The organism is Bradyrhizobium ontarionense (genome assembly GCF_021088345.1).
Lineage (GTDB): Bacteria > Pseudomonadota > Alphaproteobacteria > Rhizobiales > Xanthobacteraceae > Bradyrhizobium > Bradyrhizobium ontarionense.
In genome coordinates this window covers 1,319,828-1,377,498 of record NZ_CP088156.1, presented here as the reverse complement: position 1 = coordinate 1,377,498, position 57,671 = coordinate 1,319,828, and the positions used below count along the sequence as shown (strand labels likewise).

The 57,671-nt window shown below is 64.8% G+C and carries 44 protein-coding genes (2 of these 44 running past the window's edge); 18 read left to right on the top strand and 26 right to left on the bottom strand.

Translation table 11 applies throughout. From position 1 onward, the window contains the following. From LQG66_RS06070 to gyrA, 4 genes are all read left to right on the top strand, one after another. Positions 1-280, top strand: the 3' portion of a protein-coding gene (locus LQG66_RS06070) for a single-stranded DNA-binding protein (protein WP_231324407.1). 218 nt of this gene lie to the left of the window's left edge; only the last 280 of its 498 coding nucleotides appear in the window; its start codon lies beyond the left edge, outside the window; the stop codon is at positions 278-280. Positions 281-392: 112 nt separating this feature from the next. Beyond that, positions 393-1,028, top strand: a complete 636-nt coding sequence (locus LQG66_RS06065) for an HD domain-containing protein (RefSeq protein WP_231324406.1) — start codon at positions 393-395, stop codon at positions 1,026-1,028. Positions 1,029-1,044: 16 nt separating this feature from the next. Beyond that, positions 1,045-1,443: a DUF2306 domain-containing protein gene (locus LQG66_RS06060; RefSeq protein ID WP_231324405.1), complete on the top strand. Its 399-nt coding sequence runs from the start codon at positions 1,045-1,047 to the stop codon at positions 1,441-1,443. A 171-nt stretch (positions 1,444-1,614) separates the two neighbouring features. Further along, the gene (gene gyrA, locus LQG66_RS06055) at positions 1,615-4,347 is read left to right on the top strand and encodes a DNA gyrase subunit A (protein WP_231324404.1); all 2,733 of its coding nucleotides are present in this window, start codon (positions 1,615-1,617) and stop codon (positions 4,345-4,347) included. An 87-nt stretch (positions 4,348-4,434) separates the two neighbouring features. Here gyrA and LQG66_RS06050 read toward each other — a convergent pair whose 3' ends face one another. After that, positions 4,435-4,692 carry a hypothetical protein gene (locus LQG66_RS06050; protein WP_231324403.1) on the bottom strand — a complete coding sequence of 86 codons (258 nt, stop codon included), beginning with the start codon at positions 4,690-4,692 and terminating at the stop codon, positions 4,435-4,437. A 273-nt stretch (positions 4,693-4,965) separates the two neighbouring features. Between LQG66_RS06050 and coaD the strand changes: the two genes are divergently transcribed. From coaD to queA, 4 genes are all read left to right on the top strand, one after another. After that, positions 4,966-5,460 carry a pantetheine-phosphate adenylyltransferase gene (gene coaD / locus LQG66_RS06045; RefSeq protein WP_231324402.1) on the top strand — a complete coding sequence of 165 codons (495 nt, stop codon included), beginning with the start codon at positions 4,966-4,968 and terminating at the stop codon, positions 5,458-5,460. 73 nt (positions 5,461-5,533) lie between these two features. Further along, entirely contained in the window at positions 5,534-6,097 is a 564-nt protein-coding gene (locus LQG66_RS06040; protein ID WP_231324401.1) for a peptidylprolyl isomerase, read from the top strand. A 299-nt stretch (positions 6,098-6,396) separates the two neighbouring features. Then, entirely contained in the window at positions 6,397-6,861 is a 465-nt protein-coding gene (locus LQG66_RS06035; RefSeq protein ID WP_231324400.1) for a peptidylprolyl isomerase, read from the top strand. A gap of 134 nt (positions 6,862-6,995) precedes the next feature. Then, a complete protein-coding gene (gene queA, locus LQG66_RS06030; protein ID WP_231324399.1) occupies positions 6,996-8,090 on the top strand; it encodes a tRNA preQ1(34) S-adenosylmethionine ribosyltransferase-isomerase QueA in 1,095 nt (364 codons plus the stop codon). Positions 8,091-8,396: 306 nt separating this feature from the next. On the opposite strand, the gene LQG66_RS06025 is transcribed toward queA, so the two are convergent. Next, on the bottom strand, positions 8,397-9,422 hold the full coding sequence (locus LQG66_RS06025) for an aspartate-semialdehyde dehydrogenase (RefSeq protein WP_231324398.1): 1,026 nt from the start codon (positions 9,420-9,422) through the stop codon (positions 8,397-8,399). Positions 9,423-9,693: 271 nt separating this feature from the next. Between LQG66_RS06025 and tgt the strand changes: the two genes are divergently transcribed. After that, positions 9,694-10,848 carry a tRNA guanosine(34) transglycosylase Tgt gene (gene tgt, locus LQG66_RS06020; protein WP_231324397.1) on the top strand — a complete coding sequence of 385 codons (1,155 nt, stop codon included), beginning with the start codon at positions 9,694-9,696 and terminating at the stop codon, positions 10,846-10,848. Positions 10,849-10,981: 133 nt separating this feature from the next. Here the strand turns inward: tgt and LQG66_RS06015 are convergent, their stop codons facing one another. Next, positions 10,982-11,200 carry a hypothetical protein gene (locus tag LQG66_RS06015; protein WP_231324396.1) on the bottom strand — a complete coding sequence of 73 codons (219 nt, stop codon included), beginning with the start codon at positions 11,198-11,200 and terminating at the stop codon, positions 10,982-10,984. Positions 11,201-11,708: 508 nt separating this feature from the next. Here LQG66_RS06015 and cysK point away from each other — a divergent pair. Both cysK and LQG66_RS06005 read left to right on the top strand, forming a co-directional pair. Continuing rightward, entirely contained in the window at positions 11,709-12,677 is a 969-nt protein-coding gene (gene cysK, locus LQG66_RS06010; protein WP_231324395.1) for a cysteine synthase A, read from the top strand. A 2-nt stretch (positions 12,678-12,679) separates the two neighbouring features. Further along, positions 12,680-12,919, top strand: coding sequence for a BrnA antitoxin family protein (locus LQG66_RS06005; RefSeq protein ID WP_231324394.1), 240 nt, complete (start codon positions 12,680-12,682; stop codon positions 12,917-12,919). Positions 12,920-13,004: 85 nt separating this feature from the next. Here the strand turns inward: LQG66_RS06005 and LQG66_RS06000 are convergent, their stop codons facing one another. Both LQG66_RS06000 and LQG66_RS05995 read right to left on the bottom strand, forming a co-directional pair. Continuing rightward, positions 13,005-14,465 carry a caspase family protein gene (locus tag LQG66_RS06000; protein WP_231324393.1) on the bottom strand — a complete coding sequence of 487 codons (1,461 nt, stop codon included), beginning with the start codon at positions 14,463-14,465 and terminating at the stop codon, positions 13,005-13,007. A 209-nt stretch (positions 14,466-14,674) separates the two neighbouring features. Further along, entirely contained in the window at positions 14,675-15,565 is an 891-nt protein-coding gene (locus tag LQG66_RS05995) for a DMT family transporter (protein WP_231324392.1), read from the bottom strand. 212 nt (positions 15,566-15,777) lie between these two features. On the opposite strand from LQG66_RS05995, the gene LQG66_RS05990 reads away from it, so the two are divergent. Continuing rightward, a complete protein-coding gene (locus LQG66_RS05990; protein ID WP_231324391.1) occupies positions 15,778-16,005 on the top strand; it encodes a hypothetical protein in 228 nt (75 codons plus the stop codon). 17 nt (positions 16,006-16,022) lie between these two features. Here the strand turns inward: LQG66_RS05990 and LQG66_RS05985 are convergent, their stop codons facing one another. The 10 genes from LQG66_RS05985 to LQG66_RS05940 form a co-directional block, all read right to left on the bottom strand. Next, entirely contained in the window at positions 16,023-16,490 is a 468-nt protein-coding gene (locus LQG66_RS05985) for a hypothetical protein (RefSeq protein ID WP_231324390.1), read from the bottom strand. Positions 16,491-16,512: 22 nt separating this feature from the next. Beyond that, positions 16,513-16,863, bottom strand: a complete 351-nt coding sequence (locus tag LQG66_RS05980) for a hypothetical protein (protein WP_231324389.1) — start codon at positions 16,861-16,863, stop codon at positions 16,513-16,515. A 294-nt stretch (positions 16,864-17,157) separates the two neighbouring features. Continuing rightward, positions 17,158-17,751: a formyltransferase family protein gene (locus LQG66_RS05975; RefSeq protein WP_231324388.1), complete on the bottom strand. Its 594-nt coding sequence runs from the start codon at positions 17,749-17,751 to the stop codon at positions 17,158-17,160. A 194-nt stretch (positions 17,752-17,945) separates the two neighbouring features. After that, on the bottom strand, positions 17,946-20,615 hold the full coding sequence (locus tag LQG66_RS05970) for a patatin-like phospholipase family protein (protein ID WP_231324387.1): 2,670 nt from the start codon (positions 20,613-20,615) through the stop codon (positions 17,946-17,948). A gap of 638 nt (positions 20,616-21,253) precedes the next feature. Further along, positions 21,254-25,480 carry a tetratricopeptide repeat-containing sulfotransferase family protein gene (locus tag LQG66_RS05965; protein WP_231324386.1) on the bottom strand — a complete coding sequence of 1,409 codons (4,227 nt, stop codon included), beginning with the start codon at positions 25,478-25,480 and terminating at the stop codon, positions 21,254-21,256. 223 nt (positions 25,481-25,703) lie between these two features. Beyond that, entirely contained in the window at positions 25,704-27,551 is a 1,848-nt protein-coding gene (locus LQG66_RS05960; protein ID WP_231324385.1) for a hypothetical protein, read from the bottom strand. A 565-nt stretch (positions 27,552-28,116) separates the two neighbouring features. Further along, positions 28,117-31,395 (bottom strand): beta strand repeat-containing protein, encoded by a 3,279-nt coding sequence (locus tag LQG66_RS05955; protein ID WP_231324384.1) that lies wholly within the window; start codon positions 31,393-31,395, stop codon positions 28,117-28,119. Between the two features lie 524 nt (positions 31,396-31,919). Continuing rightward, positions 31,920-34,040 carry an autotransporter strand-loop-strand O-heptosyltransferase gene (locus tag LQG66_RS05950; protein WP_231324383.1) on the bottom strand — a complete coding sequence of 707 codons (2,121 nt, stop codon included), beginning with the start codon at positions 34,038-34,040 and terminating at the stop codon, positions 31,920-31,922. A gap of 102 nt (positions 34,041-34,142) precedes the next feature. Then, on the bottom strand, positions 34,143-36,095 hold the full coding sequence (locus tag LQG66_RS05945) for an HlyD family type I secretion periplasmic adaptor subunit (RefSeq protein WP_231324382.1): 1,953 nt from the start codon (positions 36,093-36,095) through the stop codon (positions 34,143-34,145). Positions 36,096-36,098: 3 nt separating this feature from the next. Beyond that, positions 36,099-37,853, bottom strand: a complete 1,755-nt coding sequence (locus LQG66_RS05940) for a type I secretion system permease/ATPase (protein WP_231324381.1) — start codon at positions 37,851-37,853, stop codon at positions 36,099-36,101. Positions 37,854-38,903: 1,050 nt separating this feature from the next. Here LQG66_RS05940 and LQG66_RS05935 point away from each other — a divergent pair. Continuing rightward, positions 38,904-40,835 carry an ethylbenzene dehydrogenase-related protein gene (locus LQG66_RS05935; RefSeq protein ID WP_231324380.1) on the top strand — a complete coding sequence of 644 codons (1,932 nt, stop codon included), beginning with the start codon at positions 38,904-38,906 and terminating at the stop codon, positions 40,833-40,835. Further along, positions 40,835-41,869, top strand: a complete 1,035-nt coding sequence (locus LQG66_RS05930) for a 2Fe-2S iron-sulfur cluster-binding protein (RefSeq protein WP_231324379.1) — start codon at positions 40,835-40,837, stop codon at positions 41,867-41,869. The genes LQG66_RS05935 and LQG66_RS05930 overlap by 1 nt, the downstream gene beginning before the upstream one ends. 43 nt (positions 41,870-41,912) lie before the next feature. On the opposite strand, the gene LQG66_RS05925 is transcribed toward LQG66_RS05930, so the two are convergent. Next, positions 41,913-42,770 carry a VOC family protein gene (locus tag LQG66_RS05925; RefSeq protein WP_231324378.1) on the bottom strand — a complete coding sequence of 286 codons (858 nt, stop codon included), beginning with the start codon at positions 42,768-42,770 and terminating at the stop codon, positions 41,913-41,915. A gap of 151 nt (positions 42,771-42,921) precedes the next feature. Between LQG66_RS05925 and LQG66_RS05920 the strand changes: the two genes are divergently transcribed. Continuing rightward, entirely contained in the window at positions 42,922-44,232 is a 1,311-nt protein-coding gene (locus LQG66_RS05920; RefSeq protein WP_231324377.1) for an NAD(P)/FAD-dependent oxidoreductase, read from the top strand. Positions 44,233-44,235: 3 nt separating this feature from the next. On the opposite strand, the gene LQG66_RS05915 is transcribed toward LQG66_RS05920, so the two are convergent. The 7 genes from LQG66_RS05915 to LQG66_RS05885 all read right to left on the bottom strand — a co-directional run bounded on the left by LQG66_RS05915 (position 44,236) and on the right by LQG66_RS05885 (position 53,430). Next, a complete protein-coding gene (locus LQG66_RS05915; protein WP_231324376.1) occupies positions 44,236-45,858 on the bottom strand; it encodes an ABC transporter ATP-binding protein in 1,623 nt (540 codons plus the stop codon). After that, a complete protein-coding gene (locus LQG66_RS05910; protein ID WP_231324375.1) occupies positions 45,855-46,685 on the bottom strand; it encodes an ABC transporter permease in 831 nt (276 codons plus the stop codon). The genes LQG66_RS05915 and LQG66_RS05910 overlap by 4 nt, the downstream gene beginning before the upstream one ends. Positions 46,686-46,687: 2 nt before the next feature. Next, positions 46,688-47,665: an ABC transporter permease gene (locus tag LQG66_RS05905; RefSeq protein ID WP_231324374.1), complete on the bottom strand. Its 978-nt coding sequence runs from the start codon at positions 47,663-47,665 to the stop codon at positions 46,688-46,690. 24 nt (positions 47,666-47,689) lie between these two features. Then, positions 47,690-49,306 (bottom strand): ABC transporter substrate-binding protein, encoded by a 1,617-nt coding sequence (locus LQG66_RS05900; RefSeq protein ID WP_231324373.1) that lies wholly within the window; start codon positions 49,304-49,306, stop codon positions 47,690-47,692. Between the two features lie 313 nt (positions 49,307-49,619). Further along, positions 49,620-51,233, bottom strand: coding sequence for a sensor histidine kinase (locus tag LQG66_RS05895; protein ID WP_231324372.1), 1,614 nt, complete (start codon positions 51,231-51,233; stop codon positions 49,620-49,622). Then, positions 51,230-51,931 (bottom strand): response regulator transcription factor, encoded by a 702-nt coding sequence (locus LQG66_RS05890; RefSeq protein WP_231324371.1) that lies wholly within the window; start codon positions 51,929-51,931, stop codon positions 51,230-51,232. Before LQG66_RS05890 ends, LQG66_RS05895 begins: the two co-directional genes overlap by 4 nt. A 23-nt stretch (positions 51,932-51,954) precedes the next feature. Next, on the bottom strand, positions 51,955-53,430 hold the full coding sequence (locus LQG66_RS05885; RefSeq protein ID WP_231324370.1) for a DUF4153 domain-containing protein: 1,476 nt from the start codon (positions 53,428-53,430) through the stop codon (positions 51,955-51,957). A gap of 212 nt (positions 53,431-53,642) precedes the next feature. Between LQG66_RS05885 and LQG66_RS05880 the strand changes: the two genes are divergently transcribed. Further along, positions 53,643-55,010, top strand: coding sequence for a glycoside hydrolase family 3 N-terminal domain-containing protein (locus LQG66_RS05880; protein ID WP_231324369.1), 1,368 nt, complete (start codon positions 53,643-53,645; stop codon positions 55,008-55,010). Positions 55,011-55,029: 19 nt separating this feature from the next. Here the strand turns inward: LQG66_RS05880 and LQG66_RS05875 are convergent, their stop codons facing one another. After that, the gene (locus LQG66_RS05875) at positions 55,030-55,317 is read right to left on the bottom strand and encodes a hypothetical protein (protein ID WP_231324368.1); all 288 of its coding nucleotides are present in this window, start codon (positions 55,315-55,317) and stop codon (positions 55,030-55,032) included. Positions 55,318-55,630: 313 nt separating this feature from the next. Here LQG66_RS05875 and LQG66_RS05870 point away from each other — a divergent pair, with 313 nt between their 5' ends. Further along, complete coding sequence (locus LQG66_RS05870; RefSeq protein ID WP_231324367.1) at positions 55,631-55,864, top strand: hypothetical protein; 234 nt, start codon at positions 55,631-55,633, stop codon at positions 55,862-55,864. Positions 55,865-55,905: 41 nt separating this feature from the next. Here LQG66_RS05870 and LQG66_RS05865 read toward each other — a convergent pair whose 3' ends face one another. Then, the gene (locus LQG66_RS05865) at positions 55,906-56,325 is read right to left on the bottom strand and encodes a hypothetical protein (protein WP_231324366.1); all 420 of its coding nucleotides are present in this window, start codon (positions 56,323-56,325) and stop codon (positions 55,906-55,908) included. Between the two features lie 127 nt (positions 56,326-56,452). Here LQG66_RS05865 and LQG66_RS05860 point away from each other — a divergent pair, with 127 nt between their 5' ends. Continuing rightward, positions 56,453-57,013, top strand: a complete 561-nt coding sequence (locus tag LQG66_RS05860) for a type 1 glutamine amidotransferase domain-containing protein (protein ID WP_231324365.1) — start codon at positions 56,453-56,455, stop codon at positions 57,011-57,013. Positions 57,014-57,225: 212 nt separating this feature from the next. Here the strand turns inward: LQG66_RS05860 and LQG66_RS05855 are convergent, their stop codons facing one another. Continuing rightward, positions 57,226-57,671, bottom strand: the 3' end of a protein-coding gene (locus tag LQG66_RS05855) for an HWE histidine kinase domain-containing protein (protein WP_231327705.1). It continues 1,048 nt past the right edge of the window; the window shows 446 of its 1,494 coding nt (coding positions 1,049-1,494); its start codon lies beyond the right edge, outside the window; the stop codon is at positions 57,226-57,228.

Here is a 57,671-nt window from a genome sequence, read left to right as displayed (position 1 = left end):
GAAGGGCGCCAAGGTTTACATCGAAGGCGCGCTGCAGACCCGCAAATGGACCGACCAGAGCGGTGTGGAGAAGTTCTCCACCGAGGTCGTGCTGCAGGGCTTCAACTCGACGCTGACGATGCTCGACGGCCGCGGCGGTGGCGGCGGCGGCAGTTTCGCCGATGAGCCGGGCGGCGATTTCGGCAGCAGCGGTCCGTCGATGGCGCCGCCGCGCCGCGCGGTTGCTTCGGCCGGCGGTGGCGGCCGCAACAGCGACATGGACGACGACATTCCGTTCTGAAGCGCGGGCGCACGCTGCAGATACGCGCCGGCTTCCGTCCGTGTCGGGACGGAAGGCCGGCGGTCGTCAGGGGCGCTGCCCGAGACGCAAGCGATCGTGCGAGGTTGGTCCCATGCAAGACGCTGTGGCTACGATCGTCGATTTCTACCGGCTCGCCGAGGGCTTGAAGCGCGAGCTGCGCCATAGCTGGCTGTCGGACGGACGCCGTGAGAGCGTGGCCGAGCATAGCTGGAGCATGTCGCTGCTCGCGTTGCTCGTGCACCGTCATCTCGCTCGGCCGGTCGAGATCGACCGCGTGCTGAAGATGATCATCGTCCACGACCTCGTCGAGGCGCTGGCCGGTGACATCCCGTTCTTCGAGACGGGCAGCCGAAAGGATGCCAAGGCGGCCAAGGAGCGGGAGGCGATCGAGGACATCCGGTCGCGCCTGCCCGGGACGGTCGGGCAGGAGATATTCGATCTCTTCCATGAATTCGAGGCGAAGACCACGGCGGAGGCCAAGTTCGCTGCGGCGCTCGATCATCTCGAGGTCCAGATGCAGCACAATCTGGCCGATCTCGGGACCTGGGAGCCCGTCGAGTACGATCTCGTCTATACCAAGATGGACATCGTATGCGCCCACGATGCTCTGCTCGTCGAGCTGTGTGGTGCGGTGAAAGGGCAGGCCGAAGCCAAGATGCGTGCGGGCAGCATCGATGTCGACGCGATCAAGGAGCGCCTGCACAACGCGCAGGCTGCCGCGACCTGACCGACGGGGCTGTCGCATGAGCTTCGCACCGTTGCTCGCCGCCGAACCCGCCGTCCTGCTGCACGCCCTTGCCGCGATGACCGCGTTCGCGCTGGGGCTCGTCCAGTTCGCCGCGCCGAAGGGGACCTGGCCGCATCGAACGATCGGCTGGATCTGGGTCGCGCTGATGGCCGCTGTCGCGGTCAGCTCGTTCTGGATTCACACCATCCGGCTGGTTGGTCCATGGAGCCCGATCCACCTGCTTTCGATCTACACGCTGGGCGTGCTGCCGCTCGCCGTGTGGGCCGCGCATCGCCATCGGGTGGCGGCGCATCGCCGGGCCATGATCACGCTGTTTTCCGGCGCCCTGGTGATCGCCGGACTGTTCACCCTGCTGCCCGGGCGGATCATGCACAAGGTGGTCTTCGGGCCGTAGCCCGAGGCGGTTCCCGCGGCCTGCCTTGCGCCGTCGTGCTGTCTGGTTAAGTGCCTGGAAAGGCGAGTAGAAAAAGCGCGGTTCGGGTCGGTTTGGGGATGGCCTGCGAAGGCCCGATGCGCTATATGATTCCAAGCGATTTTCGCGTGTCAAAACCGACCGGAATCCCCTTTGTCCGATAAAGAAGATGAGAAGCCCGGCGAGCCGGGCGGACCTTCCGACATTCGTCCCGTTTCCATCCTCGACGAGATGAAACGCTCCTACCTCGATTACGCCATGAGCGTGATCGTGGCGCGGGCGCTGCCCGATGCGCGCGACGGCCTGAAGCCGGTGCATCGGCGCATCCTGTATTCGATGTACGAGCAGGGGCACACGCCCGACAAGAAATACGTCAAGTCCGCGCGCGTCGTCGGCGACGTCATCGGTAAATACCATCCGCATGGCGACCAGTCGATCTACGACGCCATGGTGCGCATGGCGCAGGACTTCTCGATGCGCGTGCCGTTGATCGACGGCCAGGGCAATTTCGGCTCGGTCGACGGCGATCCGCCGGCCGCCTATCGATACACCGAAGCCAAGCTTGCCAAGTCGGCGATTCCGCTGCTCGACGACATCGACAAGGACACCGTCGATTTCCAGGCCAACTACGACAACTCCGACAGAGAGCCGTCGGTTCTTCCGGCCAAATTCCCGAACCTGCTGGTCAACGGCGCCGGCGGCATCGCGGTCGGCATGGCCACCAACATCCCGCCGCATAATCTCGGCGAGGTCATCGATGCCTGCGTCGCGCTGATCGACAATCCCGCGCTCTCGATCGACGACCTGATCAACATCATTCCGGGCCCGGATTTTCCAACCGGCGGCATCATCCTCGGCCGGGCGGGCATCCGCAGCGCGTATCATCTCGGCCGCGGCGGGATCATGATGCGGGGCAAGGTGCGGATCGACACCATCCGCAAGGACCGCGAGGCGATCATCGTCTCGGAGATCCCCTACCAGGTCAACAAGGCCACCATGGTCGAGCGCATCGCCGAACTGGTGCGCGAGAAGAAGATCGAAGGCATTTCCGATTTGCGCGACGAGTCGGACCGCGATGGCTATCGCGTCGTGATCGAATTGAAGCGCGACGCGGTGCCGGACGTGGTGCTGAACCAGCTTTACAAGTTCACTCCGCTGCAGACGAGTTTCGCTGCCAACATGCTGGCGCTCGATGGCGGCCGCCCGCAGACGATGACCTTGAAGGATCTGCTGACGATCTTCATCGCGTTCCGCGAACGCGTCGTCACGCGCAGGACCAAGTACCTGCTCAACAAGGCGCGCGACCGCGCCCATATCCTGGTCGGCCTCGCGGTCGCCGTCGCCAATATCGACGAGGTCATCCGCGTCATCAGGACCTCGCCAAATCCGACCAGCGCGCGCGATGCGCTGATGTCGCGTGATTGGCCCGCCAAGGACGTCGAGGCCATCATCACCCTGATCGATGATCCCCGTCATCGGCTCGCGGAAGACGGCACCATCCGCATGTCATTCGAGCAGGCGAGGGCCATTCTCGATCTGCGCCTGCAACGGTTGACCGCGCTTGGCCGCGAGGAAATCTCGGACGAGCTGGACAAGCTCAAGATTGAAATCAACGACTATCTCGACATCCTGCGTTCGCGTGCGCGCGTGCAGGGGATCGTCAAGGACGAGCTCGCCGCCGTTAAGGCCGAGTTCGGCACGCCGCGCCGCACTGTGATCGCCGAGCAGGAAGGCGAGGTCGAGGACGAGGACCTGATCCAGCGCGAGGACATGGTCGTGACCGTGTCCCATGCCGGCTATACCAAGCGCGTGCCGCTGTCGGCCTATCGCGCCCAGCGCCGTGGCGGCAAGGGGCGTTCGGGCATGCAGACCCGCGAGGAGGATTTCGTCAGCCGGCTGTTCGTGGCCTCGACCCACACGCCGGTGCTGTTCTTCTCGTCGCGCGGCCAGGTCTACAAGGAGAAGGTCTGGCGGCTGCCGGTCGCAGCGCCCAATGCGCGGGGCAAGGCGCTGATCAACATCCTGCCGCTGGAGCAGGGCGAGCGCATCACCACGATCATGCCATTGCCCGAGGACGAAGCCTCCTGGGCCAATCTCGACGTGATGTTCGCCACGACAGGCGGCAACGTCCGGCGCAACAAGCTGTCGGACTTCGTCGACGTGCGCCGCTCCGGCATCATCGCGATGAAGCTCGACGAGGGCGAAGAGATCGTCAACGTGCAGATCTGCACCGAGCGCGACGACGTGCTGCTCACGGCGAATGGCGGCCAGTGCATCCGCTTCCCCGTCACCGACGTGCGCGTCTTCACCGGCCGCACCTCGATGGGCGTGCGCGGAATCGCGCTCGCCAGCGGCGACAAGGTGATCTCGCTATCAATTCTGCGCCATGTCGAGACCACGTCGGACGAGCGCACGGCCTACTTGAAGATGCGCCGGGCGATGTCGGGCGATGTTGCGAGCGAGGAGCCGGTCGAAAGCGAGGGCGAAGAGGCCACCACGGGCGCGATCCAGCTGTCCCAGGAACGCTACGTCGAAATGTCGGCGCAGGAGCAGGTGGTGCTGACGGTGTCGGTCAACGGCTTTGGCAAGCGGACCTCGTCCTACGAGTACCGCACCACCGGTCGCGGCGGGAAAGGTATCGTCGCCATGTCCGTCAACAACCGGAATGGCAAGCTCGTCGCCTCATTCCCGGTCGAAGACGGCGATCAGATCATGCTGGTCACCGACAAGGGCCAGCTGATCCGCTGCCCCGTCGATGGCATCCGCATTGCCGGCCGCTCCACCCAGGGGGTGATCGTGTTCAACACCGCCGACGATGAGCATGTCGTCTCCGTCGAGCACATCGGCGAGGAGACGGAGAATGGGAACGGGGCGGTCAGCGAATGAAGAGGCGAATGGCGAGTGAGACTGCGAATGGCGAATAGGGTGTGGCGAATAAGGGAAGAATGACCTCCCTTATATTCGCTATTCGCCTCACTGCGTCCGGTCGACCCCGACCATCCGCGCTTCGCGGATCGTTGCCTTCGTGCCGGCGCTGCGCAGGCACGACGCCTCGAAGTTCGGCCACGCCTGCTGCGAGCAGTCACGGCCGATCGGACGGAAATCGAGACGGTCCGCCTTGGCCAGCGGCTTGGGCACGCTGGCTTCGACCTGAGGGGCAAAGCCAGGCAGGATGGTGAGGGCAGCAGCGACGGTTCCGGCCGCCGCAATGGCATAGAGCGCTTTGATCATGACGGTCCCCTGTGAAGGCCGTTTTCGGCCCTTTGTTCGTTAACGATTTGATAACCCGGCCGGGTTTCCGGCTGCCTTCGCGTCGTTCGAGAATTGGTTTCGTCTCGTCGCGGATGTGTTTCGTCGCGGGGACGCCGACGAAACAATCGGCAGAAGGGGATCAGGTTCCGACGTCCTCGGCCGCGCTGACCGGCAAGGCCGACGAGAGGGCTGCCGCCATCACAGCTTCGCCAGCCGCTTGCCGGCCTGTTCCGGTCGGTATAGGACGGGCGCATGCAACGCATTGCGCTCTATCCGGGCTCATTCGATCCCGTCACCAACGGCCATCTCGACGTGGTCCGGCAGGCCGTTCACCTCTGTGACCGGCTGATCGTCGCGGTCGGCGTGCATCACGGCAAGAAGCCGCTGTTCTCGACCGAGGAGCGGCTTGCGATGGCGCGTGACGTATTCGGCCCGGTGGCAGCGGCCGCCGGCTGCGGCCTCGAGGCTGCGACCTACGACAATCTCACCGTGACCGCAGCCCAGACCGTCGGCGCCATCATGATGATCCGGGGGCTCCGCGATGGCACCGATCTCGATTACGAGATGCAACTGGCCGGCATGAACCAGGTCATGGCACCGGGCATCCAGACCGTGTTCGTTCCGGCCTCGGTGTCGGTTCGTCCCATCACCGCCAGCCTGGTTCGTCAGATCGCCGCCATGGGTGGCGAGGTCTCGCATTTCGTGCCGCCATCCGTAGTCGCCGGTCTCAAGGCCAAGTTCGTTTGACAATCCCGTGCCGGCGGCTCCTTGCGCCGCGCGGCGTCGCCACGTGTTCCCCTCTCATTCTTTCGGAGTTGCCATGATCCGGGCTGTTGCTTTCGTCTTCGCTCTCGTGTTCGCGCTGCCGGCGCTGGCGCAATCGCTGCCCGCCGGCCTGGACAAGCAGAACGCGCTCGTCATCGACACGACCAAGGGCCGCATCGTCGTCAAGCTGCGCACTGATCTGGCACCGCAGCACGCCGAACGGCTGAAGACGCTGGCGCGCGAAGGTTTCTACAACAACGTGCCGTTCCATCGTGTGATGGACGGCTTCATGGCGCAGACCGGCGATGGCCAGAAGTTCGACGGCACCGGCGGCTCGAAATATCCGAACCTGAAGCAGGAGTTCACGAGCACGCCGTTCAAGCGCGGCACCGTCGGCATGGCGCGCCGCGGCGACAGCACAGATTCCGCCAACTCGCAGTTCTTCATCTGCTTCGGCGATGCCTCCTTCCTCAACGGCCAGTACACCGTGATCGGCGAGGTCGTGCAGGGCATGGACGTGGTCGACAAGCTCAAGAAGGCGCCTCCGGGCTCGTCGGGCGGCAGCGTGACCGATCCCGACAAGATGGTGAAGGTCCAGGTCGCCTCCGACATCAAGTGACAGGCGGAGGCGAGGAACCCGGTATTTGCTCCCGGGTTCCCACGCCTTAAGGAACCGTTTGCCACGTCACGGACGGCGGCCAATTCTGCCGCTCGCCGGTCGACAGGCCCGGCGGCTTCAGCTTTAACGGTGATAGGTCTATCCTGGAGCAGCATCCTGCTCGGCATTGCCGAGCATGCTGTCGTATTCGACGGCCGTCAGGAGGGGCGACGGCTGTAGTCTCAAGGCACCTACGCGACCTGGATCCCAGGATTTCCATTCCTGACCCCCATCAATCCAAACCGAACTGAGAGACCAGCATGGCTGTTACAGAAAATACTTTGATCCTCGAGACCACCCAGGGCCCCGTTACCATCGAGATGCGTCCGGACCTCGCGCCCGGCCATGTCGCGCGCATCAAGGAGCTCGTGCGCGAGGGCTTCTACGATGGAATCGTTTTCCACCGCGTCATCGACGGCTTCATGGCGCAGACCGGCTGCCCGCAGGGCACCGGCACGGGCGGCTCGGGCAAGAAGCTGAAGGCCGAGTTCAACGCCGAGCCGCATGTGCGCGGTACGACCTCGATGGCGCGCGCCGCCAGTCCGGATTCCGGCGACAGCCAGTTCTTCATCTGTTTCGACGACGCCCGGTTCCTGGACAAGCAGTACACCGTCTGGGGCAAGGTCACCGAGGGCATGGACAACGTCGACAAGATCAAGCGCGGCGAGCCGGTGCAGAACCCGGACAAGATCGTCAAGGCGCACATGGCGGCCGACGCGGCGTAGACTTCGAGACCCTCATGGTGAGGAGTGTGCGCAGCACGCATCTCGAACCATGAGGCCGACATTCGGGCCTTCATCCTTCGAGACGCGCTGACGCGCACCGGGGGATGAGGCGCCGATGGTCGTCCAGAACAACGATGCGCACCGACCTCTTCGACTTCCATCTTCCCCCCGAGAACATCGCGCTGCGGCCGGCGAGCCCGCGCGAGGTGGCGCGCATGCTCGTGGTCCAAGGCGATGGCGTGTTGCGCGACCGCACGGTTGCCGATCTACCGGACTGGCTCGAGCCGGGCGACCAGCTCGTCGTCAACGACACCAGGGTGATCGCGGCGCAGCTCTCGGGACGGCGCATCAGCCGTGACACCGAGGCGAAGATCGAGGCGACCTTGATCAAGCGGCTCGACGGTTCACGCTGGCAGGCGCTCGTCAGGCCCGCAAAGAAGCTCGCGCCGGGCGATACGATCCGGTTCGGCAACGAGGGCAAGGTCTGCCTGCTCGGCCATCTCGATGCGACAGTCGAGGCCAAGGGCGCCGAGGGCGAGGTGACGCTGTCATTCGTCTTCCATGGTCCGGCGCTCGACCAGGCGATCGCCGATCTCGGCCGGCCGCCGCTGCCGCCCTACATCGCCGGCAAGCGGCCGGCGGACGAGCAGGATGCCGAGGACTATCAGACCATGTTCGCAGCCAATGAGGGCGCCGTTGCCGCGCCCACCGCTGGGCTGCATTTCACGCCGGCGCTGGAGCGGCGGCTGCGCGAGCGCGGCGTCGGGCTGCAGCGCGTCACCCTGCATGTCGGTGCCGGCACCTTCCTGCCTGTGAAGGTCGAGGACACCGACAGCCACCGCATGCATGCGGAATGGGGGAGCCTCACGCCCGAGACGGCAGCGGCGCTGAACGACGCGCGCGCCAACGGCGGCCGCATCGTCGCGGTCGGCACGACATCGCTGCGGCTGCTGGAAAGCGCGGCCGCTGGCGACGGCACCATCGCGCCGTTCGAGGCCGAGACCTCGATCTTCATCACGCCGGGCTATCGCTTCCGCGCCGTCGACATCCTGATGACGAACTTTCATCTGCCGCGCTCGACCCTGTTCATGCTGGTCTCGGCCTTCGCGGGTCTCGACACGATGCAGGCCGCCTATGCGCACGCCATCCGCAGCGGCTATCGCTTCTATTCCTACGGCGATGCGTGTCTGCTGTTTCGTCAGCAGGACGAGCGGGTCGTTGAGCCGTAGGGTCGGCAAAGCGACGCCGCAGGCGGCGCGTGCCCACCGCTTATCAGCGATTTCCACGGCGAGACGGTGGGCACGGCGCCACTGCGATCGCGCGTCAGGAGAGAGCACGGCAGCGCCTTTGCCCACCCTACAAGTTTCGTAGGTCGTCACGGGCAATCCGCGGCCGCACACTCAGCCGTCGTTCCCCGCGAAGGCGGGGAATCCAGCACGCCGCGGCGTCTCGGCAGATAACAAATGCCGGTGAGTCCTGGATCACCCGCTTTCGCGGGTGATGACAGTGGCAGGCGAGGAGAGGGCGTAGCCGCCTTACGCCATCACACGCTCCGGCAAGAGCTCAGCGATCTGCACCGCGTTCAGCGCGGCGCCCTTGAGCAGCTGATCGGCGGCCACGAACATTGCGATCGAATGTCCTGACGGATCGGACAGGTCCTTCCTGATGCGGCCCACCAGCACGTCGTCCTGGCCGGAGGCATCGACCGGCATCGGGAAGTAGTTGTTGGCGCGGTCGTCGACGACGCGCACGCCCGGCGCGGTCGCGAGGATGCGGCGGACTTCGTCTTCCGAGATCGGCTTCTCGCATTCGAAGGTGATGGCCTCGCAATGGGCGCGCAGCACCGGCACACGGACGCAAGTGACGCCGATCGCGATACCCTCGTCCTCGAAGATCTTGCGGGTCTCGTTGATGACCTTGGTCTCCTCGTCGTTGTAGCCGGTGTCGGGATCGATGGCCGTGTTGTGGCTGAACAGGTTGAAGGCGAACGGGTGCGGCATCACCTTCGGCGCATAGACCTGGCCGTTGAGGCTCGCCCGGGTCGATTGCACCAGCTCGTCCATCGCCGCCGCGCCGGCGCCGCTGGCGGCCTGGTAGGTCGAGATGATGACGCGCTTGATGCGGTTCTTCTGATGGATCGGCCATAGCGGCACCAGCGCCGTGATGGCGGCGCAATTGGGATTGGCGATGATGCCCTTGTGGTCGCGGATGCGGCGGGCGTTGATCTCCGGGATCACCAGCGGCACGTTCGGGTCCATCCGGAAGGCCGAGGAATTGTCGACCACGACGGCGCCCGAGCGGACCGCTGAAGGTGCGAACTTCTTCGAGATGCCGCCGCCGGCCGAGAACAGAGCAATGTCGACGCCCTCGAAGGAGCGCTCGGTCAGCTCCTCGATCACGATGGTCTGGCCGCGGAAGCTCACGGTCTGGCCGGCTGAGCGGGCGCTCGCCAGCGCCTTGAGCCGGCCGACCCGGACGTTGCGGCGGTCCAGGGTGGCGATGAACTCGGCGCCGACGGCGCCGGTCACGCCGACGATGGCAATGGTAGGATCGGTCTTCACGTCTCTGTCTCCGGTTGGAATTCAGGCATAAAAAAAGCCCCGGACCTTCATCAGGCGGGGCTTCGGTTCGAAGATGTCGCGGTCGAGTTCGATTACGCGCGCACGCCTCCCGAGGCCCTCAAGGGCTTGGTGGTTTTCGTCGTGCGTTTGGTCATGGTCGACATGGGCTGGGACCATAGGGGCGGCCGGAACCGCCGTCAACGGCTGTCGCGGGCCAAACTTGCGCCGATCGCGGTTGAATCGGGACCCGTCCTGACGCAATAAGCCCGCTATGAGCTCCTCCGAAGGCGACCTTCCCAACCATTTTCAACTGCTCGCGACCTCTGGCGCGGCCCGCACGGGCAGGCTGACGACGCCGCATGGCGTGGTTCGGACGCCGGGCTTCATGCCGGTCGGCACCGCCGGCGCGATGAAGGGCGTCCACTGGCGCGACGTGCGCGACGCCGGCGCCGACATCGTGCTCGGCAACACCTATCATTTGATGCTGCGTCCTGGCGCCGAGCGCATCGCCGCCCTTGGCGGCCTGCAGCGCTTCACCGGCTGGGGCGGGCCGATGCTGACCGACTCCGGCGGCTTCCAGGTCATGTCGCTGTCGGCACTGCGCAAGGTGACGGAGCAGGCGGTGACATTCCGCTCGCATATCGACGGCGCCAAAATCGAGCTGTCACCGGAGCGGGCGATCGAGGTGCAGCGCCTGCTCAACTCGGACATCGCGATGCAGCTCGACGAATGCGTGCGGCTGCCGGCCGGGCGCGACGACGTCGAGCGCGCGATGCAGCTGTCGCTGCGCTGGGCCGAGCGCTGCCGCCGTGCCTTCGAGACGGCGCCTCCCGGCTACATGCTGTTTGGCATCGTCCAGGGCGGCGATGTCCCCGACCTGCGCGTGGCGAGCGCGCAGGCACTGGTCGACATCGGTTTCCACGGTTATGCGATCGGCGGCCTCGCCGTCGGTGAGCCGCAGGCGGTGATGCTCGAGATGATCGAGGCCACCGCGCCGGTGCTGCCGGCGAGCCGTCCGCGCTATCTGATGGGCGTCGGCACGCCCGACGATCTCCTGGAGTCGGTCAAGCGGGGCATCGACATGTTCGACTGCGTGCTGCCGACCCGCAACGGCCGCCATGGCGTCGCCTTCACGCGCTTCGGGCCGGTCAATCTGCGCAATGCCCGCCACGCCGACGATGACAGGCCGCTCGACGCGGAGAGCCCGTGGCCGGCGGCGCGCAGCTATGCGCGCGCCTATCTGCATCATCTGATCAAGTCGGGCGAGGCGCTGGGCGCGATGCTGCTGTCGGAGATCAACATAGCCTATTATCAGCAGCTGATGGCGGGGATGCGCGATGCGATCGCGCACGGCAGCTTCGCCGATTTCTATCAGCGCACCAAGGCCGACTGGGCGCGCGGCGACATCACCTCGCGCGTCGGCTGACGGCCTCGCGGCACGAGAGCGCGATCAGCGAAGCATAGCGCCGCCGAAAGATTGGACGGATTGGAAAGTCGGGCGCTGCTCATGCATGATAGCAGCGACATCACGTCGCGGAACGCTTATGCAGCTGCGCCGTTCAATTGCAGGCGAAGCGGCCCTTCACTGTATGTTTGGTGACGAAGCCGTAGCCGCAAGTGTCGCAGGTCCATAGATAGCTGATCGCGTTGTCTGCGAGATAAGCCGATGCCTCGGCTGCAATCATGGAGTCGGCGCAGACTGGGCATGTCGGCAGATCGCAGCCGCGGGGATCCGGGCGGGGCGTCGTGGTCGACATGAGATCAGCGAGTGCTGACATAGGGACCTCCTGGGCGCTCTCTTTGTTGGCGATCTCTGTTTGGATGGCGTCTACGTTCAACGAGTCCAGCTTCAACGAGTCCAACTTCCAACGGGTCTAAAGTCCGTCATACAAAGAGTTTGTCCGGGCAGTCTGTTCTTATATCGTCCGTCCTACTGACGTGATCTCGTCTGGTACCGACGTTCTGCTTCTATCGTTCGGATGATATCATACTGAAGATGACATCCAGCTGACGTCACCCTTTCTGATGCCCATAGCTGCGATCGGATCGCAGTCGACATCAGCCTACACCGTGAATCTCCCATCCGACTGAAGTCTAATATACACCGAAGTCATTGACCCTGTCGCAACACAAATGCGTTGGTTTTGCGTAATTTTACCATGACTTGTTGTGCAGCGCCGTCATCGTGTGATCGCGTAAACGTGCTTGCGCAGCGCAGCAGGCTCGCTGAAGATGGTCGATGAACATCGACGATGTCGCGCCGGGGCGCGCGCAGGGAGTAATGTTATGGAATCGTCAGCTGCGACGCAGCATCCAGGACGTGGACGCGTATTTGATTCAATTGTCGATGCGTTCGGCAATACGCCGATTGTGCGATTGCGAAGGCTGCCCGAGCAGCACGGCGTGCAGGCGACCATCCTGGCCAAGCTGGAATACTTCAATCCTGCCGCGAGCGTGAAGGATCGCATCGGCGTCGGCATGATCGTGGCGATGGAGCAGGCCGGGGTCATCAAGGCGGACACGGTGCTGATCGAGCCGACCTCGGGCAATACGGGCATCGCGCTGGCCTTCGTGGCGGCGGCGCGGGGCTACAAGTTGAAGCTCGTGATGCCGGAGTCGATGTCGATCGAGCGGCGCAAGATGCTGGCTTTCCTCGGCGCGGAGATCGTGCTCACGCCGGCGACGCAGGGCATGAAAGGCGCCATTGCGACGGCCGAGGAGCTGTTGCGCACCACGCCGAACTCGGTGACGCCGCAGCAGTTCAAGAACCTTGCCAACCCGGACATCCATCGCCGCACCACGGCGGAGGAAATCTGGAACGATACCGGCGGCAATATCGACGTGTTCGTCGCCGGCGTCGGCACGGGCGGCACCATCACCGGCGTGGGCCAGGTCCTGAAATCGCGCAAGCCTGATGTGAAGGTCGTCGCCGTCGAGCCGGAGGAAAGCCCGGTGCTGTCCGGCGGCCAGCACACTCCGCACAAGATTCAGGGGATCGGCGCTGGCTTCGTCCCCGACATTCTCGACCGCTCGGTCATCGACGAGATCGTCAAGATCAACAGCACGACCGCGATCGATACGTCTCGCGCCTTGGCCCGCAACGAAGGCATTCCCGGCGGCATCTCGTCGGGCGCGGCGATCGCCGCGGCGCTGGAGATCGGCAAGCGGCCGGAGAGCGCAGGCAAGACGATCCTGGCGATCGTGCCGTCGTTCTCCGAGCGTTATCTGTCCACCGCGCTGTTCGAGGGGATCTGATCATGGCCGATCAGCCGCGGCGTCCCCGTACGCTTGCCGATGCCCGCACTGAGGCGGAGGCCGCGTTCAAGAAGGTGACGACCAAGCCGGTGGAGGCGCCGCCCAAGAAGGTTGCGGTTCCCGGCGTACGCGAGCAGGTGACCTTGCGGATCGACCAGGACGTGCTGGAGCACTTCCAGTCGCTAGGACCAGGCTGGCAGGACCGCATCAATGCAGCCCTGCGCAAGGCTGCCGGTCTCTGACGAGCGGCATGTGTCGTTCAAAAACCGAAGCCGGGACCTTACGGTCCGGGCTTTGCTTTTTTGCCTTCGAGCGATGGAGAGCGGGTCAGCGGCGCAGCGCGCCGCCGATCACGCCGCCCATCATGCCGCCGATGAAAGCGGCGCCGGCGGCATTGCCCGCGTTGTCCTGCGGTGGCGGATTGCGGTAGACCGGTGCGCCTTGCGGCGGCGGGCCGCCGGCAGCGACGTTGCCCGCCGGCTTGGCGCGGCGCGGCTTGGCCTCGTCGCCAACCGAGGCGGTTGCCGGCGCCGGCTGCGGCTCGGCGAGAAGGGCCTTGTGCTGCAGCTTCGTCAAGAAGCCGGTCGACGGATAGCCACGGGCCGCCTGCCAGCGCTTCATGACGCCGCGGGTCTCGTCGTCGAACAGGCCGGTCATCTTGGTGTCAAAGCCCAAGCCCGTCAGGCGGCGCTGGACGTCGCGCCGCTTGGTCTTGTCGAGGCCGATCTGATCCTCGGCGATCTGGGTGCCTTCTTCGGTGAAGGTGGCGGGATCGACGCCCTTGGCGACGTTGCGGGTCGCCGTGTTGACGGCGCCGCTCTCGATCGCGGCAATGCGCGCCATCGCCAGCGACTTGAACTGACCGTTCGGATAGGTCGAGAGATAGGCGTTGAGCTCTTCCGGCTTGTTGGAATCCTTGACCGAGCGCCAGAACTCGAGCTCGGCCTCGCCCGCTGTTGCGGTCGCCGTGGCGGCGACGGGAGTGCTTCCGGCGGCCGTCGCCGTTGCAGCAGGGGTGGCGGACGGGTTGAGATAGACTGCACCGATGAGGTTGGTATGCCCCCACGGCAATTGGCCCTTGTTGGTCTCCTCGTTGACCTGGGCGCGCACCGCGGTCATCGCCTGCTGGATTTCGACTCCGGGCTGCCCGATGTGCGAGATCAGGGCGCGCGTGAACGGGCTGTTGGCTCCGGCCTCACCGTCGAGTGCAGTCTGGCCCGGGCCCGTCGCAAAGGCGATCAGCGTGCCTTCGCCCGACTTCATTTCGGCAAGGCCGGTCTGGACCGACACGCTGCGGGTGGGTGAGTTCGACTTGATCTTGGCAGCGAACGGGTTGTCGCGGCAGGCGTCGAGGAAGACCAGCTTGACCTTGGCGTCGCCCATGGTCTGGTCCAGCGTCACGTCGATGTTGATCGCCGCCCCGAGCTTGACGTCCATTTCCGATTTCAGGTCGGCATCCACCGGCAGCAGGTAGTTGGTGCCGGAGATCGCGATGCCGTGGCCGGCGTAATAGAACACCGCGATATCGGCGCCCTGTGCCTTGCGACCGAAGTCGAGCAGCTTCTCGGTCATTTTGTCGCGCGTGAGATTGGTCCCCTCGACGACGTCGAAGCCGACGTTGCGCAGGGTTGCCGCCATGGCCTTGGCATCGACCGGCGGGTTCGGCAGCTGTGCCACACTCTTATAGGCGCCGTTGCCGACGACGAAGGCGACTCGGCGGTCGGCCTTTGCGGCTTCTGCCGTCAGCACCATGCAGAGCAGGGACAATGTGATGGTGAGATAGCGCATGCAGGAGATCCCCCAACGAAAAAGCGAAGCGATCATTCCCGCATTTGTCGTCGTTCGAGCCGAAAAGTCTTGTTCCCATACAAAAAATCACGGATCTGCCACAAAGCTTTTTGCGAGTGTTGCGCGCTACCAACGCCGATCGCGTGTATCTCTTCGGTTGCGTGACAATGGTCACACCGATGCCCACGGATCGGAGCTGTTCCGCGGCGTCAGTTTCGGGACGAACTGTTCGCCGTTACCGGCTCAGGCTGCGGGGGACGGAGGTTCAGGAGGTTGCCCGCCAGAATCAGCGCTGCGCCGAGCACCGTGAAGCCGTCGAGGCGTTCCGAATAGACGAGCCAGCCGACGGTGGCCGTCAGCGGGACCCGCAGGAAGTCCATCGGGATCACGATGGTGGCGTCGGCATAGAGCAACGCGCGCGCCATGCAGAAATGCGAGAAGGTCCCACAGAAGGCGACGACGACGATCCAGCCCCAGCCGAGGGCCGACGGCCAGGTCCACAGCACGAGTGAGGGGACCAGACCGGCGACGGATTGGACCACCAGCATCCAGAAGATGATCGACACCGTCGGCTCGGTGCGCGTCAGGAACTTGACCAGCGCGATCGAGATTCCAAATCCGACGGCGGCCCCGAGCGCGATGAGCTGCCCCGGATTGATCGCGCCGGTATCGGGGCGAACGATCACGACGACGCCGACCAGCCCGAGGACGATCGCGAGCAGCTTGAAGAGGGTGATGCGTTCGCCGAGGAAGGCCGCGGCAAGCAGCGCCGTCCAGATCGGCATCGTGAATTCGATCGCCACCACTTGGCCGATCGGGATCAGGGTGAGAGCGAAGAACCAGCCGAGCTGGGCGCCATAGTGGATCAGATTGCGTGCCGCGTGCCCCTTGAGCCTGATGGTGCGGAGCGCGGCGGTCCCGCCGCTGAGCGCAACGACCGGAGACAGCATCACGAGGCCGATCAGGCAGCGCAGCTCCATCAGCTCGAACACGTTCAGCTCGCGCATCGCTTCGCGCCCGGCCACCACCATGACCAGCATGAGGCTGAGCCAGCCGATCATCCACAGCGCGGCCATCAGTTTCGAAGCTGGACGATGCATGAGGCTGGGGAGGCAGAGGCGGGCGGAGGCGGCGAGAGCGGCTGTATCGCCTCGGGTGCAGGGTAATGCAAATGAAATCAACGATGCAGCGCGTCAACGCGGCAGGCGGCGCTGTCGTTGCGGAGGGGCGCAGCCGCCGAGAAAAACGTGGAGTGTGGCCGTGTTTCGTCCTAAAGCCACCGCCGCGAAACATCCAAGGGCAGCTTTGAGACATGACCGAACGTGCCGCCTCAGCCGATTTCCTGACCGCCTTTGCCACGGGCTGGCCTGAGAAGGAGCCTCATCTCATGGTGCTGTCGCTGACCACCCACAAAGGCGTGCAGGACTTTGCCATGACCAGGGAGCAGGCGCTGCTGGTCGCCAAGACGATCAAGCGAACCGCAGCGCAATTGGCTCCGGCTCCGACCGGCGGCCCGGTCGCGAGCGCCAAGCGGGCCTGAGGGCCACCGGGCCTGCGTCAGCGCGACAGCGAGATGTTCGCTGCGCGGAACTGGCTGTCGGCCCGGATCGACACCGACTGCTTGTTGCCGCGGGTTGCGAGCGCGATGTTGGCGTTGAAGCCGGCGGTGGTCGCGACCAGCTGGAAGTTGCCGCCGCCCCCGCGTCCCTGCAGCACGCCGCTGATGCCACGACTGGTCTCGCTCCAGCTGCCCGAGATGGCCGAGCCCTCGGCGAGTACGTCGGCCTGCAGCCCGAACCTGTAGGCGTCGCTGGCGCAGGTCAGCGCCAGGGTCATTCTCGGGCCGGATACGCTATAGGTGGCCCGGCAGCGGATGCGCTCGGTGGATCCGTCCTCGAGAGCCACCGTGCCGCTGCCGCCCCATGTTCCGGCCAAGCCGGTGAAGGGGCCGGGATCGGCGCGGCCGGGCGAGGCGGCGATGCTCGCGGCAAAAACGATGACGGCGGCCGAGAGCCGCCGCACCATCTTCAGAAGCGAGCGATCGGCGTTACATGCGCGACGCCTGCCAGCGTCCGCTGCAGGGAATCCCCGCCGAGGCGCCATTCCATTTTCCTGAACCCGAATTGCCGTTGAGCTGCCCATTCGCATATGCGCCATTGATCGAGACCTTCACGAGGCCTTCGCGCCCAATAGAACCAGTCACGTTGGCGCCAGGCCCAGAAATCTTACCGTCTGCCACGGTCAGGGTCGAGCTGGCCGTGGGCTCGCAGCTGCCGCTGCTGGTCATGATCGTGACCTGCCACTGACCGTCATAGGGTGACTGGGCGAATGCGGGGGCCGCCGTGCTGCCAACCAGGATCGACGCGACGAAAGCCATTCCAATGCGGTCGAGACGCATGAATCGTTGTCCCTCAATGTCTTTGATCAGTACCTTATTTGGAGGAATTGTGACGAAAATTTGCCGCATCGCCGCAAGAGAAATTTATCTAGCAATCTCAGACACGTAAAGGTTAATGCAAAACCCGGTTCCGAGCCATTCGGGCGGCATTGTGAGCAAACTGCGGTTCGCGTGTCACGCGAGCAGATTCGTGCCACAGCTTGTGTCGTCAGCCGGAGTCCACCGTTTTGCCCGAAGCAGGCACGGTCAAGCGAAGCCAGCTCTTCTTGCGTGTGGCTCCCGACGGCGCCCCGTTCAATGCGGCGTGAGGCTGGGCGCCTTGGTCGCAAACTGCTCGTCCTGCGGCTTGGCCGGGATCGTACCGTTCGCCTTCGCATATTCGACGACGTCGCCGAGCAGCTTGAGTCCGAGCGGCGCCAGTGCGCGTTCCCACAATTCGCGGGCCGTCTCGCCCTTCCTGACGAAGCACCAATCCTGTGCGGCGATGGCGCCTGCGTCCATTCGCTCGGCCAGATGATAGATGGTGCCGCCGGCGATCGGATCGCCTTCCTTGATGGTCCATTCCACCGCCGCCATACCGCGGTGCCGCGGCAGCAGCGAGGGATGGTAGCCGATGCCGCCAAGCCTGGCGGATGCGACCGCATCCTGGGTCACCCGCGCATGGCTATGCGCCGCGACGATCAGGTCCGTGCCAGGCGCAATCTCGCCGGCAGGCACCAGCTTCGGATTGGCCTGGACCACGACGTCGATTCCCGCCGCACGCGCCGCAGCCGCGAGTCGGTCCTCGGCGTCGTGCACGACGACCCGCGCGATCTCGATGTCTCTCTCGCGCAGCATGTTCAGTGTGGCCACACCGAAATGGCGAGAGCCGACGAGGGTGATACGCATGATCAGGAATCTTCCACGGTTGAGGCGGGACGGCGCCCGGCCGGGCTCTCCCGACCGGACGCAATCGGGTCAAACCAAGCCTTGGCGCGCAGGTCAAGCGCCCACTGGGCTTTCACCACAATCCGGGCACGGCAGGGCGGCAGAAGTGCCGGCTGGCGCGTCCGCCTGATCGTCCGCCACGCCCGGCGATCGGGTTACCGGAGCGGCGAGAGCATGTTCTTCCCGATCGCGAGAAACCACTCCTCGACCCGGACGTCCGCGGAGTGCTGGGACATGTCCGGCCCGACGATCGCGGGCAGGAACAGCTTGTCACCGACATGCTCGCCGAGGCTGCGATAGGCTTCGAACTGGGCCTCGGTGAAGAATTGGTTGGCCGTGGAGTGGTGTGGGAAGTTCGGCTCATCCAGCCGGTAGCGACGGATGAACTCCCCCTCATTGCCGGTCAGCGACAGCTTCAGATAGATCAGGTAGCCATGGCTCTCGCCGTCGTCGCGCGTCGTGCGCGGATAGTGGATGCGACAGAAGGCGAAATGCGAGTGGCTGAGCCCGCTCGTCTTGCTCGGGCGGAGCTGGTCCAGCCCGATGTCGATGGTGATGCCGAGATCGATGGCGGCAAGGCGCTGCAGCGTGGTGAGACCGTGGAAGGTCATTTGAGCATCCTGCTCGCCGTCGATGGCGACGATGTATTTGCAGCGTCGCCGCAGCAATTCATAGACGCCGAGATTCTCGATGTGGCCGCCGTCGGAGACGTTGACGTGAGGCCGGCTCTCGTCGGCGAGCCCGCACATTTCCTGCAGGAGGTATGAGAGCCCGGGCGGACCGACGTCACCGGCGCGCGCGTGACCCGGGTTCCTGATCCAGTAGCCGAGGCGGATGTTGAACAGCGCCAGCCAGAAGCTCAGAGTCCTGATCGTTCCCGTGCCCATCTGGGCCGCTGCCGCCGCGCCGGAGATTGCCATCGCGGTGCCGAGGTCGAGATCGTCGTCGAGGCGCTCCCACGCCTGCGTCGGCTGATAGCCGGTCAATGGGCTGCCGCAGAAGGCGCGGCTGAACAGGAAGAAATCCGTCAGGCGGCCTTGCATCCTGGCCTGCTTCGAGGCTGGGACGTTCAACGCGCAATTGACGAGATGATAGGGACCGCGTCCGGCGTCGTTGCAGGCGGAGAGGGCGACGGACACGTTCTCCCGCAGTGGTCCCAGCGGCTCTGCAGAGTCGGGCTGCACGAGATAGGCTTCGCCGAGCTTCTTCTTGTAGTGGCGGTGCGGCGCCGTGAAGTTGATGTCGAAGAGGTCGCAGAGCAGCCAGAAACCGACGACGGCGAGCACCATTGCGATGAAGATATTGCTGGTCGACCCGAGCACCGGTAGCACGCTCTCGTCCCTGATATGATGGTAGACGATGAGTTCGGTGCCGATGAATATCAGCGGCACCGCGACTGATGACGCCACCATCAGCGGGATCCGGAGCGGGAGAGCAACGCGGCCGGCCAGCGCGAGCAGCGCGGAGGCGAGCAATGGAACCAGCGGGATCAACAGGTAGAGCGGTTGCCACTCGACGTTGACGTGGAGCCAGCCGAGCCCCTGCCAGGCCAGCAGTGCAATGGGAATGATGCAGAGCGCGAGCAGCAATCCATCCGCCGCGCTGCGATGATTCCGGCGGCGTGCCAGCTGGGGCAGCACGAAGGGCGTCGCGAGCAGCGCCACGCCGGCCACCAGCAGGGGAATCGGCCAGAAGGACTCTGGCGGAAGAACGAGCCTGAGGACGTATTCCACGAGCGCGGCGATGGTCGCGAGATAGACGATGCCCAGACCATTCATCGCCATGCCGTAGACCTGCGCAAACGCCATCCGCAGCCGCTCTGCCAGCCCGCCGGTCGCCAGATACTTGCTGTGATGGCGGACATGGCGCAGCGCCGCGGCCTCGCCATCCTCGCGCTGAAACGGAAGATCGCTGCGCATGAGCCCGAGGGACGCACCGTCTGGCGCCGGGCCGCTCAAGAACGTTGTCAGGAACGAGCCGATATAACCGCCGCCCGAGACGGTCGAGAGATAGTCGAACTGGAACAGAAGATTGCGGCGGGCGAGGGCGACGAGGACGCCGAGCGCAAAGGTTGCGGAACGGATGCCGCCGCCGGAAATCGCCAGCGCCGCAGCGTGCGGACGTGCGGTCCAGTCATCTTGCGTGGCCGTTCGTCCGTCTGCACGAAGGCGGTCGGCATACACGGCGCGCCGCAGTGCGATGGCGTCGCGTTCCTGCCGGTTGATATCTGCCGCCATTCGCGCGTCCAGACCGCCGAGCTTGTCGTCGATTCCCCATGGCAGGCTGCCCCCCATCTCCGCGGTGATGTCGGCTTCGTTGCTGTTGGCCGGATCCGCGCCGGGTGGCGCGTATGGCGTGCCGTCGCGAATGGCGACCAGCAGCGCGTCCAGGCGCGCCAGGATCGGCTGCAATCGTGCGAGGTCGTCGCGGAATACGTCGGTCGCGTCCAGCGCCGCCAACGCGCCGCGCTCGCTTAGGCGGTGCCACTTGGCCGTGAACGGCCGCACCCGGGTATTGAGAACGTGCCATACGAGGTCGTTGAGCAGGCCGCATTGCGGATGCGCATCGAAGATGGTCCTGGCTTCCTTGAACAGCTGATAGACGCTGGCGAGTGCGGCGACCTCTTCGCCATCGGCATAGGGCAGGCGCTGGGTCACGATTCGCGAGACGCACTGAATATGCAGCCGGCCTGCCGCAGTGCGGTCTTCGTCAGTCGGGGACGGCGCGGCTCTGGCGCGGGCCAGGGGCGGGGAGGCGGCGAACAGATGAGGTTCACCCTGCGCTGCGCGATCGACCGCCTCCAGGAGTTCGATCCAGCTCGCCATCGAAATTCTCTCCGCACCATGACCTCGCCGCCGCGCACCGCGGCTGGCCGAAATTCGAACGGGAAACGCAATCGTCTGCAGATAAAAAAATCAGTATGACATCTATAGTTGTAGCGCGGCTGTTTGCCAAGCAGCGCGGCGGGCTCGGCCGTTGCCGTACAACATGGCGCGGCCGCCAACATGAACGGAGATGACTGAAGGGCTGCGGCAGAGTTCGACTGCAACACGGGCCGGCGTCCCAACTCTGACGCTCGTATCAGTTCGCCGCGCGTCCGCGACGGACGCCAGTGTCGAAGGACGCCAGCAAAATCAAGAGTCTAGTATGGCTTTGGATCTGACACTCGCTTCACGACTTCGGGGACGTGCCGAAGCGGATCTCAGATCCGCCACACGGGTCTGACCGATCTACGAACAGGGCTCGCGCTGTACGCCGCTGGATGCCAAGACGATCAACTTCTGATTGTAAGTGGCATACTTATGAATTTGCGTAGTTCAACCGACACGCCTGCATATGACGAATATAATTTCTTAAAGAGCCTGGAGCACAATATGTGAGCCGCACCGCCGCGCGGCCGGATAGCCGGGTGCCGCGCCTGTCACCGATCCCTGGGCAACAGCACCCGGTTATCTTCCGGCGGTCAGTTCGATTCCGCCGGTGGCGGGTGGTCGAGGCCGAGCGCCGCGCACAGCGGCCCGAGATGCTTCTCGTAACGGCGCCAGCTTCCGATCGAACGGCGGTAGATGGGTTCACGGACCTGCATCAGGCTTGCCGTACGCACGGTGCGCTCGGTGCGGTGGAAATCCAGGCATGCGTCTTCCCAGTCCAAGCCGCAATGGGCGAGCACGCGGCGCGAGACGCCCTCGAGATCGTCGACAAGGTCCTCGTACTGAACGTCCATCAAGACGCCGGGCGGCAGCACCTTGTGCCAGTGCTCCATCACGTTCTCATAGCCTCGGTAGTAGTGGCCGAGCTCTGTGAGGTCGTATGCGAAGGGCTGGGCGCCGGTGAACAGCAGCGAGTAGCAGGACACGCAATTGTCGAGCGGATCGCGCCTCGTATTGATGATCCTGGCGCGCGGGAACGCCGCGTGGATCAGTCCGACGAACAGGAAGTTGAGCGGCATCTTGTCGACGATGTGCTCGGCTTCGGGCGCGAGCGCCCGGACGCGCGCCGTATACTCTCGCCCGAGTGCGGTCATCTCCTCCGGCGGCAGCAGCGTGATGAGATCGGGATAGGCAGGAGGGACCTTCTGGCGTGCGGCGCATTCGCCGACCAGTTCCTTGAACGTTTCGAGCTCGCCCGCTCCGAATACCTTCGAATGGCTGGACAGCACCTGCTCCATCAGCGTCGTCCCGGAACGCGGCATGCCGACGATGAAGATGGGTGCCCAGGAGTCGTCGCCGTGTCCTGCCACCGAGCGGAAGAAGTCCGGCGTGAAGCGGTCGGCGACGTTCTTCATCATCGCAAGCCGCTGCTCGGAATCGTAGTCGAAGGTCTTGCGCTTCAGCGTGTTCGCCTGGAGCAGGTGCGCGAACGCGTCATCGTACTGCTTCAGATCCGACAGCGCCTTGCCCATGGCGAAATGGGCCGCGATCTGCTTCTCCTGATCGAGCTGGTCGGCGCGGTCGACCAGCCTCTGCAAGCCCGCCAGCCGGCGGTCGTCCGGCTTGAACTTCGCCATGTTCGCCAGATTGAGATGGATCGGTGCGTCGTCCGGCGACAGGTCCAGGGCCTTTTCGAATGCCGCCGTGGCTTCCTCGAAGCGGCCGAGCGCCTGATAGGCGACGCCGAGATTGTTGTACGAGCCGAAGCGCTCCGGCTTGATCTTGATGGCGAGCAGGTTCTGCTCGATGGAGTCCTCGAGTTGGTTGAGCTCGAGAAAGGCGTTGCCGAGATTGCCATAGGCATCGGCGTAGTCGGGCCGGCTCGCGATCGCCCGCTTGTAGTGCTCGATGGCGCGCTCGCGATGGCCCTGGCGCAGCAGGACATTGGCGATGTTGTTGTGCGTCTCGGCATGAGCCGGGCTGAAGTCCAGGACCTTGAGGTAGCAGCGCGCCGCCTCGATGTCCTTGCCGGCCGTATAGAGCAGGTTGCCGAGCGCAAAATGGGCGTCGAGATGCTGGGGCTTGTTCTCGATGGCTCGCCTCAGCAGCGCCATCGCCTCGTCGATCAGACCCTGGTTCTGCCGCACCATGGCGAAGGCGTAGAGAATGCCGGGATGGCTCGGGGAGAGCCCGAGCGCCGTCTCGTAGTGACCGACGGCCACGTCAAAACGGCCGGCGGACGCTTCGACGGCTCCGATGCTGCCATGGGCCTCGGCGGACTTGTCGTTGATGGCGACCGCGCGCAGAAAATGGTCCTTGGCCTCGTCGAGCCGATTGGCGCTGGTCAGGATCACGCCTAGTCCGACCAGCGAATCGAAATGATCGGGCTGGCTTGCGAGGATCAGCCTGAAGATCGTCTCGGCATCGCCGTTCTCGCCGCGGCCCTGCAGCCTCTTGGCAACCGATGCGGCGCCTTCCGCCAGCGTCTGCAGTGACCCGAGCTGCTCGGCATCGATCGGCTGCGTCTCCGTGGTGGGCGTGACGACCGGCGGAGCGACGTTCGCGGGCGAAGGCTGCGCCGTCGCCGACACGGCCTCGGCCATCGGCGGCTCTGCGCCGTCGCTGCCGAGCGCATCGAGCAATGGCTTGAGCCGGTCGCCATAGAGGCGCCAGCGGCCGACGGATCCCGTGAAGAGCGGCTTGCGCACCTGGACCAGGCTCGCGGTGTTGACCGGGCGCTTGGTCTCATGGAACGACAGGCAGCGATCGTCCCAGTCGATCCCGCAATGGGCGACGATCTTGCGCGCCTGCGGCTCGAAGTCACGCACGACGTCCTCGTACGTCACATCCAGCATGACACCGTCCGGCAGGACCGCGCGCCAATGGTCCATCAGCGCCTCATAGGCCCGGTAGTAGCGGCCGAGTTCAGCCAGATCATAGGCGAAGGGTTGCGGTTCGGAGAACAGCTGAGAGTAGCAGGACAGGCAGGTGTCGACCGGGTTGCGCCTGACGTGGATGAGACGTGCATTCGGGAACGCCAGGTGAATGAGGCCTGCGAACAGGAAGTTCGACGGCATCTTGTCGACGATGCGCACCGTGCCCGGGGGCAGGTCCGTGAAACGCTCGAGATAGGCGCGTGCCAGCGTTCCGATCTCCGTATCGGACAATTTGGCGAGCATTTCGGGATAGTCGCCGCGGGTGCGATCGGTGAAGAGGCCGGCAGCTGCCGCAAAGTAGTTCACCTCGCCGGCGCCATGCACGGCGGGGTGGCTGGCCAGGATCTGCTCGATCAGGCTGGTGCCCGACCGGGGCATGCCGATCACGAAGACGGGCAGGTTCGACGGGGCGCCACAATTGGCGCGCGCCCGAATCATCTCCTTCGAGGTGATGCCGCGGACGCGCTCCATCTGCCGTAGCGTCTGGTTCTCGTCGTAGTTCATTCGACGACGTTCGAGGCCGTTGCCGGCCTGCAGGTGCAGCAGCGATCGTTCGCCGTCCTTGACGTCGGCGTAGGCGCGTCCGAGCGTAAAATGCAGGGCGATGCGTCCATCCTCGCTGAGCGTCTCCGAGCTCGCCGCCAGATCCTGAAGCGTCGGCCAGCGCGGATCGTCAACGGCGAACGGCTTGACCACGCCGTAGTTGAGCTGGATGCCGACGTTGTGCGGATTGACGGCCAGCGCGGATTCGTAGGCGCGTGCGGCTTCGTCGAGCCGGCCTGCGATCATCAGCACGCCGGCGAGATGATTCATCGTGGTCGTGTCGCCGGGATCGTGTGCCAGGGCCTTGTGATAGCCGGCGATGGCCTCGTCGAACCGGGTCATGTTCCGCAGCGTGTCGGCGCGATTGCGATGGGCGGCGGCGTAATCGGGGCGTCGCCGCAGCGCCTCATCATAGTGGGCGAGCGCCTCCTCGTGCCTGCCGCGGGACTCCAGCGCATTGGCGAGATTGTTGTGAGCTTCCGGGAAATCCGGTCGTTCCACCACGGCCCGCTCGTAGTGGAAGACCGCCGTCGGCCAGCTGTTCATATGCAGATAGAGATTGCCGAGATTGTAGTGCGCCTCGGCCAAATGAGGGCTCAACGCGAGCGCCTGCTGAAAGCTGCGAATGGCGGCATCCAACTCCCCCGTCGCCTGATGACAGCCGCCGAGATTGAGCAGCACCGCCGGCGCATTGGGCTGGATGGCGAGCGCCCTCATGTAGTGCGCGATCGCTTCCGGGTGGCGGCCGAGCTGCCGGCAGGCGTCACCGAGACTGCTGGCGGCCGCCGCGAATTGTGGTCTTGCGACAAGTGCCGCTTCATGATGCGACATCGCCCGCTCGAACTGCCTGGCGCGCTGCAGGGCGAGCCCGAGCGCCTGGTGGACGTCGGCGTTGTCGCCATCGGTCGCGAGCGCCGACTCGAGGTGCCGGACCGCGCCCGCGAGATCGCCCAGGCTGTAGAGCGCACTCCCGAGCAGGAGACGCGCCTCGAGCGTGGACTCGTCGAGTGCGACGGCGCGTTGCAGATGTGAGGTCGCCTCGGCGAGATCACCCAAACCCGCGAACGCCTTTCCGAGCGTCAGGTGCAAGTCCGCGGCGTCGCCCGCCGCGTTCGCGGCCTGGCCGAGCAGGGCTCGCGCCTCATGCGCGTCGCCGAGTTGAAGACGGACCGTCGCCAGGCTGCACAATGTCCGGAAATGCCGTGGCTGTAGCGCCAGCACTTTCCGGTAGGCCTGCTCGGCGATCTTGAGGGCGTGATCATCAATCGCGGCCGGCGGTGCGGTGGGGCCGGCCGACGTCGAAACGAGACGAGGGCGGAAAGCGATGGCAGGCTCGTTCATGATTGCTACTTGCTGGATGGTCGACGAAGGCCGTTGTCGAGGCGGATTGAAGCGAAACGGAGGCTTGACCGGGGCGGTCATCGATCGACCGCGTAGAACCGTTCGAGTTGGGCCTTGCGCTCCGACCGCGCAGCGACCTGGGAGCGTGATTGCGCTGGGCGCAACGAGACCGGCGCAGAACACAAGTTCTGCGCCGGTCGGCATTCGTGTGTTGATGGCGGTGTCAGCCCCACATGTGGTGCATCGCGTGGTGGTGCGACATGTCCGGGCCGCTCGTGGCCGCCGCTGCCGTGGCGGCCGCTGGGGCAGCTGCTGGGGCGGCTGCGGGAGCGGCCGTCGCGGTGTGGTGGCTATGGCTGTGATGGTGGTGGTGCGTGGTCGTGGTGTGGTTGTTGCCGGTCGTTGTCCCGCCTCCGGTCGTGCCACCGCCCGTGGTACCGCCTCCGGTGGTGCCACCGCCTGTCGTTCCGCCGCCGGTCGTGCCGCCGCCAGCGGTTCCCCCGCCAGTCGTGCCGCCGCCGGCCATGCCGCCACCAGTCGTTCCGCCGCCGGTGCTGGTCGTCGGGGTCGCAGGCGTGCCGCCGGTGCCGTTGGCGATGTTGGGGTTGGCGCCGGCCGGCGCGCCGGTGCCCATGGCGATGCCGTTCACGGCGGTGGCCGTGATGAAGCTCGTCACCGAGTTGACATAGGCCGAGCCGCCGACCGCGATGTTGTTGCCGGAGATGTCACCGGCATTGCCGATGAAGTTGGCAGCGGATGCCTGAAGCATGGCTTGATCGGCCGCCAGCGCTGCGCCGGTGTCGCCGTTCATGATACCCATCAGCGCCTTGGTGGCCATCGCAGAGTCCGCTTGCAGCGCGCCGGCGACGAGTTCGTTGTCGAAGCGACCCTGGAACACCGCCCCCTGAGCCTGGTCGAACTTGACGCCGAAGTTCTGGTAGTTGACGATTTGCGTAATGATGTCCTGCGTCGCGGCCTGGGTGCCGTTGGCCACGCCGATGAGCTTGGCGCCGAGCGTGTTGGCCTCGGCCAGGAACGAAGCCCAGAAGTTGGTCTGCACCTGGTTGTCCTGGAATTTGGTCACCGTGCCTGTCAGGCCGCCCGGCATTTCCGAGAAGCCGCCGCCATGACCGGGCATGCCGGTGCCGCCCGCAGCCTTGTTGAGGGTCGCGTCGTTCTGGAACACGTCGATCATGTCCAGAATGTTGTCGGCGGTGCCGCGCAGGGCGGTCGCATTGGCCTGCGTTTCCGGACTGTCGTATTTGTTCAACTGCAGGCCGATCTGGCCGGCCAGCGTCTGCAGGTGCAGCGTCGTCGTCTGTGCATCGATCGCGGTCTGACCGGCTTCGAGCGCGGCAAGCTTTGCAGGGTCGTTGAGGATAGCCTGCAGGCCCTGTTGCACGGCGGTGAAGTCGGCCGTGACCTGACCGAGATTGTTGGCGCTGATGCCGCCCAGCGCGAGGTCCGCTGCAGCATTGAACACCTGGCCGATGGCAGCGAGGTCGCCGCCGGTCGCCGCTGCGAGATTTGCCGTGCCGTCATTGCCGGCCGGAAGGCTCTGGAACGCAACGTCCATTGCACCGGTATTTGCGAGGAACGGGACGCCGTTCAATGCAGCCGACAGATGCGAGTCACCCTGGATCTGCTGCAGGATCATCGCCTCCACATTGTGGATGGTCTGGTCGGCCTGAGCCAGCGTGTTCACATTGGTCGTGCCGGGCGCTGCGGTGATCAGCGTGCCGATCTCGGCCTGCACCTGTGTCAACACGGCCGTGTCGGTCGCGTTCAGCGTGAAAGCCTTGCCGCCGAGCGTGACCTGACCGGGATTGGCCAGCATCGCCGCGATGTCGTTCTGCACGGCATGCAAGTCGGTGGTGTAGCTCGTCAGGAACGGATTCGAGTTGCCGCTGTTCTGCGGCGTCGAGAACAGGCCGGTCGAAATGCGCGTAGCGTCGTTGAAGACGACGCCGGCCTGGACGAGGTCGGTCGATAGGTTCAGCGCCGATGCGCGCACGAGCAGGTTGGACGTGCCGTTCGCCAGCGCCGTCGGGTTGAAGGTATTGGCTGCCATTGATGATCTCCCCAAGTTTCAACCCGGCGTCAGCTGCTTGGCGTCGTGGCAGCATGCGGGCGTTGATGCGGTCGCGACGTCTCGCTCGCCTAGATGGACGGGCGAAATGTCGCAGCCTCAGAGCACTTGGGAATTAATTGCTCCAATGGGGCCAAAAGAAGCGCCGCAGCGTCCCCAAATATGATGTTGTTCGGGCACGCGCGCAGTGTCGCAGCCGGGTCACGGCAGCGCTTGGAAGCGTTCTAACTCTTTGATTTCTGTCGTGGCATCCCTGCAACATTCTCCGCGGGTGACGTATCGACGCACGCTCCAGACAAGAAGTTGCCCTGATCTTACGACGACCTCCCGGGCTCTCCTTGGAAAAGTTCCAACGTTGGGGGCTCGGTCGGGCAGGACCGGATCGTGCATTCGTGCTCCTCGGAACCTCCTTTCTGGATCTCCATTTCTCACTACCTGATGGTGGTCGTATCCGAAGCCCGGGAGCGTCGATCGAGTTGAACCCTCGTCGTTGGCGCTCCCGGAACACTATCGTCGCGAGCAGGATCGGTTGTTCCGTCCTGCCGCCTCACGCCCACATGTGATGCAGCGCATGTTGATGCGACATGTCCGGACCGGTCGTCGCGGCCGCCGCCGAGTGACTGCCGTGCGAGCTATGGTCGTGGTGATGGCTGTGATCGGCGCCGGTGCTGCCGTTGTTGGCCGTCGTGCCGCCTGCGCCTGTCGTTCCGCCAGCAGCCGCACCGCCGTTCGCCCCCGTGCCACCCGCAGCTGCGCCGCCCGCGGCGGTCGTTCCGGCTGCAGCGGTGCCGCCGGTGCCGTTGGCAAGGTTCGGTGTCGCCGTCACCGGAATGGTGCCGTGTGCGGTGCCCTTGATCGACGTCGCCGCTGAGACCGTGGTGGCCGTTCCGACGTAGGTGCCGCCATTGACGGGGATGTTGTTGCCCGAGACGTCCATCGCGTCGGCCGCAAAACCCTGGCCGGCCGCGGCGACCATCGCCTTGTCGGCCGCGAGCGCAGCGCCGGTGTCACCGTTGAGGATGCCTTGCAGTCCCTTCACGGCTGCCGCCGTATCGGCCTCGAGCGTGCCGCTGAGCAGCTCGTTGTCGAAGCGACCCTGGAACACCGCGCCTTGCGCGGCGTCGAATCCGGCGCCGAAATGCTGGTAGTTCTGGATCTGCGTGATCAGCGCTGCGCTGGCCTGCGCGCCCCCCGTTGCAACCTTCTGCAAGGTCGCATTGATGGTGTTGCCCTCGGCCAGGAAGGCGCCCCAGAAATTGGTCTGAGCCTGGTTGTCCTGGAACTTGGTGACGGTACCAGTCAATCCGCCGGGATCCTCGGCGAAGCCGCCGGCATGACCTGCATTGCCGTTGCCGCCAGCCGCCGTATTCAAGTTGGCGTCGTTCTGAACGATATCGATGATGTCGAGCAGATTGTCCGCTGTTCCGCGCAGCGCAGCCTGATTGCCGGTCGTCGCGGCCGCATCGTATTTGGCGAGCTGCAGGTTGATCTGGCCGAGCGCGGTTTGCAGATGGATCGTGGTCAGCGCGGCGGCGTTTGCCGTCTCGCCATTCTCGATCTGCGCCAGCATCGTCTTGTTGTTGAGGATGGCGGTCAGGCCCTGTGATACGGCGGTGAAGTCAGCATTGACCTCCTGCAAATTCCCGGTGTTGATGCCACCGGATGCGACCTCGACCGCCTTGTTGAAGACGAGGCCGACGTCCTTGAGGCTGTTGCCGGCCGTGGCCGCAGCGAGGCTCGCCGGATCGTCTGCGCCGGCGGGGGACGTCTGGAAGGCGACGTCCTGGCCGCCGGTGTTGGCGAGGAAGGGCACATTGTTCAGCGCGCTCGCAAGATGCGCGTCGTTATGGATCTCCTGCAGGATCTCCTGCTGCAGCGCATGGATGGTCTGGCTGGCCGCGGAATGAGTGGTGGCGTTCGCGAACTGCCCCGCTGCCTGCAGCAGGGTGCCGAGCTGCCCCTCGACATTGGTGAGAACGGCGGTGTCGGTGGCGTTCAGTGCGAACGTCTTGCCACCCAGAGTGACTTGGCCCGGATTGGCGAGCATGGCGGCGATATCGGTCTGCACCGCCGTGATGTCGGCCTGGTAGCTGGTGAGGAAAGCCGGCGAGTTGCCGCTATTGGCAAGACTGAAGAGACCGAGCGAAGCGCGCACCGCATCGTTGAACACGACGCCGGCCTGCACCAGGTCCGTCGAATGCTGGATCGCAGTGGCGCGAGTCAGCAGGTTCGATGTGCCATTGGCGAGCGCGGTCGGGCTGAAATTCACGGGCGTCGTGTGCATTCCGCCGGTCCCCGTTCCGCCGCCGCCCGTGCTTGGGGGAGTGGTCGTCGTCCCACCGGTCCCGTTGGCGATGTTCGGAGTTGCCGTGACCGGGATCGTGCCCTGGGCGAGGCCGTGCACCGAGGTGGCCGTGGAGACCGTCGTCGCCGTGCCGACATAGGTCGCGCCGCCGATCGCGATGTTGTTGCCGGAGACGTCCATCGCGTCGGCCGCGAAGCCCTGGCCGGCTGCGGCGACCGCGGCCTTGTCGGCGGCGAGCGCGGCGCCGGTGTCGCCGTTGAGGATGCCCTGAAGTCCCTTTACGGCAGCCGCCGTGTCGGCTTCCAGCGTGCCGCTGAGCAACTCGTTGTCGAAGCGGCCGCGGAAAATGTTGCCCTGGGCCGCGTCGAAATTGGCGCCGAACTGCTGGTAGTTCTGGATCTGGGTGACCAGGGCCGCGCTGGCTTGCGCGCCGCCGGTCGAGATCTTCTGCAGAGTCGCGTTGATGGTGTTGCCTTCGGCCAGGAACGCGGCCCAGAAATTGGTCTGCGCCTGGTTGTCCTGGAACTTGGTCACGGTGCCGGTCAATCCGCCCGGATCTTCCGCGAAGCCGCCGGCATGGCCGGGCATGCCGTTGCCGCCGGCTGCCGTGTTCAGGTTGGCGTCGTTCTGGATGATGTCGATGCTATCGAGCAGATTGTCCGCCGTACCGCGCAGCGCCGCCTGATTGCCGGTGGTTTCGGCCTTGGCATATTGATTCAGTTCGAGATTGACCTGACCCAGCACGGTCTGCAGGTGGATCGTGGTCAGTGCCGCGGCGTTCGCGGTCTCACCTTTCTCGATCTGCGCAAGCTGGGTCTTGTTGTTCAGGATGTTGGTGAGGCCTTGGGAGATCGCGGTGAGATCGTTCGTGACCTCCTGGAGATTGGCCGTGCTGATGCCGCCGGAGGCCAGATCGACCACCTTGTTAAACACGACGCCGACGTCCTTGAGCGTGTTGCCCGCCGTGGCTGCGGCCAGGCTGGCGGCGTCGTCGGCACCGGCCGGCGTGTTCTGGAACGCGACGTCCTGGCCACCGGTGTTGGCGAGGAACGTCACCTTGTTGAGAGCGCCGGAGAGATGCGCGTCGCCGTTGATCTCCTGCAGGATCTCCTGCTGGACCGCGTGAACCGTCTGGTCCGCCGCCGTGATCGTTGCGGCGTTGGTGGTCTGTTGTGCGGCCGTGATCAGCGTCGAGATCTGGGCCTGCACGTTGGTGAGGACGGCGGTGTCGGTGGCATTCAGCGTGAAGGTCTGGCCGCCGAGCGTCACCTGTCCCTGATTGGCGAGCATCGCAGCGATGTCGTTCTGAACGGCGTGAAGGTCGGTCGTGTAGCTGCCGAGGAACGGGTTCGAGTTTCCACTGCCTGCCTGCGTGAAGAGGCCAAGTGATGCGCGGACCGCGTCGTTGAACACTACGCCGGCCTGGACCAGGTCGGTCGACAGGTTGAGCGCGGAGGCGCGCACCAGCAGGTTCGACGTGCCGTTGGCCAGGGCCGTCGCGTTGAAGGTGTTATTCGCCATGGATTATCTCTCCCCAAATTCATCCGACGCCCGGCAGGGCCTCGTCGCGAGATTGGCCAGACGATGCTGAGCTGCATCGGCCCTGCCGCGGAACGCGTCGCGCGTTTGAACTGCGCCTCGCGCCAATGCGATGTTGTGTCACGCGCCGATCTGTCGCGCGCTACTTTGTCGCACGTGCTATTTGGTCGCAGCATTCGGGCCAAAAGAGGCGTGCGACGGTCCGCAAATCTGGTGATGTTGTGGCGAATTGCGCCTGGGGCTGCGCCGCCTCGTCCTGCGGTCAAGTGCTTGAATTCTGGGATCAAGCCGAAATGCAGGGTGCGTCAATCTGACGCTCATTGCATCTTCCCGTCAAGATGCTGCCCGCATCTTGCCTGCGGGCTTGCCGTCCGGACCTGTCGGTGGGGAGATGGTCGGAGCGCATTGGACAGCGTCGCGGCGCGTCGAAGCGGCACGGGCTTTGCTACCAGGCGGTGGGAGACGAGGGCGTCCGGGGTGCCGCGATTGGCGGTCTCGTCGCCCGCTCAGGACGGAGTGGTGCCTCTCCGTTGGACCAGCATCGCCGTCCTGATCTTCTGCAGCAGAGTGTTATAGAGCTGGTTCCAAACTGGATCCTGGCCGCTTGCTTCCAGCCCGCGTTTTGTCAGGCTGAGGCTGACCTGGTAGACGGCAAGTGCGCCATCGACGTTCCCGGTGGGAACGAAGGCATCGCCCAGGTTCTGGTAGGACGTCGCGAGCGCTTTCTGCAGAACGGGATCGGTGGGAGCGGCGTTGGCAAGCTGGGTGATCAGCGCGGCGTTGGAGCGACGGTGCTCGAAAGCTTCTGCATGACGGCCTTGAGCCGCGACCACATCCGCCAGGAGTGCGTGATACAATGCGAGATCGCGCTGAAAGCTGACGTTGGTCGGGTGCGCCGTGTTCAGCCGCTGAGCGATGGCGAGGCTGGCGGAATAGGCTGCCTGTGCGCCCTCGAGATTACGCTGAACGAACAGCACGGCGCCGATCCGGTTCAACGCAACTGACAGGTTTCGTTGAAAGCCGGCGTTGTCCGGGTCGGCTTCGGTCAGGTGGCGAACGATGGCTATGCTCTGCTTGTAGTTCTGCAATGCTGCGGCCAAATCGCCGGCACCCACGGTACGGTCGCCTTCCGCGATCTCGGAGGCAGCCTGATCCAGCAGCTTGCCTGCGCCGACCGTCACGCCAACTGCCAGGCCGCCTCGAAAAACATCGCCATGTGGACGTGTCAGCAGAGCGCCGATTGCGAGCGGTGCATCGCCGGCAGCGTCGGGCGGCGGAGGATTTGCCGTGAGGGCGTGAAGCGGGGCACCTCCCTGGGGCGCGTCCCGCGCCGTCAACTGGCCGGTCGGAACGGTCGATGCTCGCGGTGGCGATCGTGGACGCACTCCGTTCCCGAAGCCGGGGATGCTGCGCAACGTCGTTTCGACGTGGTTTGCGGTGATGAGGCGCGTGCATTCGAACTGCCGCGGCGTGCCCTTCAACCGCGGACACCAGAGAGCGTCCTCATGCTCGAAGCGATGACGGACGTCGTTCCAGCAGCTGTTGCAGGCGTGATGGTTGATGATCCGATAGGGGGTCGCAAATTCGTTGGTCGGATGCGTAAATCCGCTGATCAGCACAACGGGAGTGCCGACCGCCCAGGCGAGCCACGAGAGGCCGGAGGACAGACCGACGAAGAAGGCGGCATGCCTGAGCCAGCGGGCACGCTCCGGCAGCGGCCGATCTCCGGTCTGATCCTCGGCGTCGGCCGGAATTCGCGTTCGAAAATCGCCGTGATTGCTCTCGGCTTTCTGATCGATACAGATCACCCGGTAGCCGGTCGCCTTGAGGAAGGCGACGATGCTCTGCCAACCATCCGGATTGTTCCATTGCTTGCACTGAGTCGTCGCCTGCACGGCGATGCAGACATAGGGATCGGCGATCGGGCGGCTGTCCTCGCTGAGCGCCACGCGCGGCGGCCGTTCGGCCGTATCGACGCCGAGGATATGGGCCGCGGTTCGATGCAGGCCGACCTGCCGGAAATCGCAGGGTTGGTAGACCAGATCGGCGTCGTCGAAGAACAGGGCGACGGAGTAGGTCGCGTAGTATCGTTCCACCCGTACCGAGTTGTGGGTGACGAAGGCGATGTCCGGATAGGCGGCGCTGAACAGCGGGATCAGCGGCTCGCCCAGTGCGCAGGTCAGGCGGCAGCGATGCAGCTCGTTGAACTTCGCCGCATAGCTCATCCAGCCGATGACGTCTCCGATCGTGCCGACCGGAAACTGGATCAGCACCTCGCGTTCGCTGGCGTCGTAGTCATGACCGAGCAGGAATTCTCCCTGTGACCAGACCTCGAGCCTGAACGGGACGAAGTAGCGCTTGGTGCTGTTGACGTGTCCCGAGCGCAGATCGATGTCGAACAGCACGTTGCCGGTCTCGAGATCGCTCAGCCGGACGCGCCAGGCCCGTCCATTGTCCGGCAGCATGACCCGGCAGCCGTCGTTGAAGTCGAAACGCAGCCCGTGCGGCCCCTCCTGGGTGGGAATCTCCGCCGGTCGCGGCAGGCGCGGTTTCGCGACACGATCAACCGCGTCAGGCGTGGCGCCAGACTGGGCTTCGGCCGGCCGTATCGCGCTTGCCGGAGGCATCGTCCGGTCTGTTGTTCGCGGGAAATTTGCAATGTTCATGCTGAATTGCGGTAGCGGCCCGCGGCCTCCGCAAGGAGGGACGCAGGCCGTGGCATTTCGGGTCTACTGCTCGACGAAGGCGCGGCGCCACTGATCGGTGATCGGCTTCATCAGATAGCTCAGCATCGTGCGGCTACCCGTTTGAACATAAACTTCGGCCTGCATGCCCGGCATGAGATTGACGCCGCCGAGGCGCTGGCGCTCCTCTTCCGACAACGTGATCCTCACCGTGTAGAAGGACGAGCCCGTCCGCTGATCGTTGGTGGTGTCGGGCGAGACGAACGAAACCTGCCCACTCAGCTTTGGCGTGGTGCGCTGGTTGAAGGCGTTGAAGTTGACCAGCGCGTCCTGTCCGGTGTGGACGTGATCGATGTCCTTGGGCTGGACGTGGGCCTCGACCTGCAACTCGTCCGAATCCGGCACCAGCTCCATGACGGTCTCGCCGGGCTTGATCACGCCGCCGATCGTATGGATGGCGAGCTGATGGATGGTTCCGGAGTTCGGCGCTCGCATCTCGATTCGATCCAGCTGATCGCGCGCCGCGACACCCTTCTCGACGAGGTCGCCCTCCTTGGCCTGCGACTCGCCGAGATCCTTGACGACCTCGCTGCGGAAGTCCTGGTCGATCTTGACGGTCTGCAGTTCGGCTTCGCTGATCTTGGATTTGGTCTCCGCCACGCTGGACACCAACTGGCCGCGTTCACCGTCGATCCGTGCAGCTTCCCGCTGCAGCGTCGTCAGGCGAGTCAGCGGCACCAGACGTTTGTCGTAGAGATCCTGAACACCGGCCAATTCGCCCTTGATCAGATCGATCTGCTTGTTCTTCGATTCGAGCTGCGACTCCATGCCGGCGATCTCGTTGTTCAGCTGGACGATGCGCCCTTGCAGGAGCTCCTTCTGGCTCCTGCGGGTGACCGCGCGGGCCTTGAACAGCGCGTTCTCCGAGGCGATGACCGCGCGAGCATGCGCATCATCCGCACGTGACGTCAGCGTCGTCGGATATTCCGGCTGCTCCAGACCGTCGCGCTCAGCCGTGAGGCGGGCGATCTTGGCGCGTTGCTCGTTCAGTTGCTTGGTAATCGCCTGGAGCTGCGCCTGACTTTGCGTGCCATCGAGCCGCACCAGAAGGTCGCCGGCGTTGACGCGCTTTCCGTTGTCGACCTTGATGTCCGCGACGATGCCACCGGTCGGATGCTGGATCGCCTTCACGTTGGACTGCACGACGAGATTGCCGGGCACGACAATCGCGCCGGCGAGCGGCACCAGCGTCAGCCAACCGCCACCGAGAACCGCGGCGACGAGTAGGACGCGCAAGCCCAGGCGCAACTCATTCTCGAACATGCGGCCGACGCGCGGAACGAGTGATTCTTCCGACGTGTCGTCGAGATCGGCCGCCGTTCCCTGGCTGGCGATGAACGTCATGCCCGTTGTCAATGCCGTGCCGGCGGTCCCGACCAGGCGTCCGACACGGGTCTGCGGGACTGCCGGCGGCTGCATGATGCGGGCCGGCAGGTTCTGGGGCGCCATCGCGCGCGGCATTCCACCATTGGAGCTACGGTTCGCGCGCTCGTCCTGCAGATCAAGGAATGGCGATGCAACATCCGGCACGCGCGCAGGAGCCTGCCGGGGCGGTGGCGATATATCCGGCTCGCGAGATCGCATCGGCGCCGGCCTTTGCCACTCCATCTCGCGGATGCCTTCGGGACGGCGCGCCCGCGGCGCGGGGGTGCCGAGGCCGAACAGCGACAGCGACACGTCGAGCGCGCGTCCCATCGTGCTGGTCTTCTTCTTGCGCGACTTCGTCCGGGCTTGCGACGGCGGCGGGCGCCGTCTCTTCTTTGCTCCGTCACGGGATCCCCGCCGGTCGCGCGGGTCGGCATCGCTGCCATCGTCGAAAGCCCCCTGCAGCCGCTGCAGCTCCATGATCAGGGCGTCGCCCTGCGGACCGACGGCACGGGTCTTCGGTCGCACATAGTCGTCGTCGTCGAACGGCCTGAAATCGTTGATGTGTTTCATTGATCAAGCGCTTTCTGCTGGGGCGGCACGACGAAGCGATCTCATGTTCGGATTCGGCGCCGCGGCGGCAGGGGCGGCGACCCTCGGTGGGGCTGCGGCATGCGTGACGGCCGGTCCGGCCGGCGCCTTGGTGCCGGCGACGCGTGCGAAGATCTCCTGGCAGGGACCGAATGCGACGGCCTTACCCTCGTAGAGGACCAGCGCCATGTTGAGTGCGTTTAGCGCACTCGGCCGATGTGAGATGACGATGACGATGCTCTGGTTCTGCTGTCGCATGATCTGAATGGCGCGGCTGAGTGCATTCTCGCCGTCGGTGTCGAGGTTCGCATTCGGTTCGTCGAGGACGATCAGGAACGGGTCGCCATACACCGCGCGGGCAAGGCCGACGCGCTGACGCTGACCCGCCGACAGCGACATGCCGCCCTGGCCGATTCGCGTCGCATAGCCTTCCGGCAGCCGCAGGATGATGTCGTGGACGCCGGCGATCTGCGCTGCCTTGAGAATGGCGTCCGAGTTCGCATTCTCGTCGAAGCGACAGATGTTGTCGGCAATGCTGCCGTCGAACAGCGCCACGTCCTGCGGCAGATAGCCGATATGGCTCCCGAGATCCTCGTTGCTCCACTGGTCCAGAGCTGCACCATCGAGCCGGACCGTGCCATGCAGTGCAGGCCATATTCCGACGAGGGCCTTCGAGAGCGTCGTCTTGCCCGAGGCGCTTGCTCCGAGCAGCGCCAGCCCGGTGCCGGCCTTGATCGAAAACGACACGTTCTGGACAATCGGCCGGTCGGTGCCGGGAGCCGCCACGGTCAATTCCTGCACGGTCAGCTCGCGGAACGGCCGCGGCAAAGCGACCGCCGGTTCTTCGGGCCTCGCTGTGGCCTTGCAGATGTCGCGCAGACGCACGATGCCTTGACGCGCGGCGATCAGCTGCTTCCAGCTGCCAAGCGCGAGCTCGACAGGTGCGAGGGCGCGGCCCATCAGGATGGACGACGCCATCATGACGCCACCGGATGCCTGGTCCGACACGACCAGAGCCGCGCCGATTCCGAGCATGCCCGACTGCAGGATGAAGCGCAGCACCTTCGCGGCTGATCCGAGATTGGCGTAGACGTCGCTCGCGCGAATGTTGTCCTTCAGATAGCGCTCGTTCACGGCGTTCCAGCGCGTCGAGAAGCGGTCCATCATACCGAGTGCGCGAATCACCTCGGCGTTGCGCTGCGTGGCATCGGCGAGAACCTGGCGTGCGGCGCTGGTGTCGCTTGCCGACTTGCTGGCCTGCCGTGACAGTCGTTCCGTCAAGAGAGTCATGGAGATGATTCCCGCCGTTCCGATGATCGCGGTGATTCCGATCACGGGATGGAACAGGAACATGCCGATCAGGAAGATCGGGATCCACGGCATGTCGAGGAACGCCGTCGGTCCCATGCTCGACATGAAGGCCCGAAGCTGGTCGAGATCGCGCAACGGCTGCTGCATCAGCATCGGCTTGGTGCCGCGAAGAGGCAGGGTGGCCAAGGCGTGATGAATTGCGTCCTGCAATCCCGCGTCGAAGACCGTGGCCACCCGGCACAGCATGCGGGTTCGCAGGGCGTCGAAATAGCCTTGAATCATATAGACGAACAGAATCATGACCGAGAGGCCGATGAGCGTCGCAATGTTCTTGCTGGGAATGACGCGGTCATAGACCTGCATCATGTAAATGGAGCCTGAGAGCATGAGGATATTGATGACGCCGCTGAACACGCCGATTCCGGCCATGCGCCGCACGGCGTGGCGCAATCCGCGCGTTACGGGATCGTCACTCCCGGCGAGAAGGTCAGTTAAGGCAGCCGCAGCTTTCATCCGCGGGCGGTCTTGAGCCAGACTCATCCAGGCGCGTCTCCCAAAGGACAATGCTTCGATCAGCGCTATTGACAGCCGATGCAGACGTTTTTCCGGCAACAATTGGACGCATGGGCAATTCTGTCGCAGCGTTCCACACCTGCAACCGGCGTAGGACTCGACGTCCCGGGCCGTCTGCAAGCGAGAGTGGCATCCTCCGCCATCACCAGTGTCGCCAGGAATTCATTCGCATTCTTCAGGAGTTGCGGCGACGCGACAGCGCGCATGCATGATGGGCGTCACACATTCGTCCGTCTATCACCTTGCTTCGGCGCTCATTGGCCGCGGTGCGGGCCGAATGACGCCACGAAGGCGAATAAATCTTCGTGCGGTGCAACGGATGTGCGTTGTCAACTCGAGCATGCGGTATCCGATGGTAGTGCGGGGAACGATGATGGCAACAGCGGCAACAGCGGCAACACACCGACATGCGCTTCCGTCCAGCAGATCGAGAGATGCGATTCCGAGCAGGGGCAGCAGCGGGCGCTCGCACGTTCCGTCTGCGAACAGTCGGCCGTCACGCGTCGGGCAATCGGTCTGACGACTCCTACATAAAACAAGGGGGGATCAAGCAAATCAGTTCATGCGCGATCCGAGCAACCCGTCACCGGCTCGGGACGCGATAACTGGTCATTGAACTACGCGATCGGGCGATCGCGCAAGGGCGTAGCGGGGCAATGATCGGCGTGAAAGTCGACGTTGAGTCAGTCGAAACATTGCTCACTGAGTGAATCTGGGGGACGACAAGTTGCTGAACTACATCACCATCGGGACGCGTGATGCGGGAATGGATTTCGGTCGAGAACTATCCTGCAGCCGGGCATATCCGATCCGTCTGCATTGGACCGGCTCGCTGATTCGGAATTCGGTCGCCGGATCGGCGGTGAATCACGCCGATCGCGTGCGCGCAGGTCGGGAGGCGCACGCATGAAGATCCGTAAGACCGACTATGGAACGATCATTCTGCATTGGCTGCTGGTCGGGGCCACGGTGATCGCGTTCCTCACCGGGCTTCGCATGGCCACGGAAGCACCGGGCCACGCCTGGATCGCGAACAACCTCGATTGGCTGTTGCCGCGACACCGGACTTGGACGTGGCACATGCCTGCGGGAGTCGTGCTGGCCAGCGTGGCCGTTGCCTACATGATCTATGTGTCGAAGTCCGGTTTGGGCCGTCGCGTGACCGTCGACAAGATGCGGTTCAAGGGCCTGCTGGGCCGTCGGCCGGCGCGGCTGGGCTCGATCAGCGTGATGCTCCATTGGGTGCTGTTCATCTCCATGGCCACGCTGATCGTCACCGGCGGTCTGCTCTTCTTCGGCGTCGCCTCCGGTTACGTCACGATGATGATCCACTGGTATGCGACGTGGGTCATCCCGGCTTTCGTGGTGCTCCACGTCCTGGTTCACTTCAGCATCGGTGGAAAGATGCAACTCTATCGCGTGTTCCGGCCAGCCCCGCTGCCACCGCCGCCGCCGAAGCTCGATCCCGTCGAACTCCTCACGCTGTTGGTTGAGCAGTCCGAGAAGCTGGAGGAGAGCGAGGCGCCTCCGAGGAAGCCGGCACCTGCTGCGCGGCCCGCCGCGCGTGAGCCGATGGCAGCACCGCGACGCATGGAAGAGCCGATGCGTGGCCGCGCCGAGCAGCGTATGCCGCCGGGCAGGATGCGTCCGCCGCCGGCTCCGCCGAAGGGCAATTCGCGCCGCCGCAATCCGAGCTTTCAGGCCAACCCGTTCATGGTCGCGACGGCTGCAGCCATCGTGATCGGCTCGGCGATGTTCGCGGCCGACTACTACGCCGAGGACACGGTGACGGTGTACCGAATCCCGACATCGGACGCGCCGACGCTCGACGGCGATTCATCCGATCGCGTCTGGCGCAACATCCAGCCGCACATGGTCACGACCAACCAGGGCGATAATTTCGACGGCACCGGCGAATCGCGCGTGTGGATCAAGGCGGCCCATGACGGGACGTGGGTCTATTTCCTCGTCATCTGGGAAGATCCGACTCGATCGTTGAAGCAGCTGCCGCTCATCAAGAAGGCCGATGGCTGGCATCTGCTGCAGAACGGCTTCGACAAGGGCGACGAGAACGACTTCAACGAGGACAAGTTCTCGCTGCTGTTCACCACGCTGCCGATCACCCTGGCCGCAGACCGCACATTCCACATGAGTTCGCAGCCGATGCCGGATAAGCCAGCGACGCTGTCGGGCCGCGGCATTCACTACACGCCGGCGCCGAATCTCTATGCCGACGCGTGGCTGTGGAAGGCGACGAGCGGCGGTCCGACCGGGTGGATGGACGATGATCATTTCGGTCCGCCGGCCGAGCCGACGCCCGACCAGGTCAAGGGACTCACGCCCTACAAGGGCGGGTTTGCGCCGGATCCGGGGACCGCGAACTATTCGGACAATTTCGTGATCGACAGGGAGTCTGCCAGACTGGGAAATCGGGGCGTGAGGCCAAAACGCCTGCCGAAGGACATTGCCGCGATGACCGCGGCCATGGGTGAGATCAATCTCGATCCGAACATCGGCGAGAGCGAAGGGGCGCGTTGGTTCATGACGGAAGCCGAATCAGTGCCGTATTCGGCCGAAACGGATGCCCAGACCCCGATCGGGACCGTCGTGCCGGGTGTCATCATCAGCGGAGAGTTCACGGGCGACCGCGCGGACATCCGCTGCGCGGCGCGTTGGGCCGCGGGCCACTGGACGCTCGAGATTGCCCGCAAATTGGACACGAAAAGCAAGTACGACGTTCCGATCAAGAACGGTGTCTTCATGCGCGTCGCGGCTTTTGACCACACCCAGATCCGACATACGAGGCAGATCCGGCCGATGCGACTTGAGGTGCAGTAATGGGTAAGATTTGCAAAATCCAATACAACAAGGAAACGTTCTACGCGAATGTGGGCGATATCCTGCTCGACGGCGCCATCAACAGTGGTGTGGATCTGCCCCATGACTGCCGCAGCGGAATCTGCGGATCCTGCAAAGTGACTGTCGTCGACGGCAAGCTGTTCGGCGGCATGGAAGGCGACATGGCACATGCGTGCCAGGCCCGCGTCGTGTCCGACCTGAAGATCATCACCGAGCCGGTGCCGGACACCGTGGCCATGAACTGCGAGGTCGGTGATCTCGTACGCCTCGCGCCCGACGTCGTCGGTGTCACGCTGGAGATGCCGAAGCCGCTGCGATTCTTCCCAGGCCAATATGCCAAGGTCCAATACCGCGGCTTTCCGACGCGCTGCTACAGCCCGACCTACCCGATGGTCGGTGCGCCCGACAGCCATCTGCTGTATCTGCACATCCGCATCCTGAAGGATGGCCTGGTGTCTTCGGCGCTCGGCCGCGACATCCAGGTCGGTCATCGCGTCAAGCTGACGGCTCCGCTCGGAACCGCGTTCTTCCGGCAGAAGCATCGCGGCCGCATCATCCTGGTCGCGAGTGGCACCGGCTTTGCGCCGATGTGGGCGATTGCGGTCGCTGCGATCACCGAAAACCCAAAGCGCGAGATCGTCTTCATCGTGGTGTCGCGCACGCTGCAATCGTTCTACATGCATCAGGCGCTGTGCCGGCTGGCGCGCTTTCCGAACGTCAAGATCATCCCGATCGTGTCGGAGCCGCAGAACGTCTCGCCGGCGATTCGCAGCGGTCGTCCGACCGAGCACATGCCCGAGCTGAGGCCGGACGATGTCGTCTACACCTGCGGTGCACCAGCGATGACCGACGCGGTGGCGAAGATGTCGCGCGCGGCCGGTGCCAAGTGCCATTGCGATCCGTTCGTGTCTTCGGCGCAGCCGTCCGAGCAGAGCGGCGGACTCATGGATCGCCTCGTCGGCTGGCTCGATAGCCAGCGTGGCCGTCCGGCGATGTTCCAGCCGGCAGAATGAGGTCGCTGCGGCCGCGGAATGCGCGGCCGCCGGCTTTCGACGTTTAGCCTCCCACGAAGGCGAGCAGCGTTCCGGTTGCGGAGGCTGGCGGCACCACGATGCTTGCACCGCTGCGCACGGCGGATGCGCCGAGCGCCTTTTCGGTTACGCTCAGATCATGCGAGGCCAGCACGAGGCCGGCGCCGCCGCGCTCGGGCAGACCCGCGAGTGAGACACCGGGATAGCGCGCCGCCAGTTGATCCCTGGTCAGGAACACGAAATCGGCACGGTCGCCACCCGACGTCACCGTCACGGTGCCATCGGCCTCGGTGCGTCCCTCGCGATCAATCAGGCGCGACAGGTGCGCCGCATCCTTTGCTGGGTCCGGCGTCACGATCAACGCCTGCTTCAACTGCTTGGCGGCATTGGCGTGAGTCATCAATTCCGGGATCCAGACGGTTTCACGCGTCTTGTGCTGGCAGGCGAAGATGCGCAGGCCGCCCGGCGCCTCCGCCACCGGCCATTGAAAGACGCGGAATTTTGCGGCCGAGATCGTGCCGTCGGGCAATGGCACCGGGCGCTCGAAGTCGATCGGGCCGATCGGCTCGAATCCATGACTGCGAATTTCCTCCGCGCCGGCGGCCGAATCGATCGCCGTGAAGGCGATGCGCTCGATGCCTTCGCCGCGTTGTGCGAGGAAGTTGCGGGTCGGGACGTTGTGGTCGGTCTCGGCAAGGATGCCCAGCAGCTCGATGTAATCGGGGTCGAGCATGATGGTGTAGTTGCCTGAACCCATCTTGGCGCTGTGGGTGCCGCGGGGCGAGAGGGTGAAGCCGAGCCGCTTCCAGGTCTCGGCGGCGGCGTCGAGATCCTTCACCACGACGACCGCGTGATCGATACCAATGACATTCTTGAGGGCCACGCGTTTGTCTCCTTGCAGCGAACTTGGCATATTGGCGGCCGAACTATGCCCAATCGACCCATGCGCCGCAACCGGCGGGGCCGGGCACTGGGCGCAAGGCAAGATCGACCTCCAGGATGGTCGGTCGGCCAGCAAGGATGGGCTGTCCACGATGAGCATGACGACAGGTAACGTTCAATGGCCGCCATCCCTGTGGGCTGCGCAGACCCCGCCCGGGCCCGATCTGCCCGAGCTTCGTGGCAGTGTGCAGACTGATGTCGTCGTCATCGGCGGCGGATTCACCGGCCTCTCGACCGCGCTGCATCTGCGCGAGGCTGGCGTCGACGTTGCCATCGTCGAGGCGATGGAGCCGGGCTGGGGTGCGTCGGGTCGGAATAACGGCCAGGTCATCCCGACACTGTCGCGGCCTGATCCGGATGACCTCGTTGCCCGTCACGGCGCAGCCGGTGAGCGCTTCGTGGCCATGTTGCGCGACAGCGCGGCTGCGCTATTCGATACCGTCCGGCGCTACGGGATCGAAGCCGAGCACGAGCAGGCCGGCTGGGTGCAGCCGGTACATACGCCAGGTCGCATCAAGATTGCCGAGCGCAGGTTCAAGCAGTGGTCGAAGTTCGGTGCTGATGTCGAGCTGCTGTCACGCGATCAGACGCGCGACATGCTGGGCTCGGAGGCATGGCACGGCGGCTTCTGGAACAGGACCGGCGGCCATATCAATCCGCTGGCGCTGGCGCGGGGTCTGGCGCGGACCGTGCTTGGCCTCGGCGCGCGCATCTACGCGCGCTCGCCGGTGATCAATTTCGAGCGGCACGGCGAGCGCTGGGTCGTTCGCACGCCACAGGGCGAGATTTCGGCGCGCGCGCTCGTGCTGGCGAGCAATGCCTATAGCGGCGAGTTCTCGAAGGCGCTCGCTCCGCAAATTGCGCATGAGGTGATGCCGGTGCTGTCCTGGCAGATGGCGACGCAGCCGCTGTCGGACAATGTGCGTCGGACGATCATCCCGGCGCGGCAGGCCATGTCCGATACTCACGGCGAACTGTATTTCGCCCGCTACGATGCCCGCCACCGGCTGGTGACGGGCGGTGCCGTGATCGGTCCCGGCAACAAGGCCGAGCGGTTGAAGGCGCGTGTCGGCGAGCGCCTGCAGCGCTTGTGGCCGCAGATCGGCGAGGTTAGGTTCGACTACGTCTGGAACGGCTATGTCGGCATGACCACCGACTATATGCCGCGGATTCACCGGCTCGGTCCCGACGCCTATGGCTGGACCGGCTGCAATGGCCGCGCGGTCGCGCTCACGATTCCGCTCGGCGCCGAACTCGCGAAAGCCGTGCGCGGGGTTCCGGAGAACGAACTGGCGCTGCCGTTCACGGAGCCGGTCACGATACCGGCGCACGCGCTGCTGCGGCCGTTCGCGCCGCTGATGCTGTTGTTGTACCGCTATCGCGACGCCCGCGAGATCGGTTAGAGCTCAACCATGCGCCGTCCGGGCGAAGTCGCCGCCCGGGATGGCCTCGAGCAGGGCCTGCGTATAGGGATGCTGCGGGCTGCCGAACACGTCGTTCGTGAGGCCGTGCTCGACGACGATGCCGTCCTTCATCACGGCGACGAGATCGCAGATCTGCGCTGCGACGCGCAGATCGTGCGTGATGAAGATCATCGAGAGACCTAACCGCTCGCGTAGGCTCGCGAGCAGCTTCAACACCTGCGCCTGAACCGAGACATCGAGCGCGGACACTGGCTCGTCGGCAACCAGCACGGCCGGTTTCAGCGCGAGCGCGCGCGCAAGCCCGATCCGCTGGCGTTGACCACCCGAGAACTCGTGCGGAAAACGATCGGCAGAAGAAGGATCGAGACCTACGAGGTTGAACAGCTCACGCGCCTCGGCCAGAGCTTGAGCACGTGGCGTGCCGTGCACGATCGGTCCCTGTGCCACCAGCTCGGCAGCCTTGCGCCGCGGGTTCAGCGAGGCGAACGGATCCTGGAACACCATCTGCATCCGCTGCGTCCGTCCCCGGATCTCGCTGCGCGGCAGACGGGCCCAGTCCTCGCCGTCGAGCAGGATCGCTCCCGCATCGGGATCGATCAGGCGAATGATGCAGCGGGCGAGGGTGGATTTGCCGGATCCGGACTCCCCGACAATGCCGAGCGTCGCGCCTTTCGGCAGCGTCAACGAGACGTCCTTGACGGCATGGGTCACGCGCGCGCCGCGGCCGAGGAAGCCGCCGGTGCGATAGGTCTTCGACACGCCAGACAGCGCAAGAATGGTCTCCTCGGACAGCTTGCGCGGCGGCGCCGCCGCGACAGGCGGCACGGCGGCGATCAGTTGCTGCGTGTAGGGATGTTGCGGATTGCGCAGCACATCGGTTGCGGGACCGTGCTCGACCACCACGCCGTGCTGCATCACGATTACGCGGTCGGCGATCTCGGCGACGACGCCGAAATCATGGGTGATGAACAGCACCGCGGTCTTGCGCCGCTGCTGCAGCTCGCGGATCAGCTTGAGGATCTGGGCCTGTGTCGTCACATCGAGCGCCGTGGTCGGCTCATCGGCGATCAGGAGCTTCGGATCGAGCGCCAAGGCCATCGCGATCATCGCGCGCTGCCGCTGTCCGCCGGACAGCTCGTGCGGATAGGCCTTCGCCGCGCGCGGCGGATCGGGGATGTTGACGTCGGACAACAGCGACAGCACGCGCGATCTGATCTCGGCGTTCGCGAGATCAGTATGGATGTCCAGCACCTCGCCGATCTGATCGCCGATCGTGCGCAGCGGATTGAGCGCCGTCATCGGCTCCTGGAACACCATCGCGATGTCAGCGCCGCGGATGCGGCGCATCTCGGCCGCCGTGGCGGCGCAGAGATCGCGGCCGGAGAACAGAATGCGCCCGCCATCCGTAACGACGCCGTCCGGCAGCAGCCGCATGACGGCATTGGCCATCATCGACTTGCCGGAGCCGGACTCGCCGACGATGCAGACGATCTCGTTCTCGGCGATCGAAAGCGAAACCTCGGAGAGCGCATGCGTGCGGTCGGCGCCTTTCGGCAGACGAACGCTGAGGCGGTCGACGGTGAGAATGGGCGCTGTTGAACTCATCGCTGCTTCAGCCGCGGGTTCAAGGCGTCGTTGAGGCCCTGGCCGACCAGCGACACCGCAAGCACGGTGATCAGGATGGCGACGCCTGGGATCGCCGAGACGTACCATTGCACGCGCAGCACGTCGCGCCCGAGGCCGATCAGATTGCCCCAGGAGGCGACGTTGGCGTCGGACAGCCGCAGGAAGGCGAGCGCGCTCTCCAGCAGGATCGCGACCGCCATGACGACGCCGGCATAGACGATCACCGGCGGCAGCGCATTGGGCAGGATCTCGCGCAGGATCAGTTGCGTGTCGCGCATGCCGAGCGTCCGGCCGGCCTGGACGAATTCACGGCCGCGCAGCGACAGGAATTCCGCCCGCGTCAGCCGCGCCGGCGCGGGCCACGAGACGATGCCGACCGCAATCGTGACCGTGGTCAGGGTCGAGCCGAACACCGCCACCAGCACCAGCAGGAGAACGAAGTTCGGTAGCGTCTGGAAGGCTTCGGTGATGCGCATCAGCACGTTGTCGATCCAGCCGCCGTAGTAGCCCGCGAACGCTCCGACCATCACGCCGATCGTCACGGCAATGAGCGTCGCGACGCCGCCGATCAGGAGGGAGATGCGGGCGCCGTAGAAGATTTGCGCCGCGATGTCGCGGCCGGAATTGTCGGTGCCGAGCAGGAAGCGTGGATTGGCGAACGGCCAGATCAAGGGCCGGCCGGCGAGGGCGAGCGGGTCGCGCGGATAGAAATAGCCGGCGCTGATCGCCATGCCCACGACGATCAGCAGCAGGATCAGGCCGAGCACCGCGGCCGGACTGCGGAAATAGCGTTTCACGGCGTCCATGCTCAGCTATCCGCGGCGATGCGCGGGTCGAGCCGCGCATAGAGCAGGTCCGTGATGAAGTTGACCAGGATCACCAGCAACGCGGAAACGAAGACGATGCCGAGCAGCGTGTTGAGGTCACGCTGCACGACGGACTCATAGGCGAGGCGTCCGAGGCCGGGCAGCGAGAACACGGTCTCGACAACGACCGAGCCGCCGAGCATCGTTCCCGCCTGCAACCCGATCAGCGTGACCATCGGCAGCAGCGCGTTGCGCAGCACGTGCCGCGTGATGATGCGGGTCTCGTCGAGTCCCTTGGCGCGCGCGGTGCGGACGAAATCGAGATTGAGCACCTCGAGCATCGAGGCGCGCATGATGCGCAGATAGATGGCAAGAAAGATCAGCCCGAGCGTCAGCGACGGCAGCACCAGATGGCTGGCGATGTCGAGCATGCGCCAGATCCCGGTCCTGACCGCGCCGATATCCTCGAAGCCGCCGGCCGGCAGCCATTGCAGATAGATCGAGAACACGACGATGGCCATCAGGCCGAACCAGAACGAGGGCGTGGCGTAGAAGACCAGGCCCACAGTCGAGATCAGCGTATCCGGCCATCGGTTGACGCCGCGGGCGGCGATCACCCCGAAGACGAGTCCGAAGAAGAACGCAAATGACAGGGCCGAGGTCATCAGCAGCAAGGTCGGCGGCAGCCGCTCCAGGATCACGGCTGCGACAGGCTTGCCGTAGATGGCGGAGAAGCCGAGATCGAGCCGCACCAGCCGCCACAGATAGTTTGCGAGCTGCATCGGGATCGAGAGATCCAGCCCATAGAAGCGGCGCAGCTCGCGGGCGGTGGCCGCATCGCCGCCGCCCATCTGGGCCATCATCGCGTCGACGGTATCGCCCGGCGCAAACTGCAGCAGGAGAAACACGCCGACCAGGATCAGCAACAGGGTAGGGATCGAGGCGGCGAGTCGCCGCCCCGCAAGGTTCAAGATGCGCATGGCCTCATTCTGACCGACTTTGGCTCAGGCGGAAAGCCACAGATCGTGCCAGCTCGACGATCCCCAGCGCGGTGTGTTCGAGTGGTTGCGCGCCTTCGCCGTGATCACCGTGACGAAGATCTGCTCGATCGGCATCCAGACCGGCAGCTCGGTATTGGCCTCGCGCACGAAATCGGCATAGAGCGCCTTGCGCTTGAGCGGATCGACCTCGGTTGCGGCGTCGTCGATGATCTTGTCGATCTTGGCGTCGTCCCAGCCCCACTGGTTGGTCCAGGGCGCGCCCTTCGGCTGGCCGGAGCGGTACCAGACGGTCGTGGAGACGGCGGGATCGTTGCGGTACTGATGCCATCCGGTCGAGAGGTCGAAGGCGTGCTCGTCATAGACCTGCTTCAGGAAGCCGCCGCCGTCATTGCGCACGATCTCGACGGCGATGCCGACTTCGCCGAGCGACTGCTGGATGAAGGTCGACCACAACGAGATGTCCTCACCCCAGGGCGCGGGCAGCAGCTTCAGCGCAAACCGGGTGCCGCCGGCGCCGGGCTTGTAGCCGGCCTCGTCCAGCAGCGCCGCCGCCTTGGCCTTGTCGTACGGATATTGCGGCGTGTTCGTGCCGGGATAGAAATCGGTCGAGGTCGACGGGATCGGCCCGGTGCCCAGCTTGGCGAAATCGCCGAGGAAGTTCTCGATGAAGAACGGCACGTTGATCGCATGCGCAACGGCGCGGCGAACCTTCACGTCCGCCAGCTCCTTGCGGCGGACGTTGAACTCGAGCGTGTTGGTGCGCGCGTTGCCCTCGTTGCCCTTGGTCGAGACGATGAAGCGCTTGTCCTTGCCGAGCCGCGCCATGTCCGAGATCGTCAGTCCGGAGAACGGGCTGTAGTGCAGATCGCCGGCTTCGAGCTGAGCGGCCGCAGCAGCGCGGTCGGTGATGACTTTCCAGACGATGCGGTCGAGATAGGGCGAGTTGGAACGCCAGTAGTCCGCGTTACGCTCGGCGATGATGTACTGGCCGCGCTCGTATTTCACGAACTTGAAGGGACCGGTGCCAACAGGCGCGAGGTTCGCCGGGTTCTGGCGGATGTCGCCGCTCTCATAGAGGTGCTTTGCCGAGACATAGCCGAGATCGGGCAGGGCGCGGAGCAGCAGGTTGAGCGGCATCGGACGCTCGTAGCGGAAGATCGCGGTCTGCGGATCCGGCGTATCGACCGATGTCAGGAACAGCTGCAGCGTCGATCCGTAGTTGAGGATCTTCTTCCACATGTTCATCGCGGTGAAGGCGACGTCTTCGGACGTGAACGGCTTGCCGTCATGCCAGGTAACGCCCTTGCGCAATTTGAAGGTGATGGTCTTGCCGTCGGGGGTGGCTTCCCAGCTCTCGGCGAGCACGCCGACAGGCTGGCCGTTGGCATCGAGGTCGACGAGGTTCTCCTGGATCTTGCCGCCGATGATGTAGACGCCGGTCGAGGCCTGAAGGCTCGGATTGAGCTGCCGCTGCTCGGCGCCGTAGTGCACGTTGAACACGCCGCCCTTGCGCGGGGTCTCCTGGGCGAACGCTCGGAACGGATTGACCACGTTCGCCGCGATGGCAGCGGAGGTCAGAAGTGCGGCACGGCGATTGATCTCGAAACGGCTCGAAGTCATCAAGGTCTCCCGAAGGCCGCGTCAGTACCGGCCGATGGTGCAATAGCGGCGGAGCTTACGCGGGTCGGAAGGTCAAGTCATGCGCGAATTGCGCGAATGGGGCCACGTCTCCGCAAGAGCAGCCGGCGACGGACTGCGAATGGAAAGAAATTGCTTGTATACGAACGATCCGAAGAATGTGGGCACTGCGCCGCCGCAGCCGGTGAGCGTTTCCTGCCGACGGCCCCGATCTTCGCTGGTGCCTGTTTCGATCGAGGGGAGGTTCACGGCAGCAACCTGCAAGCAGGGCGCGGCATGCCGCACTATCTAGGGTCTATGGCTTGGCCGCGATGGCATCATCGATCGGCAGCCGTAACTCGAAACAAACGCCGGTATTTGTCGGCAGCAGCATGATCTCGCCGCCATGGCTCGCCATGATGGCGCGCACGATCGCCAGTCCCATGCCGGTCCCGCCGCTGTCGCGCCGCGTGGTGAAGAAGGCATCGAAGATCCGTTCGCGGTTCTCCGGCGAGATCGGATCGCCGTCATTGCCGACCCTGACGATCAGCATGCTCTGTCTCTGCTCGGCCTCGAGCCGAACGCGCGTCGCTCCGTGGCGCATGGCATTGTCGACGAGATGCGCGAGCACGATCAGCACCGTCTCGTTCGAGAGACTGACCTTGCGCGCGACCGGACCTGACGTCTCGATCCTGGCCGACGGAAAGCGCAGCTGCAGCGTTCCCACGGCCTCCGCGACGGTGCCGGGCTCGGTCTGCGATGCCGTTTCCGCCCGGGCGAGCTCACGCAATCGCTGGGCCGTGGCCTCCAGCCGATCGGCATCGCCCAGGATGTTGGTGAGGAACTTGTCCTGCTCCGCATGTGTCAGCGGCTCGGAACGGCCGGCAAGAGAGTCCAGCAGCAGCTCGGTGGCACCCTTGATCGAGGTCAGCGGCGATTTGAGCTCATGCGTCAGATGGGCAGAGAAGCTCCGGATGTAATTGGACCGCTGCGCCAGCTGCTCGGCCATGGCGAAGAAGTGCTGCGATAGTTCGGCGAAATCGCGCGTGCCGTAATGGACGAGGGGACGGAAGCCGGCCGGGTCACCGCGGCCGATGCGCCCGGCCCGGTCGATCAGCTCGTGCATCGGACGGGTGATCGTGCGCGCCACCACGAGACCAACCAGCAGGGTCGTGAGCGCGACGGCGGAGCCGGCGGCGACGAACTTGCCGCGCTCCTGATAGAGATGCTCGAAGATGTTGCGCGGTGTCCGCGACGTGTAGATGACCCCTGCGACATGGTCATTGACGATGACGGGCATGGCGGAGAACACGTGGACGCCGACGCCGCGGCTGATCGAATAGATCGGCGGCGGCGTCTTGTCCGGAATGCGGATGCGCAGGGCCGCGCTGTATTGCCCGCGCAAAGCGGCGGCGATCTCCTCGATATGGGCCAGCGACTGGCCGACCTCGTCGCGGCCGGCGATGACGACACCCTGCGGATCGAGCACGCGAAATCCGGCAAGGGTGACCTTCTGGGTTTCCAGGATGACCGGCAGCAGGCGCGCGCCGATCGCGACATAGGCCGGGTCGGCGGGAAGCGGCGCCGGCCGGGCGTCGGGCCTGCGCACGAACAGATCGTTGGCCATGAGATCGAGCAGGGGCCGGATCGGCGTCACCGTGTCCGCGGAGTCGGGCCGCGCCTCGGGCGGAATTTCGGCCCCGAGCGGGATGCCAGATGCGAGGCGCGCGGCGACCTCTTCGGCAAACACGGCGGCCAGCACGCGGCTCTGCGCGATCAGCTCGGCCTGCGTCTGGCGGATCAACTGGTTGTCGTAAATGCGGAAGAAGAACAGCCCGACAAGTGGCAGGGTCGCGACCAGCGCCAGCACGCCGAAGACGATTTGTCCGAGCGACGGCCGCCATTTCTTCTTCGGCTTGGGCGCGATCATGGCGAGCTGCAGCGGCCGAGCCGGAAGCCGACGCCATGAACGGTCTCGATGGCGTCATCGCAATCGACCGCGGCGAGCTTGGCCCTGATGTTGCGGATGTGGCTGTCGATGGTCCGGTCCGAGACCTGGATATTGAGCTGATAGGCCGCGCTCATGATCTGCTCGCGGCTGAACACCACGGCTGGGCGGGTCATGAGGGTGCGCAGGATGCTGAATTCGAGCGCCGTCAGGGCAATCGGCGCGTCGCCGAAACGGGCCGCGTGCTGCTGCGGATCGAGGCGCAGCCTGCCCTGAACCAGCTCCTCGGGCTCGGCCCCGCGATCCGCACCGCCAGAGGTGACCCGCCGGAGAATGACGTTGACCCGGGCGACGAGCTCGCGCGGGCTGAACGGCTTGGTGACGTAGTCGTCGCCGCCAATCTCGAGCCCGAGGATTCGATCGATCTCCTCGTCACGCGCCGAGAGGAACAGGATCGGCACCTGCGAGGTCCGGCGGATGCGTCGGCAGACCTCGAGGCCGTCGAACTCCGGCATGCCGACGTCGAGAACGATGAGGTCGGGCCGGTCCTCGGCGAACCTGACAAGGGCTGCCCGGCCGTCGGTTGCTTCAGTCACTGCCATGCCGGCCTTGCTCAAGGCGACGCGCAAGACCTCGCGGATGTGCGGATCATCGTCGACAATGAGGATTCGGGGGGACACGTTCGGGGCTCCGCGGCGAGGCATCAGCTTGGTTGGTGCGATAGAGGATGTGTATCGAGATAGCGCTGCAAGCGCCAGCCGCGAAAGCTCCAGGAGCGCCAGGACGCCATGTTCTTTGCCTGCTCGTTCAGCAGGCGGTTGCGGGCAGCGGCCAGTTCGCTCTTCGCCGGTGACAACAAAATGGCGCGCTCGATCGCCGGGAGGACCTGAGGACTGAGATTCGAGAGATAATTTATGTCGATCGCCGAGCCTTGGCGTCCTGCTTCTCGACTATGGCTCACGTTGTAGTCGGCGATCAGCACGTCGAAATTGATGAGCGCACATCCGTAAAGGGTCGCCGCGAGCACCAGCAGGTTCGCGCGGATGAGCCAGCCATTGGGCCTGTTCCGGACGATCCGGACCACGATCAGGAACAGGCCCGCGGCAACCAGCGCCATCCATATCAACGCCGCGATGCGCCAGCCGGTCAGGAGGTAGCTCTCGACGTAGATGTGGACCCGCTGCATCGAGGACGCGACCAGCATCAGGTTCTGTGCGACCCAGAGATAGACCAGTGGACGGACGAAGCGCCGGTCCTCCGTCGTTCCAGAGCGGACGGCGATGATGACGAAGGCGGCCGCGAGCAGCGCCGTGACGATCAGAGGGTAGGCGCCTCGGTGCGCATAGGCAGCGTAGGTCATGCCGTCGGGAAGCTCCGCGTGTCCCCACAGATACTCGCCGTCGAGGGCGGTCTGGACGGCGAACAGCACGTTGAACAGGATCAATGAGCGGATGACGGTCTCAGGTCCGAGCAGCGAAGCTAGAACGGACGGCGGGCGGTCAGCCACGAGATCGATGGGTGTGCTCAGCGTCGTGTTTCGCTGGCGCCAGCGCAGATTGATGAACGGCCAGATCAGGGACAGGATCACGAGCCAGAAGATTGGACGGCCGAAGCTCAGATTGGACGCGACGCGCTGGGGTTGGAGCTGATCGAGCCACTGCTCGATGACGGGGTTGGCGGCCGCGAACAGGAGAATGAACACGAGGCCCAGCGCCAGCGGGATGCTCCAAGTGAGTAGGACGCGTGTAACATCATTCGCGCGCAACGCGGCAATGATGTCGGGTATCAGCCTGAACGGTCCGGTCAACAGCAGCTGTCGCGCCGCCGTCAGCGGAAGGCGAAATCCGTCCGCGGCCGGATCGGTTGACAGGGCGACGGCCGATATCGTCGTGAGAACGACGATCAAGAACGACAGCGGGTTCGAGTCCTCGATCGCCGGGATCAGGCCTGCGACGAGGATGATCGCCGCCGGGATCGAGCGCCGACGGTCGATCCTGGCGCGATTGACGAGAACGCTGGCCGCGACCAGCACACTTGCAAATATCGGAAGAGCGAGGCCGGGGATCTGGTCGTAGAACAGGATGTCGGCGAGCCAGAGAAGGCCGAAAGCGACGGCGAATTTGTGCCACATGGAATCAGAAACGGCGGGGGCAGCCGTCAGCTCGGCGGAGCCGGTCATTGCGGGAATCCTCGATTGGGTCACTGCTCTGCCGGCAGACGCCAGCCGATGAACCCAGCATGACGTTGGTGCGTGCAGCGGCTCACGAGAGGCTCTGCAGCATTTCAGGATTTGTTTGCAGATTTGGTGCAGACGCGATTCCGCAGCTGGCGCAGGCGGATCGTCGTTGTTACGCAGAATGCCGTCTTTCCCCGGGATGATCGGCTGCACACATGCTCGGACGTATCAGGACGGCGGTCCTCTGGAGCCTCGCTCTGCTCTTCATTTTTATCACGCTCAACAGCAACGAGCCGTATCTGGTTCGCCTGCGCGGGACCGGTCACACCGCCTTGCTCCTCATCGGCATGGCCGCGCCGCTGCTGCTGGTGTTCGGCGGGCATTGGCGCCGCGGCGCGGCCGGGCGGGTGCTGGTACTGACGTGGTGCCTCCCGCTGGTCGCGCTGACCTCGACGCAATTCTCGTTCGCCTGGCGAAAGTACGAAACGTTTCGCACAGCTCCCGAAGTGGCCCGCCTGCTCGGGCGGCATTTCATCATCGGCTACACGGCCGCGGAGGACGCAGCAGCGTTGGCACGGCAGGGCTTGATCACCGGCGTCTATGTGACACACCACAACGTGCGGGGGCGGACCGAGGCTCAACTGCGCGCCGAGCTCGCGCGACTGCAGGCCGAGCGCCTGAGCGCCGGGCTGCCGCCTCTGCTGGTCTCAGCAGATCAGGAGGGAGGCACTGTCGCGCATCTGTCTCCGACCCTGCCCAACATGCCTGGGCTCGCAACGCTGGCCGATCTGCCCGCGGCTCGGCGTGCGCACGATGCGTTCGAGATGGGGCGCGCTCAAGGACAGATGCTGGCTGCGGCGGGCGTCACGTTCAATCTGGCGCCTGTCGTCGATCTACGCCCGCGCTGGAAGCGCAACCGCCTGGACTTTCACACCCTGATTGGCCGGCGCGCGGTCTCCAACGATCCGACCGTGGTCGGCGACATAGCGCTCGGCTATGTCCGCGGTCTGGAAGCGAGCGGTGTTCATGCGGCCGTCAAGCATTTCCCTGGTCTGGGACGCGTCGAAGCTGATACGCATCACTTCTCTGCGCAGCTCGACACACCTGCCGATGTGTTGGAACAGTCGGATTGGCGGCCGTTCCGCCAAGTGCTCGACAACTCGCATGCGGCGATGATGGTCGGTCACGTGGTGGTCGATGCGATCGATCCCGAGCGCCCCGCCTCGCATTCCAAGGCCGTGCTTGACGGTTTGATCCGGGGCCGCTGGAAATACCAAGGCGTGATCGTAACCGATGATCTCGTCATGGGCGCGATCTACGGACACGACCTGTGCAAGGCTGTCGTCGAGGCCCTGAACGGCGGCGCCGATCTGCTGCTGGTCGCTTACGACGGGACGCAGTTTCACCCCGTGTTCGCCTGCGCCAAGCAGGCTCTCGCAGACGGGCGTATTGACCTCGACGCTCTCAGCAGGAGCGATGAGCGGCTGAAGCGCTGGCAGCGAGGGGATGACAAAGCCCGACCTTCGGACGTCTCGACGGTTCTGGAGCAACCGAAAGCAATGCGCAGCACCGTCACGGAGTGAGGGGGGGCACTCGAGCTTGTCAGCGCGGCCCGTTGCCGGTCCAGTTGTGCCACTCGACGTTGGACAGACTGCGCAGGTCGGTCGCGAGTGGACGCCGCGCCTGCTTGTCGTGCTGGCCGATGACCTGTTCCGACTCGCGGATCTTGAACCGGAGTTCCGCAGCTTGTCGCCTGGTCCGTTCGAATGCCTTCGCATCGGCGCTCTCGCCGACGGTGAACCGTGCTGTCTCGATCTGTTTCAAGGCCGCGCGATTCTTTCCGAGCTGGGCGCGATGCCAGGCAACCTTGCTGTCACTATCCGCAACCATGCTGCACTCCCAAGAAATGCCGTGAATACTAAACAACCGAGTCTTGATTCGCGACGTCTTCAAGGGCGGCGCTGGGGCATCCAAATACCTGTGCAGGCGGCGCGAACAATGCTTCGCGCCCGGGGCTTGTGCTCGCGGTTGTTAGTCCGGTCCTGCGCCCCCTTATCTCGTCGGCTGGTTCGGCCGCTCTCGAGTCCCGGCTTTTCTTGATTTTCTCTGCCGTTCTCCGCCACGGTTCGCATTCCAACGTGATGGCTTGAAATCGTTCCCCATTTGTTCTATCATTGCTGATGGCTCATTTCCTTGGTGCTCAATGCCCGACCTCAGTCTTGTTCGATCGGAAATCGAGCGCATGCGGCTGCAGGTCGGTCGGCAACGCCGGGAGATATTGCAGTTGCAGCGCGCCGGTATTGTCACGGCGTCAGCCGAGGGGCTGCTGCAGCGGATGCTCGATATGGTCGACCGGCTGTGCGAGCAACGCGAACACCTAAAGGCCGAGCAGGCGCGAGCCCAGCCGCGTAGAAGGCGTAGCGCGCGCCATGCCTGAGACAGGCACCAGCGCTGGAGCCATGCGGCCGCACAAGGATTTCATGAGGACGTCTTTGTTGTTGCCTTTGTTGCCTTATGAGCTGGAGGCAACGGCTGATTGACTGAACCGTTGCTCATCGCAGAATCTGGGGGGTGGGCGTCGGGCGACACGATCTCCAGGCTCGCGGTCGCGAGTTCTTCCGGCGTGGCCTCGCACGGTTTGATCTCGAAGTTATTGTCGAGGATCTTCTCGCCGTGCGTGCCGAGCGTGATGAGATCGGCCTGCTCCGCGGCTTCCCAGACCTCGCGTTCGGTATGAAACGGCCGGGTCAACTGTTCGTCGTTTTCAAACAATGCATAGGGCACGAGCGGCTCCAGATCGCGATCCATTGAAATGGCGATGCCCCTTCGCTCAGCGCGGCTTGTTGTCCAAGCGGCTTGTTGTCCAAGGCATGCCCGTTCGAACAAACTGCGGGGCATGCGTGGTGGTTCCACATCCGAGTGTCACGTCAGTCGACCAGTTGTGACGACTGGCCGGTCTCTGCCGTCGGAACATGCGGGCGTGCGCCAGGTTGCCCGCGGGGGTCGACGAGATGAGGAGAACTCAATGGACATCAACGGAAAGAAGATTGCGATTCTCGCAACGAATGGTTTCGAACAGTCAGAGCTCGAAGTGCCGCGTGATCGCCTGAAGCAGGCGGGAGCAACCGTCGACATCATCTCGATCGCGCCTGGCGAGATCAAGGGCTGGGATCAGAAGGATTGGGGTCGTCCCGTCAAGGTCGACAAGACACTCGACCAAGCCGCCGCGTCCGACTACGACGCCATCGTGCTCCCGGGCGGTCAGATCAATCCGGATCTGCTGCGGCTCGAGCCGAAGGCGCTGAAGTTCATCGAGGACATGTTCGCCGCCAAGAAGATCGTCGCGGCGGTGTGTCACGCGCCTTGGCTGCTGATCGAGACCGGCATTGCAAAGGGACGTAAGATGACATCCTACAAGTCCATCAAGACCGATGTCGTCAATGCCGGCGCTCAGTGGCAGGACGCGGAGGTCGTAGTCGACCAGGGCGTGATCACCTCTCGCAATCCTGGCGACCTGGAAGCTTTCAGCGCCAAGATCATCGAGGAAGTCAAGGAAGGTCGCCACCTCCAGCGCAGCGCTGCGTGATCTCAGTGTCGGCTGAAAAAGGAGAGCCGGGCTCGGACCCGGGTGGCGTTCGACATTCCGCGTCATAGCATCGCGGCCTGCTACCCTGAGTGCAATGGACTGATTCCGCTGTGGCACCACGCGGAAGGCGGAAAGGTCCCTGCAGCAAAGTCGGTACCGGTTCGGCTGGCGCGTGATACCACGGCCTGAACGCGACCGAGCAGAACGTGCGATCAACCCGCGGCGCGCTGGCGGGCGCCATCGGAGCTGACCGCAGGGTAAGAGTTCGTGATCTCCGGCGGGGTCGCGCCGGTCCGAAGCGGGACGACCAGACGGCAGACGAGTCCTTCCGGACGCCAATCGAACAGGGCGCGTCCGCCGAGCTGGCTTTCGACGCTGGCCATCAGGCTGCGCGTTCCGAACCCGCGCGAGGTCGGCACATGCACCAGCGGGCCACCGGCTTCGATCCAGATGAGATCGAGGCGGTCATCCTCGATCGTCCAGCTGATCGACAGATGGCCGGAACGGACCGATAGCGCACCATACTTGGCCGAGTTCGTCACCAGCTCGTGCATGGCGAGCGCGAGGGTCTGCGCCGTCGCGGGTTCCAGCTGCAACTCGGCGCCGCCGTACACCACCTGTCCGCCGGTCGCATAGGGGGCGAGCTCCTCGGCGACGA

Coding starts and splice junctions, on each gene's coding strand:
- LQG66_RS06065 (WP_231324406.1), top strand. CDS start 393: ATGCAAGACGCTGTGGCTACGATCGTCGATTTCTACCGGCTCGCCGAG.
- LQG66_RS06060 (WP_231324405.1), top strand. CDS start 1,045: ATGAGCTTCGCACCGTTGCTCGCCGCCGAACCCGCCGTCCTGCTGCAC.
- LQG66_RS06050 (WP_231324403.1), bottom strand. CDS start 4,692: ATGATCAAAGCGCTCTATGCCATTGCGGCGGCCGGAACCGTCGCTGCT.
- coaD (WP_231324402.1), top strand. CDS start 4,966: ATGCAACGCATTGCGCTCTATCCGGGCTCATTCGATCCCGTCACCAAC.
- LQG66_RS06040 (WP_231324401.1), top strand. CDS start 5,534: ATGATCCGGGCTGTTGCTTTCGTCTTCGCTCTCGTGTTCGCGCTGCCG.
- LQG66_RS06035 (WP_231324400.1), top strand. CDS start 6,397: ATGGCTGTTACAGAAAATACTTTGATCCTCGAGACCACCCAGGGCCCC.
- queA (WP_231324399.1), top strand. CDS start 6,996: ATGCGCACCGACCTCTTCGACTTCCATCTTCCCCCCGAGAACATCGCG.
- tgt (WP_231324397.1), top strand. CDS start 9,694: ATGAGCTCCTCCGAAGGCGACCTTCCCAACCATTTTCAACTGCTCGCG.
- LQG66_RS06015 (WP_231324396.1), bottom strand. CDS start 11,200: ATGTCAGCACTCGCTGATCTCATGTCGACCACGACGCCCCGCCCGGAT.
- cysK (WP_231324395.1), top strand. CDS start 11,709: ATGGAATCGTCAGCTGCGACGCAGCATCCAGGACGTGGACGCGTATTT.
- LQG66_RS06005 (WP_231324394.1), top strand. CDS start 12,680: ATGGCCGATCAGCCGCGGCGTCCCCGTACGCTTGCCGATGCCCGCACT.
- LQG66_RS06000 (WP_231324393.1), bottom strand. CDS start 14,465: ATGCGCTATCTCACCATCACATTGTCCCTGCTCTGCATGGTGCTGACG.
- LQG66_RS05995 (WP_231324392.1), bottom strand. CDS start 15,565: ATGCATCGTCCAGCTTCGAAACTGATGGCCGCGCTGTGGATGATCGGC.
- LQG66_RS05990 (WP_231324391.1), top strand. CDS start 15,778: ATGACCGAACGTGCCGCCTCAGCCGATTTCCTGACCGCCTTTGCCACG.
- LQG66_RS05985 (WP_231324390.1), bottom strand. CDS start 16,490: ATGGTGCGGCGGCTCTCGGCCGCCGTCATCGTTTTTGCCGCGAGCATC.
- LQG66_RS05980 (WP_231324389.1), bottom strand. CDS start 16,863: ATGCGTCTCGACCGCATTGGAATGGCTTTCGTCGCGTCGATCCTGGTT.
- LQG66_RS05975 (WP_231324388.1), bottom strand. CDS start 17,751: ATGCGTATCACCCTCGTCGGCTCTCGCCATTTCGGTGTGGCCACACTG.
- LQG66_RS05970 (WP_231324387.1), bottom strand. CDS start 20,615: ATGGCGAGCTGGATCGAACTCCTGGAGGCGGTCGATCGCGCAGCGCAG.
- LQG66_RS05965 (WP_231324386.1), bottom strand. CDS start 25,480: ATGAACGAGCCTGCCATCGCTTTCCGCCCTCGTCTCGTTTCGACGTCG.
- LQG66_RS05960 (WP_231324385.1), bottom strand. CDS start 27,551: ATGGCAGCCAATACCTTCAACCCGACGGCGCTGGCGAACGGCACGTCC.
- LQG66_RS05955 (WP_231324384.1), bottom strand. CDS start 31,395: ATGGCGAATAACACCTTCAACGCGACGGCCCTGGCCAACGGCACGTCG.
- LQG66_RS05950 (WP_231324383.1), bottom strand. CDS start 34,040: ATGCCTCCGGCAAGCGCGATACGGCCGGCCGAAGCCCAGTCTGGCGCC.
- LQG66_RS05945 (WP_231324382.1), bottom strand. CDS start 36,095: ATGAAACACATCAACGATTTCAGGCCGTTCGACGACGACGACTATGTG.
- LQG66_RS05940 (WP_231324381.1), bottom strand. CDS start 37,853: ATGGCCGGAATCGGCGTGTTCAGCGGCGTCATCAATATCCTCATGCTC.
- LQG66_RS05935 (WP_231324380.1), top strand. CDS start 38,904: ATGAAGATCCGTAAGACCGACTATGGAACGATCATTCTGCATTGGCTG.
- LQG66_RS05930 (WP_231324379.1), top strand. CDS start 40,835: ATGGGTAAGATTTGCAAAATCCAATACAACAAGGAAACGTTCTACGCG.
- LQG66_RS05920 (WP_231324377.1), top strand. CDS start 42,922: ATGAGCATGACGACAGGTAACGTTCAATGGCCGCCATCCCTGTGGGCT.
- LQG66_RS05915 (WP_231324376.1), bottom strand. CDS start 45,858: ATGAGTTCAACAGCGCCCATTCTCACCGTCGACCGCCTCAGCGTTCGT.
- LQG66_RS05910 (WP_231324375.1), bottom strand. CDS start 46,685: ATGGACGCCGTGAAACGCTATTTCCGCAGTCCGGCCGCGGTGCTCGGC.
- LQG66_RS05905 (WP_231324374.1), bottom strand. CDS start 47,665: ATGCGCATCTTGAACCTTGCGGGGCGGCGACTCGCCGCCTCGATCCCT.
- LQG66_RS05900 (WP_231324373.1), bottom strand. CDS start 49,306: ATGACTTCGAGCCGTTTCGAGATCAATCGCCGTGCCGCACTTCTGACC.
- LQG66_RS05895 (WP_231324372.1), bottom strand. CDS start 51,233: ATGATCGCGCCCAAGCCGAAGAAGAAATGGCGGCCGTCGCTCGGACAA.
- LQG66_RS05885 (WP_231324370.1), bottom strand. CDS start 53,430: ATGACCGGCTCCGCCGAGCTGACGGCTGCCCCCGCCGTTTCTGATTCC.
- LQG66_RS05880 (WP_231324369.1), top strand. CDS start 53,643: ATGCTCGGACGTATCAGGACGGCGGTCCTCTGGAGCCTCGCTCTGCTC.
- LQG66_RS05875 (WP_231324368.1), bottom strand. CDS start 55,317: ATGGTTGCGGATAGTGACAGCAAGGTTGCCTGGCATCGCGCCCAGCTC.
- LQG66_RS05870 (WP_231324367.1), top strand. CDS start 55,631: ATGCCCGACCTCAGTCTTGTTCGATCGGAAATCGAGCGCATGCGGCTG.
- LQG66_RS05865 (WP_231324366.1), bottom strand. CDS start 56,325: ATGCCCCGCAGTTTGTTCGAACGGGCATGCCTTGGACAACAAGCCGCT.
- LQG66_RS05860 (WP_231324365.1), top strand. CDS start 56,453: ATGGACATCAACGGAAAGAAGATTGCGATTCTCGCAACGAATGGTTTC.